Below are 57,332 nucleotides of genomic sequence, written 5' to 3'. Positions count from 1 at the left end.
ACGGGTACCGCTTGGGTGAATCGAGCCATGTCAGCTCTCCTGTCTGCCTGTGGTCCGCATTCCAGGCAGCTCGGGCGGGTCGATCCGCTTCCAGGCCCGTACGTCCGCGGCGGGGCTTGCGCGGCGGGCGTGCGCGGCAGCGGGCGACCACACCACCAGACATTCGAACGGAGGTGGAACTCTGCCCTGTCCGCGGACCCGGATGCGCCCTCCAGCGCCGACATCACACAGTAACCGAACACCGGGCGACGTTCACCTGTGGCGTGCCGGATCCAGCCAGGTGCGCGGGACTCGGCGGCCATCGGCCGGCTCGTCATAGGTAGCTCGGCCGCGATGACGAGATACCTCCGACGAGTCCGCCTGCAGGTCGTACCCCTCAGTGGGGTACGGCAGCTTCCGCACCGGAACCGGTCAGCGACCGGACCTCGAGCTCGGCGTACCGCGCCTCCGCGTCCGGATCCTTCGACAGCACCGTTCCGAGCCAGCCGAAGAAGAAGCCGAGCGGGATCGACAGCAGGCCCGGGTTCTCCAGCGGGAACCACGAGAAGTCGACGCCCAGTGGGAAGAGCGAGCCGTTGGAACCGTCCGGAAGCACCTTGCCCGACACGACCGGTGAGAAGAACACCAGCACGATGGCACTGGCGAGACCGCCGTACATGCTCCACACCGCGCCCTGGGTGTTGAACCGCTTCCAGAACAGGTTGTAGATGATCGCCGGGAGGTTCGCCGACGCCGCCACCGCGAACGCCAGCGCCACGAGGAACGCGACATTGAGCCGCTGCGCAGGAATCGCCAAGGCGATCGCCACCGCACCGATGACGAAGGCGGCGATCCGTGCAGTGCGTACCTCCTGTTTCTCGGTCGCCTGTCCACGCTTCATCACGTGTGCGTAGATGTCGTGCGCGAACGACGATGCCGAGGTCAACGTGAGCCCGGCGACCACGGCCAGGATGGTCGCGAAGGCCACCGCCGCGATCAGCGCCAGCAGCACCGCGCCGCCCGTCGACCCCGCGCCACCACCGGCCGCCTGGGCGAGCAGTGGTGCCGCGACGTTGCCGGCGGTCGCCGCGACCTGCGAGTCGGGTCCGGTGTCGAGGAGCGCCGCCGCGCCGAAGCCCAGCACGAGCGTCATCAGGTAGAACGACCCGATGATGCCGATGGCCCACTGCACCGAGGTACGCGCAACCCGCGACGTCGGCACCGTGTAGAAGCGGATCAGGATGTGGGGGAGTCCGGCGGTACCCAGGACGAGCGCCAGGCTGAGCGACAGGAAGTCGATCTTCGACGTCAGCGAGACGCCGTACTTCAGGCCGGGCTCGAGGAACGCCTGACCCTTCCCGCTGTTGCTGGCCGCGCTGCCGAGCAGCTCTGACAGGTTGAAGCCGAACTTCGCCAGCACGATCGCGGTCACGAGAATCGTGCCGCCCATGAGCAGGACCGCCTTGACGATCTGCACCCAGGTCGTGCCCTTCATGCCGCCGACCGTGACGTAGAAGATCATCAGCGCGCCGACGAGAACGATGGTGAGGTTCTTGGCGAGGTCTCCCGTCACGCCGAGCAGCAGCGCGACGAGCGAACCCGCACCGACCATCTGGGCAAGCAGATAGAAGATCGAGACGCCGAGTGTGGAGACCGCGGCCGCCGTGCGGACCGGGCGTTGCCGCATGCGGTAGGCCAGCTGGTCGGCGAGCGTGAACCGGCCGGAGTTCCGCAGCAGCTCCGCGACGAGCAACAGAGCGACCAGCCAGGCGACCAGGAACCCAATGGAGTAAAGGAACCCGTCGTATCCGCTCAGCGCGATCGCACCGGAGATACCGAGGAACGACGCCGCCGACATGTAGTCACCGGAGATCGCCATGCCGTTCTGGAATCCGGAGAACGAACGACCGGCGGCGTAGTAGTCGGCCGCGGTCTTGTTCTGCCGGCTCGCCATCAGCGTGACATACAACGTGATGGCGACAACCAGCAGGAAGAGCACGATCGTGAGGGTCCGGTGGTCCGAGGCGCCCGGCGCGGTGGCGAGGGGCGTCGTGGCAAGAGCCGCCGTGGCGAAGAGTGCGCTCATCCGTCAACCGCCTTCCGGAACTTCGCGACGAGCTCGTCGGCCTTGGGGTCGAGCTGCCGGCGTGCGTGCCGGCTGTAGAGCCAGGCGATGACGAACGTCGACGCGAACTGCAGCAGACCGAACACCAGCGCGACATTGATGTTGCCGACCACCTTGGTGTTCATGAAACCGGTCGCCCAGCTGGCACAGATGACATAGAGCAGGTACCAAGCCAGGAAGGCGATCGTCCATGGAAACGCGAAGCCTCGATAGCGTCGCCTGAGTTCGGCGAAGTCGTCGCTTCGTGCGATCTCGGCGTAAGCCTCGTGCTGCCTGACCGCCGTTGGTTCAGACACGTTACCCACCTCCTGCGGATGTGATGTGCCCGTCACACGATCGCGGCCGAGGGTAGGCGGCCCGCCGGGTCCACGGGAAGCAGCCGCTCCGCACGGCGCGGTGAATGGCGTCGGTGATGCGACGTGCGGACGCCGTACGACGATGAGCGGTCGACCAGCCCGGGCAGTCCTCGGCCGGTCGCGGTCCTGGCGGGCCGGCGAATGACCACGCTGAGCATGTCTGCGGTATCTGGAGTAGGTGGCGACGCCTTGCCAGGTTCCACAGGCATGGGCAGCGTGGTCATTCGCGGCAGCTGGGCGGCTGCGAACCTACGCCGGGGCGGCTGCGGGACTACGCTGGGCGACCTCGAACTCGACCTCGGCCGTGACCGCTGCCGCGGTCGAGGTCGAGCTGCTCTGGCGCGTGCAGGCGCACCATCGTCCGGGCGACGTCGGGCGGTGTGTGCCGCGAGAGCAGGGACGCGACGATCATGACGCCGAACGCGAGGGGGACCGTCCACGCGGCCGGTTGGGCGAGGAGGACGGCGGTCCAACCGTCATGGTCCGCGACGAGGGTGGCCACCACCGCTGCCCCCGCCAGCGTCCCGCCGGTGACCAGTCCCGCGATCGCGCCGATGTGCGTCAGCCGGCGCCACCAGATGCCCAACACCAGCAGGGGACAGAACGTCGACGCCGCCACCGCGAAGGCCAGCCCTACCGCGCTGGCGACGCTCAGCCGTTCCGCCGCCAGGGCCAGCGCCACGGGCGTCGCGACGGCGGCGACGGCGGATGCCCGAAACCCGGTGATCCCGCCGAGCCGGCGCCGGACCAGGTCCTGGGAGAGTACGCCGGTGACCGAGACCGCGAGCCCTGACGACGTGGACAGGAACGCCGCGAACGCGCCCGCCGTCACCAGCATCCCGAGAAGCTGACCGCCTGTCCCCGGAACCAGGCGTTGCGGGAGTTCCAGTACCACGGCGTCCGTCCGTCCGGTGAGGAGCAGGTCGGGTGCATAGATCCGACCGAGCGCGCCGTAGATCGCCGGGAAGAGATAGAACCCACCCAGCAGGCAGAGCACGACGAGCGCCGTCCGCCGGGCTGTGCGTCCGTCCGGGTTGGTGTAGAAGCGGACCAGCACGTGCGGAAGTCCCATCGTCCCCAGGAAGGTCGCGAGGATGAGGGAGTACGTCGCGTAGAGCGGATGCTCCTGGCCACCACGCAACGGCTGGATCCACGACGCGTTGTTGGTGGAGCGGAGCCGCTCTGCGGTGGGAATCGTCGTACCGGCAGGGAATCGGAGCGCCGTGCCGGCCGCCACGTCGTGGTCGCCCCGGGCGAGTCGGACCTGGGCACCGTCCCGTCGCGTGCCGTCGAGCACCCCGTCGACCCGGACGACGGCCGGTGCTTCGACGACGATCGTGACATCGGTCTCGACGCGGACGGTCGTGGATTCTGAGAACGTCGGCACCCGCTGGTCGGTGACCTCGGGCGCCCCGTCGGTGCGCCAGGCGAGGATGAGGAACGCCACCGGTACGGCAATCGCGGTCACCTTGAGCCAGTACTGAAACGCCTGGACGAAGGTGATGCTCCGCATCCCGCCGGACAGCACGTTGACGAGGACGACGCCGCCCACCACGAGTCCGCCTGCCCACGCTGGCGCCCCGGTGACGATCTGGAGGGTGAGCCCGGCGCCGCGGAACTGCGGCATGAGGTAGAGCCAGCCGATCAGGACCACCAGCACACTCGCCACCCGCCGCGCGGCGCCGGACTCCAGGCGCGCCTCGGCGAAGTCGGGCAGGGTGTACGCGCCCGAGCGGCGCAGCGGACCCGCCACCAGGACGAGCAGGACGAGATAGCCGGCGGTCCAGCCGACGGGGTACCACAGCATGTCGGCGCCGTAGGCCATGATCAGGCCGGCGGCGCCGAGGAATGACGCGGCGGAGAGGTACTCCCCGCTGATGGCCGAGGCGTTCCAGGTGGGCGAGACCGTGCGCGAGGCGACGTAGAAGTCCGACGTGGTCCGGGAAAGCCGCAGTCCGTACGCACCGATCGCGAGGGTGAGCACTGTCACGGTGACGACGGCGAACGCGCCGGCGGCCGGGCTCATCGATGGCTCCTGACGGTTCGCTCGCGGGGGACGGGCGACGCGCTACCTCGGACCCTACGCGCGGGCGCCATCGTCAGGACCGCTCCACCAGCTCGGCGAACTCGCGTTCGTTGCGTTCGGCGTGCCGGACGTAGAACCACGCGGCCGCGATGAGGGCGGGGTGCACCACGACGCCCAGCAGGAGCCACGGCAGCGGCAGCCCGAACGCGTCAACCGCGCCGAGACCGGGCGCGACAGCGAAGAGCAGCGGCAGGCCGAGCAGGAGCGCTCCCACCACGGCGAGAACGAGCAGCCCGAGCCGGAGCTGTACCCGGATCAGCGAGCTCATGTAGACCTGCCCGAGCGAGGTCTGGGCGTCGATCTCCTGGGCGGCGTACTGCCGTTGACGCAGGGACGCCCGCATCCGCGGGCTGGTCACGACGACGCGTCTCGCCTGGTCGCCGCGTCTCGTCCGGTCGGGCCGTGGCTGGGTCATCGCCCGTCACCCCGGCCCGGCCGCGCGCGCCGGACCAGCAGCTCGCGAAGCTGTGCGGTGTGCCGCCTGCTCACCTGGAGCTCGGCGTCGCCCACCTGCACCACACAGCGTCCCGCGTCGAACCGCACCTCCGAGACGTACGGAAGGGCGACGAGCAGGCGTCGGTGGATGCGGACGAAGCCGGCCTCCTGCCATTGGTCGGCCAGGGTGGCCAGCGAGGCCCGCACGAGGTGGCTGGCGTCGCCGGTGTGCAGGCGGGCGTAGTCGCCGTGGGCCTCGACGTACCGAACCTCACTGCGGGGGACGAAGCGCGTCACCCCGCCGAGCTCGACCGGAATGGTCTCCGCATCGGCGGGCTCTCGTCGTGCGGCCGTGCCGTTGGCCCGCTCGACCACCCGGCGAATGGCCTCGGTGAGGCGTTCCGGGCGTACCGGCTTGAGGAGATAGTCGACGACCTCCAGCTCGAACGCGTCGACCGCGTGTTCGTCGTACGCCGTCACGAAGACCACGGCGGGGGCGTGGGTGAAGCGCGCCAGGACGCGGGCGAGTTCGATCCCGGTCAGACCGGGCATCCGGATGTCGAGGAAGATCGCGTCGACGGGTTCGCGTTCGAGGGCGCGGAGCGCGTCGGCGCCGCTCTCGGCGGTCAGGATCTCGCCGATCCGCTCGTCGAGGCGGAGGAGGTAGGCGAGCTCCTCCCGAGCGGGGAGCTCGTCGTCGACGACCAGGACGCGCAGCATGACGGGACTCTACGGCGGTCCGCCCCGATCACGCCTCGATCACGGCCTCGATCACGGCCTCGATCACGGCCTCGGTCCCGCCTCCCCTCGGTCGCGCCCCGCCTCCCCCTCTCTGCCGCGGCTCTCCGTGGGCAGACCTCGGGCGGCAGCTGCTGGCTACGCCTTGCTACCAGGGAGGAACGCTTCGCCACAGGACCGCAACAGCCGGACCACAGCGTGGCCACAGCCAGCCCGGCTAGGAATGTCCACCAGAAACCGTCTCACCGGCCTTCGCGGGCCGGCCGGGGCCGGCCCGGACCCTGCCGGCCGCGGACTTGACTGGAGGCGGGCAGAGCGGAGGACGACATGGCTGGCGCGACGCAGGGGGGAAGGGCGGGTGAGCCGGAAGGTGGCAGAACGAGTGCGAGCATGGCGGGATGGGGCCGGGCGACCACCCGCGCCGGTACGCCGGCTCAGCCGCCCGATGGGCCATTCTCCAAGGTCGACAGACGGCCAGCGCGACGCCCGCTGACGGGCCGACCATCGAGCAGGCCCTCCGAGGAGTTGATCGACGTCCCGACCGATCCGGCCGTCGCCGACGTCCTCCGCGAGGTCATCCGGCAGGACGCCGTACGCACGGACCAGCCGGAGCGCGCCGAACTCGCCCGCGAGGCCCTCGCCGGCCGCGTCAAGGTGAGCGACGTCCCGTACTACGTGGCGTACGCCAAGATCCTGTCGACCGGTCTCGACGGCTACGTCGAGTGGCGGGACGACCTGTCCGAGGCCGAGCGGGCGAAGCACGCGCAGTCGGCGTTCGACTATGTCGCGTCCGTCCGTACCGAGGCCACCCTGATCCTCCCGCCGAAATTCCAGCATCGGCCTGACAAGCGAGCGGAGTCGGCCTGACGCCGGAAGCAGACAGGTCGGGGCGGGGAAGGCCAGCGCTCAGGTCGTGGCGCGGACGCCGGGATGGAACTTCGGCACCCGCATGCTGACCTTCGTCCCGGCACCTTCGGCCGTCTCGACGACAAGGCCGTACTCGTCGCCGAACACCGCGCGCAGCCGCTCGTCGACGTTGCCGAGGCCGATCGAGTCCGAGCCCGGGTCACCGGCGAGCGTCCGGCGTACACGGCCAGGGTCCATTCCCACGCCGTCGTCCTCCACCGCGATCAGGCACTCGTTGCCCATGTCGGAGGCGTCGATCGTGATCCGCCCGGTGTCGGGTTTGCCCTCCAGGCCATGGCGTACGGCGTTCTCGACCAACGGCTGCAGGCTCAGGAACGGAATCGCGACCGGCAACACCTCCGGCGCCACCCGGAGCGTCACCTGCAGCCGCTCGCCGAACCGGGCCTTCTCCAGCAACAGATACCGGTCGATCGAGCGCAGCTCCTCCGCCAGGGTCGTGAAGTCGCCGTGCCGCCTGAAGGAGTACCGGGTGAAGTCGGCGAACTCCAGCAGCAGGTCGCGGGCCCGCTCCGGGTCGGTGCGGACGAACGACGCGATCGCCGTCAGGGAGTTGTAGACGAAGTGCGGCGAGATCTGCGCCCGCAGGGCCCGCACCTCGGCCTCCATCGCCCGGGTCCTCGACCGGTCCAGCTCGGCGAGTTCGAGCTGTCCGGACACCCAGCGGGCCACCTCCGTGGCGGCCCGGACCAGCCCGGCGGAGGTCTCCCGGCTGTAGGCCTGCAGCGTTCCCACCACCCGATCGTCGACCGTGAGTGGCGTGACGACGACGTGGCGTACCGGACAGTCGGGCTCACCGCAGGCGACCTGCTCAGGGCCCAGGGCGTCGGTCCGACCCTGCCGCAGCGATCCCTTGGCGAGCGGGACCGCCTGCACATCGTGGCGGTGGTTACCGGCGCCGTCCCAGGCCAGGAGGCGTTCGGCATCGGTGAGGGCCACTGCCGCGGTGCCGAGCAGAGCCCGCAGGTGCCGGGCGGCGCGTTCGGCGCTGCCGTCGTTCAGTCCGGCCCGCAGGGGTGGGGACGCCAGCGAGGCGTTGTGCAGCGTACGGAATGTCGCCTGGTCGGCAGGCGTGCCGAAGTGCCGGCGACGGCGCACCAGCCGGGCGAGTACGACCGCCGCCGCGACCACGACCAGCCCGACGGCGAGCGGGGGTAGGAGCTCCCTCACGCCGGACACCGTACGACGTCCGGTGACCTCAGCGTCCGAGTCCGCTACCGAGTGACCAACCGATCGCCTGCCAACTGGAAGTCGTACGCCTCGGTGCACTTGGGGTCCTCGAGGGAGGTGAGCCGGACGCGGACCTGCGCCGCGATCGGCTTGACGCCCGGAGTTCCACCCGTGCGGGCGTTCACGACGGTGAGCTCGCACACGCCCGGTCGGCTACGTGCGTCGACGGGCCAGCCGCCGACCGCCCCGACGACCGCCCTGTCCGTGCCGAGCGGCGTCCAGGTGCCGTCACTCCAGCGGTACGGGCGGAGCCGCACCGTCGCGCCATCTTCGTACTGCCTGCCGTAGACCAGTTCGAGCCGGACCCGCAGGTCGTCGCCGGCCGTCGCCACGGCGAGCGTGGGTCGACGGGCGAGGGGGCCAGGTGCGCTCGCCGCGGGTGTCGGCGGCCTGGAGGGCGCGGTCGCCTCGCCAGGCCGTGCCGTGTCGGCCGGCCCTGTCGTGTCCGCGGGGTTCGGTCCAGCGACGGGCAGCGTTCGGACGAGGTGCGGCATGAACAGCACGCCGAACGTGGCCGCCGCCGCGGTGACGGTGGCAAGTCCGAGCATGAAGGTACGCCTGGTCCGACGGTTCGTCCGTCCCGCCGACCGGCCCGCGTCGAGCCGGCGGTGCACCTTGCTCCACGCGTCCGGACTGATGTGGGCACGGGCGGCGTCGGCGTGCAGAGCTGACCTGAGCCGGCGTTCGAGATCGTCGGCGGCTCGCGGGTCGGGGGAGGTCCTCGGGTCGTTCATCGGTCCTTCGCCCTTCTGGTCGGGTCGAAGTCGAGCGGTGCCGACGGTGCGCTCTCGAGCTCCTTGGCGAGTAGCCGGAGGGCGCGGTGCGTCTGGCTCTTCACGGTGCCGACCGAGATGCCGAGGATCCTCGCGGTCTCCTCCTCGGACAGGTCGGCGTAGAACCGCAGGACGATGCACTCCCGCTTTCGTAGCGGCAGCTTGCGTACGACCTCGGCGAGGTCCAGCGCGGTGCTCCGGTCGTCATCCGGGGGAGGCACGGGCTCGGGCCGTGTGGGCGGGTGACGCCACTCGAGTACCCGCCGCCGGTGGCGTTGCCGGACCAGATTGACGAGGGTCGTACGCAGATAGGCCGGGGCCGACTCCGGCGCCCTGAGCGTGGCAAGGCGGGGCCATGCACGGACGAACGCGTCCTGGGCGAGATCCTCGGCGACGTCCCTGTCACCGGTCATGACGTAGGCGAGCCGGGTCAGGTCGGCGTACCTCTCGGTGAACAGGCGTACGAGAGCGGCCCCGCCGCCCGCCGCGCCCGCGCGTTCCACCATGAAGGGCGGGTATCGCTGGGACTCGTCGGTCTCTTCGCCGCCGGCCTTCGGTGCCGCGCTCATCTGCCCGCCGCCCCCCGATCGTCACGAGGACGTGGCGGCGGACATGAGGAGGGGTCGGCTTCGAGGTCGGCGTTCATCTGTCCACCAGGCGCCCGCGCTCGATCCGGAACCGTGCGGTGGTGGCACAACCGGCGCTCGGCCCGTAGCTGAGGACGACCGCGGCACTTGGCTCCGGGGAGTCGGCGACCGACAGTTCACACACCCCGCCCGGGTCGGTCACGGTGTTCCAGAACCACGCGGCATCCTTGTCCGGAACCACTTGCCGGCGACCGACGGAGACCCACGTACCTTCCCGGCGGACGAAACCGGCGACCTCGACCGTGGCCGTCGGCATCGCGCTCTCGTCCGCCTTGCGAGCGATGAACGCGACCCTGAACTCCCCTGCTGTCGCGGCCGCGATCTCCTTCTCCGCGACGTCCGGAGCGGCGGCGCGGGCGCTGGTGGGCGTCGTCGCCATCGACAGTGCCGGGACGAGGAGGGCGGCCGCCGCGAACCATCCGATCGCCCGGTGGGTTCCTTCGTGCGTAGGCCATGGGATCCGTACACCTGACGCTCCCACGTAGGTCACCTCCCTCGACTCTCCTGGGCGCGGGACTTTCTGGCGCGGCTTGACGGGTGTCAGCCTGAACGATGCCTGCCTCGGGCGAAAGGTTGCCGCGGCCAGGTCACCGTTCTCCGTCGACCACGCGGAACCGTCGAGGGCCTGGTGCCGCCGGCTGAGTCGGTCGGAGCCGGCCGGCGTCGGTTGGAGCCGGCCGGGTCGGTTGGAGCCGGCCGGGTCGGTTGGAGCCGGCCGGGTCGGTTGACGCCAGCCGGGGTCAGTCGAAGTCGGTCGGGCGAGCGGGGTCGCGGTGGTGGGCCAACAGCGTCGCGAGCTGCTCAACTGTCGAACGGGCGGTGGAGAGTTCGGGCAGGTCGTCGAGCCGGAAGAACCCCACGTCCGTGGTCTCGCCGTCGAGGCCGGCCCTCGGTGCCGCGTCGTCGACGCGTTCGACCATGAAGAACAGCTTGTAGATGTGCCACGGGCTCCTCGCGTGGCCGTTACGACGCGAGCCGTCGTGGACAGCGGCCAGCTTCGCCGCGCGGACCGCCAGCCCGGCCTCCTCGCCGAACTCCCGCTCCACCGCCTCGGCCGGGGTGTCCATCGCGTCGGCCCAGCCGCCCGGCAGCGTCCACCGGCCGTCACGCGCCTCCTGGACCAGCAGGATCCTGCCGTCCTCGACGAGGGCGCCGCGCACGTCGACTTTCGGCGTGGCGTGCCCGGCCTCGGCGGCGAGCGCGGCCCGGAAGCCGCCCGGGTCGGAGCCGGACAGCATTCCCATGATCTCGGCCGTGATGGCGTGGATACGTTCGTAGCGGGCCGTCTCGTAGCGATCGGGCTGGTAGTTCAAGCCGTTGCGCGCGAGGGCGGCAAGTTCGATGGCGAGTGCGTGGAGGCGTGGTCCGTTGGCATCGCTCTCGGCCGGTTTGTCGTCGCCTCCGTTGGCGGCGGCGGTCGCGCTACCCGCGCCGCACGTGCTGCCGGTGCCGCGCGTGCTGCCGGTGCCGTCGCCCGCGCCGCCGGCTTCGGGCCCAGTGCTGAGCTCAGGGTCCGGCGTCATGGCGCAAGTCTCTCAGGGCGGACTGGCGCCGTACCGATCCGGCTACCGCCTCGTCCGGGTTCGGTAGCAGGTGGTGATGTACGGCATCACGAGCCCGTCCGGCTGCCGTGCCGTCACGTCGTACAGCTCGCCGACCTGGTGCAGGACCTCCTGCCGCTCACCGGGCGGAAGGGTCGCGACGTAGGAACGGGAGGCGACGAGGTGGAGCAGCCCGTCGCGGTCGAGCTTCTGCCAGAGCCGGAACCCGGCATACTCCGGCGGGGAGAACAGCCGGCTCCACTCGAGCTTCTCGATCAGTTCCTCCGCCTGGCGGGCCTCGATCCGCTCGGCGGCAGCGAGCAGGCTGGACAGCTGGCGTACCCAGGGGACCGACTCGTCGCGGTAGTTCCAGAGCAGGCCGAGCGTGCCGCCCGGTTTGAGGACGCGGGCGATCTCCGCGAGAGCCACATCGGTGTCGAACCAGTGGAAGGCCTGCGCGACCACCACCGCGTCGGCGCACGACTCGGCGAGCGGGATCTTCTCGGCGACCGCCTGCACAGGGGTCGCGGTCGGCACCTGGCGTACCAGTCGGGCGAGCATGGGGCCCGCCGGCTCGACCGCGATGACCCGGTGGCCGTGGTCGACGAGGGCGGTGGTGAGCTTGCCGGTCCCGGCCGCGAGTTCGACGACCGTTGCGGGCTCGCTACCGGGCACGGTGGCATCGGTGCGGCTCAGGCCTACCTGGCCGTCGCCATGGTCGGTGTCGGCGTAGCCAGCGGGATAGTTGGTACGGTCCTGGTCGGCCATCACGTCTGCCGTGGCATAGGAGTCGAACGCGCTCGGCGGGTCGTCGGCCTGGTCCGGCTGGAGATAGTCGGCCAGGAGCCAGTACGCCGCCTCGGGCGGATAACCCGGCCGGCTCCGCTCGTAGACGTCGGCGACGGATCCGAAAGACCGGCTCCGCGACCACCGTACCGACTCTTCCATGGTGCCGCGATGCTACGCGAAGCAGACCGGTCCGCGCGGTTTCGGGTGATCAGGACGGTCCGTCCGGCCGGCGGTCCGGCAGGGATAGGCCAGCTTCCGTCGACCGCGCCGAGGGGCGGGCGGGTACCGGCGGTACGGGTGCCATGCGACGGCGGGGCGAAGCGGTGGCGGTCGCAGGGGAAGCGGCAACGGTTGTCGTCGTACGGCCGACAAGGGCGCGGCGACGGATGATCGCCGGCCGGCCACCGCGATGAGGTGAGGGAGATGTGGTCAGGCGGGAGATGTGGTCAGGCGGGAGATGTGGTCAGGCGGGAGATGTGGTCGGGCGGGAGATGTGGTCGGGCGGGAGATGTGGGGAGGAACCGAAAGCCGGTGGTCCTCATGCCGACGGCGCTCCCTCTCGGAGAGCGCCGCCGCGAGCGCGTCACGTCGGGTTACCAGGCGTGCAGCTCCTCTAATGTCGTTCCAGGCAAGCCTGGAATCGACCGCCCTTAAGGATGGGCTTGATCGCCGCGTGGGTGCCCGTGTGCCGCGCACGTCTCGTGTCGATCAGAAGGTGTGTGCCAATTACTTCTGATCCCACGGGACATACTTCATTTCTACGACCTTCGCCATCGAGAGTGAAGACCTTCGGACAAGATCTTTTAGTTTTTCTCCGCTACTCGATTGATGACGCGGACCTTTCGTACGCGGTGGCCTGCGGCACATCGTTCGAGAGCCTCAACGTTGGTCCCGCGACGCACCACGTCGGATGACCCACAACAGTGCCATCGCGATGCCGGCACCCAGCGCGGCGGCGGTCAGGACAGGGCGATTGATCCCAAGCCTGGAACGCTTCTTCACCACGACCGGTCGACTGAACCGCAACACCGGCCAGCCTCGTTGAGCCGCCGTCCGTCGCAGTGCCCGGTCGGGATTGACGACGTAGGGATGGCCGACAGCCTCGAGGAGCGGCAAGTCGGTGATCGAGTCGGAGTACGCATAGCAGCGGGACAGGTCGTAGTTCCGCGAAAGCGACAATTCCCTTACCGCCGAGACCTTGTTGTCGCCGTAGGAATAGAAGGTGATCTCTCCGGTGTATCGGCCTTCCGCGACGGCCATGCGCGTCGCGATCACCAGATCCGCGCCCAGCATTCTGCCGATGGGCTCGACGACTTCCTGGCCGGAGGTGGAGACGATGACGATATCGCGCCCTGCCGACCGATGTTCGTTGATGAGGGTCACAGCTTCGGCATAGACCAGGGGCACGACGACATTGTGCAAAGCCTCTGCGACGATGTCCTTGACGATGCTGACGTCCCAGTTCGTGACCAGACGCGAGAGATGTGAACGTAGCTTCTCCATCTGGTCGTGGTTGGCCCCGCCCAACAGGTAGACGAACTGCGCGTAGGCCGAACGCACGACGGCGCGCCGGTTGATCAGGCCGCCCTTGTAGAAGGAACGGCTGAAGGCGAGCGTGCTCGACCTGGCCAGGATCGTCTTGTCCAGATCGAAGAACACGGCGGTCAGGTGGTCGGGGGAGCCCTCGATGGCGCGGGGGTCGGCGTTGGTCATCGCTCCAGAGCCTAAGCGTCAAGAGAAATCTGTGCGCGGGATTGGTGGACATTCCGGGCCAACCCGTGCGTATTCGGTGGCTGTCGCCAGCAAAGTTCGGGTCTCAATACCCTACGGGGATTGGCGAGCTGCTTCTTTCTGGGTCACACTGGGAGCGAGCCGTGCGAGTTTTGCCGGCTCTTCAGAAGGGAACCTGATTCTCAGCGGCACACCCGCCGCTGGTGCCGGCCCCTCGCTCTGGCGAGTCGCGGCCAGGGACAGCCCCCGCTCTCCCCCCCGGCGGGGGCTGTCGCCTCTTCACCTCCACCTTCGACTGCCCGGCTCGGCTTGGAACGTTGCCTACGACGCCAGGACCTTCTCTGCCACGTGGGGACCGTTCATGGGTACGGCGTACCGGACCGGTGATGCGCAGAACTTGTCCACAACGAACGAATCGGCGTGGTCATCCACAGCTCCAGCCAACGTGGTCGCCACCTCCACCGCTGCCGGCCATCGTGGATTCGCCGTCTCTGCGGCAGCCGTCCCGCGCCAGCGTCCTCGTAGGTCCCCGGCGTCCGGCTTCCCCACGATCGTTGAAGGGTCTGCCCGATGCTCGAGAGTTCTCCCGGTTCCCGCCCGCTCGCCGTCACTGCCGACGACACCCTCCTCGACGACCTGGTCCGGCTGGCCGCCGCCTCGGGCGCTGTCCTCGATGTGGCCGCCGATGCGGGCACGGCCCGGCGGATGTGGGTGGGCGCGCCACTCGTCCTCGTCGGTGCCGATCTCGCGGGCGAACTCGCCCGAGCTTCGTTCGTACGCCGACCGGACGTGATCGTCGCCGCGCACAGCCTCGATGACCGGGCCCTGTGGGAGTGGGCGGTCGAGATCGGCGCCGAGCACGTCGTCCATGTTCAGGAAGCCGAGGCGTGGCTCGTCACGCGGATCGCCGACGCCGCTGAGGGCTCCCACCGAGAGGCGACCACCATCGGCGTCGTGGGCGGCCGCGGGGGCGCGGGCGCATCGACGTTGGCTGCCGCCCTGGCTGTCACGGCGGCCCGTCAGGGAGTGTCGAGCTTCCTCCTCGACGGCGATCCGCTCGGCGGTGGCATCGAGTTGGTCGTCGGTGGCGAGGACACCGCGGGTATGCGATGGCCCGAACTCGTCGCCAGCGAAGGGCGGATGAACGCCGGAGCGCTGCGCATGGCACTTCCGCGGCTGGGTGATCTCGTGGTCCTGTCATGGGATCGCGGCGATGTCTCGGTCGTGCCGGCCGTAGCGATGCGGTCCGTGCTGGGTGCCGCCCGGCGAGGCGGCGACCTGGTGGTGCTGGACCTGCCCCGCTACCTCGACGAGGCGACCCAGGAGGCACTGTCGGCCTGCAAGGCCGTGCTGCTCGTCGTTCCCGCACAGGTGCGCGCGGTGGCAGCCGGTGCGAGGGTCGCGACGTCACTGGCAACGCACGTGTCCGACATTCGGGTGGTCGTCCGCGGCCCGTCTCCTGCCGGCCTCGACGGACGGATCATCGCTGACGCGCTCGACCTTCGCCTCGCCGGTGAGATGGCACCAGAGCCACGACTCGATCTCATGCTGGAGCGCGGTGAGGTTCCGGCCGCGCGCGGAAACGGCCCGCTGGCCGGGATGTGTCGTCGACTTCTCGCCGACATCGGCGTGGTGGCTGCCGATCGCAAAGGTGCCGCCGCATGAGCGCGTCCGCTGTCAACCCGACCTTGCTCGACCGGGTGCGCGGCGCACTTGCCTCCGACGCCGCCCCACCGACACCCGCACGGGTGGTGTCGGCTCTGCGTGCGGAGGGGCACCTGCTGGGAGACGCCGCGGTGTTGCGCATCGGCGCCGAGCTCAGCCGCGACATCGCCGGTGCCGGCCCTCTCGATGATCTCCTCGCCGAACCCGGTGTCACCGACGTCCTCGTGCACGGGCCGCATCAGGTCTGGGTCGATCGCGGTGCCGGTCTCGAGCTCTGCCGGATCGGCTTCGCCGACGACGCAGCCGTCCGCCGGCTCGCCCAGCGCCTGGCCTCCGCCGCCGGTCGGCGACTCGACGACGCCACTCCGTTCGTCGACGCCCGCCTGGGCGACGGGACCCGCTTCCACGCCGTCCTCGCACCGGTGTCAGCAGGGGGCACCTGCATCTCGTTGCGCGTACCGAGGCGAAGGGTCTTCACGCTCGACGAACTCGTCACCGAAGGATCCTTGCCGTCAGAGGGCGCCGACCTGCTGGACCTGATCGTCAAGGAGCGGTTGGCCTACCTGATCTCCGGCGGCACAGGCGTGGGCAAGACGACTCTGCTTGCGACGCTGTTGTCACACGTGTCCTCCCACGAACGCCTCGTCCTGGTCGAGGAGGCGAGCGAACTCGCGCCCGACCATCCGCACGTCGTACGCCTCGAAGCGCGGCCACCCAATCTCGAGGGCGCGGGCGAGATCACCGTCCGCACACTCGTACGGCAGGCCCTGCGGATGCGCCCTGACCGCCTTGTGGTGGGCGAGGTGCGCGGGTCGGAGATCATCGATCTGCTGGCCGCGCTCAACACCGGCCACGAGGGTGGTTGTGGCACGCTGCACGCCAACTCGGCAGGGGAGGTACCTGCGCGGGTGGAGGCCCTGGGTGTCGCGGCGGGGCTGGATCGGGCAGCCGTGCACAGCCAACTTGCCGCTGCCGTCGATGCTGTCGTCCATCTCGTCCGTGGTCGCGATGGGCGCCGCCGGGTCGCGGGGATCTCCGTCTTCGCCCGCGCCGCCGACGGCGTGGTGCACGCGTTGCCCGCGGTGGAGTTCGGCGCTTCCGGATCCGTCGTGCCCGGCGCTGGCCTCCCGAGTCTGCGCGCGGCTCTGCGTCGGCACGGGGAACGCGAGGCGCAGGGCCCATCAGCCCGGGCAGAGACGCAGGAGGACCTGACACCCGTGCGTGCGACGCGAGAGCGTTCGGCATGAGCGTCGCCGGGTGGTGGTGTCTCGCGCTCGCCGCCGCGGCCGGTGCGCTGCTGGTGCCCGACCGATCGGCCGAGGTTCTGCTGCGACGGATCCTTCCGCCAGCTGACCAGGGGCAGTCGGTGATGGTGCGCATCTGGGAGAGGGCGCGCTCCCGGTTCGGTCGGGTGGGCGGCGATCGCCGGGACATCGAAGAGCGGCGCGCGCTCGTACGCGAGGCATGTGAGGTCATCGCAACGGAGTTGCGTGTCGGCCGGGCACCCGTCGCCGCTCTGGAGGCGGCGGCTGACACATGTCCCGCACTCGCGCCAGTCGTCGCCGTCAGCCGAATGGGTGGCGACGTCCCCACGTCGCTGCGGTCGATCCGGCTTCCAGGCGCCGAGGGATTGACGCGGCTCGCGGCGGCATGGACGGTCGCAGCGGCAACCGGGGCCGGCCTTGCCGACGTGCTCGACCGGGTGTCGGCCGGGCTGCGGGACGACGATGCGCTGCGCGACGAGGTGGCGGCACAGTTGGCGGCACCACGGGCCAGCGCGCGCCTGCTGGCTGCACTTCCCCTGCTGGGACTGGCGCTCGGTGTAGGTGCCGGCGCTGACCCGATCGGATTCCTGGCCCGAAGTCCCTACGGCCTGGTCTGCCTCGTCATGGGAAGCGCACTTGCCGTGACCGGAGTGAGCTGGGTCAACCGCCTCGCCCGACACGCGGAGCCCTTGCCATGAAGGCTTTCGCGGCGGTCCTCATCGGCCTGGCCGTCCTGTCTTGGTGCTGGCCGCCCGCGGGTGTGTCCCGGCTGGTGCAGGTGTCGGGTGGTGCTCACCGGTGGAGGAGTCCGCGGGCAGAACGGCAACGGCGGCCTGAGCGGCAGGCGGTGCCCGCGGGGACTGGGATGCCTCACGATCCCGAACGTCCACCTTCGCCACGTTTCGGGCCGCCGTCCGAACGCGAACCACCGCGCGAGTGGGCCGAGCGCGCGCGCCCTCGGACTGCGGCGGCGGTCTCGATGCTCGCGGGGTTGGCGACCGGATTCGTCGTCGGTGGGGGAGCCGGCATCGTCCTGGGGTTCGTGGTCGGCCTCGTTCTGCGTTCGATGCTGTTACGGATGCCGTCGCGAGCCGAGCGGCTCAGGCGCGAACGCCTCCTGCTCGACCTGCCGCTGGCGGCCGACCTGCTGGCGGCGTGTCTTCGTACCGGTCGCTCTCCGGGACCCTCGATCGAGGCGATTGCCGTAGCCGTCGGCGGTCCGCTCGGCGACGAGTTCGGCAAGGTCGCCGCGGCGCTCCGCCTTGGCAGCGATCCGCAGGCCGCGTGGGCGACCTTCCTCGCCGAACCCGTCCTCGCCTCGTTCGGCCGGGCGATGGTACGCGTATGGGACTCCGGGGCGCCGCTCGCAGTGACGCTGGAACGGCTCGCCGCTGATGCGCGGCGGACCCGGCGCGCCAGGGCCGAACAGAAGGCGCGTGCCGTCGGGGTCCGGTCGGCGGTGCCGTTGGCCCTGTGTTTCCTTCCCGCGTTCGTGCTCGTGGGAGTCGTGCCCCTGGTCGCGGGCGCCGTCAGCGGGCTCTTGCGCTAATCCGAAATCGACGGTCAGTGGACAGGCTGCCGCCTGCCGACCGACCCTCGATTTTCGGATGAGAAGAGAGCAGAGCTTCTGCGACATGTGCCTCTGCCAGAAGTTGTCCACAGGTCTCGGATCGGCCGGGTTGTCCACAGGGCCGCGTTGGCCGTCGCTGGCTCAGCACCCGGTGCCGCATCGTCGTTGTACGCCCCACCGGGCAGCCGTTCCGGCCGGTCGCCGGACTCCACCAGGAGGTACGCCATGCACACAGCAGGCACTGCTCGTCGCGCCGACGAGCGTGGGATGACCACCGCGGAATACGCCATCGGCACCGTCGCGGCGGCGAGCTTCGCGGCGCTTCTCATCAAGCTGCTGACCAGCGAGCAGGTGCAGCGACTCCTGATGAGGGTCGTCACATCGGCACTCGACCTTGCGGCATGACAACGAACCGGCAGACACAAGAGGGCGAGCGCGGCATGGTGACCGCGGAGGCGGCGCTCGCCCTCATGGCCCTGGTCGTCGTGACGCTCGGCATGGTCTGGGCGGTCACCGTGGTCTCGCTGCAGGCTCGGTGCATGGACGCGGCTCGGGACACGGCGCGCGCTGTTGCCCGGGGCGAGACCGTGGTGGCGAGTCGATCCGAAGGACGCCGCAGCGCGCCTCGTGGAGCCTGGATCGACGTACGCATCCGGGGTGGACTCGCCACCGTCGACGTCGTGGTTGACGCCCGGCCCCGGTGGCGGGTGTTGTCGCGCCTTCCTCCGGTACCTGTCTCCGCCCGGGCTGTGGTCGCTCTCGAGCCGGGGATGTCATGACCACTCTGGAGGGAGCCGCTCGCCGCACCCCGCGACGACGACGCAGCGTCGCTCAGTTCGTCGAGGAGGTCCCCCGAGGATGGGATCGGCTGGAGGAGGCTCGGTCCGAGCGAGGTAGTGGCACGGTCTGGGTGCTCGCCGTCGCGGCGCTGGTGGTCATGGCGGGTGCATTGGCGGCGAGCCTCGTCTCCGTCGTGTCAGCCGGCCGCCGCGCCGACAGCGCCGCCGATCTCGCCGCCTTGTCGGCGGCAGCCGTCAGTGGGGATCTGGGAAATCGATGTGCTCTTGCCGCCCGGATCGCGCGCGGTCACCGTGTCCGGATGACCGCGTGTTCGGCCGCGCAGGACGTGGTTGAGGTCACCGTCGAGAGTCGCGTGCCGGGCTTCGCCGGCGAGTGGTTCGTCATCCGAGCCAGGGCGCGGGCAACACGTGCGTGGGACGGTGCCGCCGGGTCGCTACAGTCGCGCACCTTCGTCGATGTCCGAGACACCGGGACCGCCCTGATCCTCGTCGTACTCCCGTCGTTCGCGCCGGCGGGCAACGGAGCGTCTGATGCCGGTCACCACGCACCACAGCCCGAGCATCGTGGCCAGGGCGGTGCCTGCGCCGATGAGGAAGAAGGTCGCGGTTGTGCCGTGGATCAGGAGCCGGTCGATACCGACGGTCGTCTCCTGCGCTCCGCCCACCACGACACCGGCGCACACCGCGGCGACAGCCACGAGAACGACGAGTCCGATGACGATCATGACCCTGCGTCAGCTCCTTCGTCCGGCGGACCCCGTGTGCGTGACCTGGCCTGGGCCGCCCGCACCGGCAGCACGTCCAGCAGCCGAACCGATCTGTGCTTGTTGAGTGGTTTGTTCCTATTCCCCCACTTCGGAGAGAGTACGCATCAGGGGCACCCCTCCGGGCCCGACAGCTAACGATCGCGTTCCGTGTCGCCCCAGCCGGGCGGCAGCCGCATCAAGCCCGCGCTCGGCGAAGCCCGCGCTGCCAGGATTTCCGTCGTACCAATTGTCGACAAACATGGTGTCCCGGCCGGGGTCGGCGCGGCGGCATGCTCGGGCGCCGCCGACTTCCCCTCTGGCACGAAGAGCACTTCCGGCTTCCGGGCCGTCGGATGGAAGCCGCCGTGGCCCGCGGGAGGTCACGCCAGACACCGTCACACCCGGCTACCGCCAACCACCCGCTTGGGGAGTGCCGGGCGATAACCCTGCGCGGCTGCCCCCTTGCCCCATAACATCGCGCTGTCGCCTCGAATGGTTGAATTCCATAGGCCCAAGTCGGTGAAGTGCTGGAGGAGTTCGTGGACCTTTCCCTCTCGAACCGCCCCACAGGGAACCATATGGTGGTGGAGGTCGCCGGAGAGATCGACGTCTACACGGCGCCCAGGCTGCGGGAAAAGATGGTCGAGCTGGTCAACGCCGGCCACTATCACCTCGTCGTCGACATGGAGAGTGTGGACTTCCTCGACTCGACCGGGCTCGGTGTGCTGGTCGGTGGCCTCAAGCGGGTGCGGTCCCATGACGGCTCGCTGCGCATCGTCTGCACCCAGGAGCGGCTCCTCAAGATCTTCCGCATCACCGGCCTCACGAAGGTGTTCCCGATCCACGACTCGGTAGACGAGGCGGTTACGGCCTCGCCCGCGCCCGGCGAATGACGGATCAGCCGTACGGATCGTTCACGCCGCGCGAGTACCAGGCGTTCATCCGTACCGCGGCCGCTGAGCTGCAGGCGGCGGTACGGGTCGGGCCGGAGGACACGCCCGTTCCCGCATGCCCGGGCTGGACGCTCCGCGATCTGGTGGCTCATCTGGGCGCTGTCCACGAGTGGGCGGCGTCCATCGTCGCCAGCGGGGCGGCCGAACGGCCGGAGCGTGTGGCCCCAGCCACGCCGCCAACCGGCGCGGAGCTGACCGAGTGGTACGACCAGCAGGTACGCCTGCTTCTCGAAACGCTCGCACGAACCGATCCGGCCCAGGCGTGCTGGACCCACCAGCGCGGCTACCGGGTCGCTGCGTACTGGTCCCGCCGGCAGGCGCACGAGCTTGCGATGCATCTGGTCGATGCGGAGTCCGCGCTCGGCCGTACGCCGCACTATGACGCCGGGCTCGCCGTGGACGGGATCGGTGAGGTGCTCGACGTGTGGCTGCCGCGGGTCGCGGCGTATACGAAGCGTCACCCCGACCTGGCGGGGCCGCTGGCGCTGAGGTGCACGGATCGGCCCGAGCTCTGGCTGCTCGCCCCCTGTCCGGACACCGCTCCGAAGATCACCGGACCGCATCTCGGCGGCGCGCCCCAGCCCGGCGCTGGCGGCCCGGTGGTGGCCGAGATCCGCGGCGGCGCGGTCGACCTGCTGCTGGCACTGTGGAAGCGCCTCGACCTTGATCAGCTCACGGTCGAGGGCGACGCCGACGTGGCCCGGCGGTTCCTGGCGTCCGCGCTCACCCCTTGATCAGAGCACTCGACCGGTCTGCGGTAACACGTCGTCCCTGGTAGCGGACCGTCACCCCCCGCAACACTCCCGACGGGGGTCAGGTCCATCCGGGGTGGTGCCGGCACGCTAGACTCCGGCCCGCCCCGGATTGAACTCCGGTGGCGCCAGCTGTCCATGTGCCTCCGACGCTGCTGGCCGGTGTTGAGCCTTACGGTACGGACGGAGCCTGAACCCCGAGGGCATGTCTGCGCCCGGCTGGGGCGGTGACGTGCAGGCGCGGCATCCGCGCGAAGTCCCGCCCCACCGGTCCGGAGCCGGTTCGCCCTCGGATCCGGTTGATCTGTCCGTACGGCCCGTACGTCGGGGCGCCACGAAGGGGACCGAGGAAGCCCCCGTCAAGGAGGACGAATGTCCGCGTTCCTACTCGCTGCCGAGGGGGACGCCGTCTCGCTCAGTGGCGGCAATCTCGGCTTGGTCGTGGCCGTCGCCTGCATAGGCGCGGTTGCACTCGTCATGGGTGCGGTCTTCCGGCGCGAGGTTCTCGCCGCCAGCGAAGGCACCGCGACGATGCAGACGATCGCCCGAGGTGTCCAGGAAGGTGCCTCCGCCTACCTGAACCGGCAGTTCAAGACGCTTGCCGGCTTTGCCGTTCTGGTGTTCCTCGTCCTGTTCCTGCTGCCTGGCGACTGGGACATCCGGATCGGACGGTCCCTCTTCTTCCTGGTGGGTGCGGGCTTCTCCGCCCTCATCGGTTATCTCGGGATGTGGCTGGCGGTCCGCGCCAACGTCCGGGTGGCCGCCGCCGCCCAGACGGAGGGGCGAGACCCGGCCATGCGGATCGCGTTCCGTACCGGCGGCACGGTCGGCATGGCGACGGTCGGCCTCGGTCTGGTCGGCGCCGCGATCGTCGTGCTGCTCTACCGCGGTGACGCACCGAGTGTGCTGGAGGGCTTCGGGTTCGGTGCCGCGCTGCTCGCGATGTTCATGCGGGTCGGCGGCGGCATCTTCACGAAGGCCGCTGACGTCGGCGCCGACCTGGTGGGCAAGGTCGAGCAGGGGATCCCCGAGGATGACCCGCGCAACGCCGCGACCATCGCCGACAATGTCGGGGACAACGTGGGCGACTGCGCGGGCATGGCCGCCGACCTGTTCGAGTCCTACGCCGTCATGCTCGTCGCGGCGCTCATCCTCGGCAAGGCAGCGTTCGGCGAGCACGGCCTGGTGTTCCCGCTGATCGTTCCCGCGCTCGGCGCGCTGACAGCGGTGCTGGGTGTCTACATCACCAAGCCGCGCCAGGGCGAGAACGGCCTGCGGACCATCAACCGGAGCTTCTACATCTCCGCGGTGGTCTCCGGTGTGTTGTGTGTGATCGCCGCGTTCCTGTATCTCCCGTCGTCGTTCGCGGCCCTGTCCGGCGTGTCGGAGGGCATCGCGGCACTCGACGGCAACCCGCGGCTCATCGCGGCGGGCGCGGTCGTCCTCGGCATCGTGCTGGCCGGCGTGATCCTCTCGCTCACGGGCTACTTCACCGGCACCGAGCACCGGCCGGTCAAGGATGTCGGCAAGACGTCGTTGACAGGTGCCGCCACGGTGATCCTTTCCGGCTTCGCGCTGGGACTGGAGTCCGCTGTCTACACCGCCCTGGTGATCGGTGGCGCGGTCTACGTCGCGTTCCTGCTCGGCGGCGGCTCGGTGATCGTCTCGCTGTTCGCGATCGCGCTCGCCGGCTGTGGCCTGCTGACGACGGTCGGCGTCATCGTCGCGATGGACACGTTCGGCCCGGTGAGTGACAATGCGCAGGGAATCGCCGAGATGTCGGGCGAAGTCGACGGCGAGGGCGCACGGACGCTGACCGAGCTCGACGCGGTGGGCAACACCACGAAGGCGATCACCAAAGGCATCGCGATCGCTACGGCCGTGCTGGCGGCGACGGCGCTGTTCGGGTCGTACAACGACGCGGTATCGACCACGCTGACCGCCGTCGGTGAGCAGGTCGGTGCGGGTGGCTCGGCGTTCCTACGTTCGGTCGACTCACCGAACGTCCTGGTCGGGCTCATCCTCGGTGCCGCCGTGGTGTTCCTGTTCTCCGGTCTGGCCATCAATGCGGTCGGCCGCGCGGCAGGTGCCGTCGTCTTCGAGGTGCGCCGGCAGTTCCGCGAGATCCCGGGGATCATGGACGGCACCGGCAAGCCCGAGTACGGCCGGGTGGTCGACATCTGCACCAAGGACTCGCTCAGCGAGCTGGCCACCCCGGGTCTGCTGGCGGCGATGGCGCCGATCGCGGTGGGCTTCGGCCTCGGTGTCGGCCCACTCGCCGGCTACCTCGCCGGTGCGATCGCGGCTGGCACCTTGATGGCGATCCTGCTCGCCAACTCCGGCGGGTCGTGGGACAACGCCAAGAAACTGGTCGAGGACGGTACGCACGGCGGCAAGGGTTCGGCCGCACACGAGGCGACGGTGATCGGCGACACCGTGGGTGACCCGTTCAAGGACACCGCGGGACCTGCGATCAACCCGCTGATCAAGGTGATGAACCTGGTCGCGGTCCTCATCGCGCCGGCCATCGTGCAGCTCTCGGTCGGCTCGGGCGCCAACACACCTCTGCGGGTGGGTATCGCGGTCGCGGCGGTGCTCGTCGTCGTCGCCGCGGTCACGGTCTCCAAGCGTCGGCCGATCGCGATCGGCGCGTCGGAGGAGAACGACAAGCACCCCGAACCGGTCGCCGGCCCTTGAGTGAGCTGCGCGGCTGACGCTCACCCAGTCGCGAGCGCGTTCAATGACCACGCTGAGCATGCCTGAGGACCAGGGCCATGAGCCCATGCCTGTGCCTGGTACCAGGGACCTGCTCAGCGTGGTCATTTGCGTCCGGGCGCCCGCCGCCGTGGCGCCCGGGCCGCCGCAGCAGTGGGTGGGGCCCAGGAGGACGCGGGCGTGAACCTCGGTGCAGGGCAGTTCTGATCAGCTCCGACGGCGGTCCGGACACACGCGAGGCTGACCTGGCCGGGTACGTTGCCCTCGATGCGACCAATGGATGACCTGTCCTCGGATGTCGTGGCCCGGCTCCGGGAGCACCTGGCAGCCGTCGGCTACACCGTCGACGGCGTACACGACCTGCTCGGGCCGCTCGCCCTCGCCGCGCTGCACCGCAACGAGACCACACCGGGGCTCCGGGCGACCGCCGGCGGTGGACCACTCGCGACGCTGACAAGGCTGTGGCTGCTGCAGGTACCCGTGGCACGGACCCAGGCGGAGAGGGCGCTGCCGGAACTCCTCGCGCCGCTGGTCGCCGCCGGGATCCTGCATGCGTACGGCAGTGAGGTGTGCGCGCTCGTCGACATCCGGCCGTACGGAGCGACCGGCATCCCCGCCGGCACCTCCTCCGAGGCTCGCAGCTCCGAGGCTCGCAGCCCAGGGGCGCGGGCCGTCCCGGGCGCGGCAGGCGCGGCCGGCGCCACCGATACGGACTGGTGGGTGGTCGCGGACCTCACACCGGGCATGGACGGCGCCCGGCCGGGCGTCCCACCGGACCACGTGCTCGGCGTCAACAGTGCCGGGACCACACTGGCGCAGCTGACCGTACGCCGCCCGGTCGGCAGGGCGCTCGACCTCGGCACCGGCTGCGGCATCCAGGCGCTCCACCTCGCGAGCCACGTCGGCCGGATCGTCGCGACCGACGTCAACCCGCGTGCGCTCGCAATGGCCCGCCTGAGCGCGGGTCTGGCCGGGATCTCGGTGGCCGACCCACACGGCGGGGGAGAGCGCGACGAAGAACCCGCCCAGCTGGAGTTCCGCCACGGCAACCTCTTCGAGCCGGTCGACGGTGAGCGGTTCGATCTCATCGTGTCGAACCCGCCGTTCGTCATCTCCCCGCGGGGCGGACTCGTCTACCGCGACAGCGGGCTCGCCGGCGACGAGGTGTGCCGGCGGATCGTCGCGGAGGCGCCGCGCTACCTCGCGGAGGGCGGTGTCTGCCAGATCCTCGCCAGCTGGATGCACGTCCGCGAGGAGGACTGGCGGGAGCGGCTGCTCAGCTGGCTGCGTACCGGCTGCGACGCGTGGGTCGTGCAGCGCGAGGTCACCGACCCGGCTGAGTACGTCGAGCTGTGGCTGAAGGACGCCGGCGGGCACGGAGCCCCCGGCTACCGCGAACGCTATGACGAGTGGCTCGCGTGGTTCGAGGCGCAGAACGTCGAGGCCATCGGGTACGGCTGGATCACCCTGCAGCGCGAGGGTTCCGGTGCCGCCTCCCTGGCGCCGTCCGCGGTCGACGAGGCGTTGGGCACGCACCTGCGCGCGAGTACGCCCGGCGCCCGCGAGACCTGGGTGGAGGAGTGGACGGGACCCGTCGCGCAACCGCTGGGCCAGGAGGTCACCCGATGGCTCGAGACGGTCGACCTGATGCGGGCGTACGACGACGATCTGCTGATGTCGGCCCGGTTGCGCGTCGCGGCCGACGTCGACCAGGAACAGTGGGGACGACCGGGTGCGGCGCATCCGGAGTATGTCGTACTCCGGCAGCGGTCGGGGCTGCGCCGGGCGGTACAGGTCGACACGGCCGAGGCGGGGTTCGTCGGCGCCTGTGACGGGTCGATGACCACCGGGCAGATCATCGGCGCACTGGCCACACTGCTGGAGGACGACGAGGGCGCGCTCCGTTCCCGGCTGGTGCCCCGGATCCGCCAGCTGATCCTCGAGGGTTATCTTTCGGTTTCGGTGGCAGTGGGCTAGACATCAGGCGTGCGACGGCGCGATTTCTGTACGACGTGGACGGCCTGGACCGCAGGGCTGCTCACGGTCGCCGTCGCCGGCTGCCGCGACGAGGGCACCGACGGACCGGGTGGAGACGCTGGCGGTCTGACAACGCCGAGGGGTTCCGGGACGCCGACGGCTACACGGAGTCCGTCGAGCGGCCGGCCGTCCCCGACCTCGCCGGACACCGCCGCCCCCACGACGCCGACCGCAGCGGTGTCGCCTACCGCGGCGACACCATCGGCTCCGGCGGTGTTCGATGCCGGTTCCGCGCGGGAGAACGTCCAGCTGCTGGCTGGTCGGATCGGCCCGCGCGAGGCCACGTCGGCCGCGTTCCGCCGGGCTGCCGAGGTGGTCGCCGATGCCCTGGGCGTCGCTGGCTATGACGTCGTACGCCAACCGCTCCGCGTACCTGCCGGAATTTCGTGGGGTATTCGTGTCCCGTCCGGGCGTACCCACAACGTCATCGCGGCGCTGCCCGGGTTCGACCCGCTCCGGCCGCACCGCGTGGTGGGGGCGCACCTGGACACCGTGCCCCAGGCGCCCGGGGCGGAGGACAACGCGTCCGGTGTCGCGGTCATGCTCGAGCTGGCCCGCCTGGCCGCGGTCGCGAGCGGCGGCACGGCAGCACCACCAGGTAGAGGGGGAGCGGCCGGGGATGAACCGCGCGTGCCGGCGCTGCCGGTCCTCTTCGTCGCGTTCGGTGCGGAGGAGCCGCGTGGTCCCGGCGACGCGTGGCACCACTTCGGATCCCGCCACTACGTACGCACACTGCCCCTCGCGCGACGCCGTGCCATCCGCGAGATGGTGTCGCTGGACCGGGTGGGAGTCGGGGAGTCGGTGCGGATCCGTACCGGCGGCCGGGCCCCGTACACCGTCGCGCGGGCGCTCGTCGCGGCGTCGCGGCGGATCGGCGTACCGGTCACCCGAGGCACCAACCAGTCCAGCGACCACTGGTCGTTCGAGAAGGCGGGAATCGCGGCGGCCCGGGTCGGGGGTAACCCGTTCTCCGGCTACCACAGCGCGGCCGACCGACCGAGTGCCGTCAGCCGGTCATCGCTTGACCGCAGCGGGCGGTTGGTGTGGGAGTGGCTCCGCTCCCGGTGACAGCCAACCTCCCACAGGCGGGCTCCAGGGGCAGTTCAGCTGAGGTCTCCGACCTGCTCGGCGTACCACGGCGAAGCCACGTGCTCGGCGATCTGCCGGAGCGTCCAGTTCGGGTCACGCGGCTTGTCCCACTCGGCCGGTCCCGCAGCGGCCAGCCGGTGGACGTAGAGGTCGGCGAGGCGGCGCAGGCACTGCTCGGCCTCGTCCCGGTCGGCCTCGGTGAACGCTGCCCAGTCACTTGCGACGGTGACGGTGCTGGCCCGCCATTCGTCGGTCCGCGTCGGGTGTCCGCCGAGCAGCGCCTCGATCTCGGCCAGGTGGTCGACCAGATGATGGGTGTGGCGGCGGATCGCCTTGTGCGGGGTGTAGAGGCGTTCGCCGCCTTCGGCGACGCGGGGCCGACCGTCCCACGCGAGCCAGGTGCGCGCGAAAGCGAGAGTGCGGTCGACTCCGGCGGCGACCGCCACGCCGGGATTGTCGGCGCCGGTCCCGGTGGATGTGCCGGTGGATGTGCCGTGCTCGTTCGGCGAAGGTGGGGTGATCGGGTCCATGCCGGCAACCGTAAGGACACGACACTTCGGGACGGCCCGAACTGTGCTCGCACTACGCTGGACCGGATGGCGACAGACTTTGCGGCGGTTGCGCGTCTGCTGGCCAACCCGGCACGGTCCGCCGTGGTCGATGCGTTGATGGAGGGCAGGCCACTGGCTGCGGGGGAGTTGGCCCGGCTGGCCGGCGTACGCCCATCCACGGTCAGCGAACATCTCGCCGCCCTCGTCGACGGTGGCCTGCTCGCCGTGGTCAACGCGGGCCGCCACCGGTACTTCCAACTGGCCGGGGCCCACGTGGCGGAGGCCCTCGAGGCGCTGGCGCTGATCTGTCCCACGACACCGGTGAAGTCGCTGCGCCAGGCCAACGGATCCCGGGCGTTCCGTACGGCCCGGTCCTGCTACGACCACCTGGCCGGGGCGCTTGGTGTCGCTGTCCTGGAGCGGATGGTCGGGCGCGAGTGGCTGGTGCCGGGCCTGCAGGGCAGCGGCGCCGGCTACGAGGTCGGTCCGGACGGGGATGCGGCGTTCGCCCGGTTGGGAGTCGACGTGCAAGCCTGCCGGAACGCCCGACGGCAGTTCGCCCGACCGTGTCTGGACTGGACGCAGCGCCGGAGCCACCTCGCCGGCGCGCTCGGGGCGGCTGTGCTGGCGGCCCTGTTGGACTGCGGTTGGGTCCGGCGTACGACCGCCGGCCGCGGACTCCTCATCACACCTGGTGGGGTGGCCGGCGTGCGCGAGATGTTCGCCATCGACGTCGCCGACCTCGACTCGTCCACCCTCGACGGTGCGGCGCCCCTCGACCCGGATGGAGTCGCCCCAGGACCTGGGTGAGGGTGCCCCTGTGGCGAGCGTGCTTTGAGTGAGGGTGCCCCTGCCACGAACCTAGGGGGCGAGGGGTCCCCTCATCCGCGCGGCGCCAGGGCCCAGGTCGGCCAGGATCGCCCGCGCTCTGCCGCCTGACACCCACCGGGGAGCGAAGTCGGAGCCGATGACGTACGGAACGAATCGGGCCGACACGAGCCGCGCCCCCGCGAACGTCGCCTCGAGGACGACACCCTCCCGGACCTCGCTGTTCCAGTCCATGTCGAACACGAAGTTGCCCAGCGAATGGACGAGTGGCCGGCCGCGGTGGAGTTCAGCGGTCTGAACCCAGTGCGGGTGCCCGCCCACCACCAGGTCGGCTCCGGCGTCGATGAGGGCGCGTCCGACCCGGCGTTGGTCGGGCACCGGTCGATGGGTGTACTGGTCGCCCCAGTGCGGGAGCACGACCACCACGTCGACCTCACGCCTCAACGTACGTACGGCCGACTTCGCCCGCGCCAGGTCGGCGGCGCTCAGCGGCCCGGTTCGTGGCGCCATCGCGACGCTTGCCGCGCCGGGGGAGTCCGGCCCGGCACGAGGTGTCTCACCGATCGCGTTGAACGCAAGGAACCCGAAGGTCACCCCTTCGCGCTCGACGATCGCGGGCCGCCACGCCTCGGCCACATTCGCACCCGCACCCACCGGCACGAACCCGCCCTCGCGGACCAGCCGGACCGTCTCCACCAACGACCGGGATCCGTAGTCACCCAGGTGGTTGTTGGCGAGCGACAGGACGTCGAAGCCGGCGAGTCGGAGCCCGGCCCGTACCCGTGGAGACGCCCCGAACGAGTCGCCGCCCTGGGTGGGCGACCCCAGCCGGGACAGCGTGTTCTCCAGGTTGCCGACGGTGATGTCGGCGCGGGCGAGCCGGCGGGCGGTGGGACGCAACACGGCCGCGGGGTCGCCGGCCTGCGTGAGCCGCTGTCCGACCCGACGCCCGAGCATGAGGTCGCCTGCGACCGCCACGGTGACGGTCGGTGGAGTCGGGTGCGCACTCGACGTAGGAGTCGACGTGGCGGGAGGTCGTGACCCGTCGCCCGACGCACGGCCCGAGGCACCAGCCGACGGGCGTCGCGATCCGTCGGCGGGCGTCGAGTCCGCCGCCGATGCCGACCCACCCGGCGTCCCTGCGCGGTCACCGGTCGGCTCTGACAACCCCGCCGAACAACTCGCCAGCATCGTCGCAAAAAGCCACAGACTTCCCACGAAGAGGACAGCGAGTGTGCGTGGGGTTGCGGCCCGACGTACCCTCACTCTTCGCATGGTAGGTCGTGGGATCCTGGTTGGCCGCATTCGCGTGGTACGTCGTACTCGGTCGTACTCCGGGGTGTGAAAAAGGGGCTCTGACGTGGGTAGGCGTGGGGTCTTGATATTCAGGTCGCCACGAAACGGGCAACTACGAAAGAGGCACCCGCGCAACGTTGCCGGCCGCCGTACGGTTACCGTCTAGCGGGCCGCGCCACGGCACGACCCGTACGAAGCACCATTGCCCGGACGCACAGATAGGGACATAAGAGAGGTATAACGTGCCCGCCAAGAAGACTTCCGCGTCGACCGAGGACGGTCCCCGGCTCGTGATTGTCGAGTCGCCTGCCAAGGCGAAGACGATCGCCGGTTACCTCGGCCGGGGCTATGTCGTGGAGTCGAGCGTGGGCCACATCCGCGATCTGCCGGGCGGCGCGTCCGAGGTACCCGCGAAGTACAAAGGGGAGTCGTGGGCCCGGCTCGGCGTCAACGTCGACCAGGGGTTCGCACCCCTCTATGTCGTACCGCGGGACAAGAAGCCCACGCTCAAGCGCCTGAAGGACCTCGTCTCCGACGCCGGTGCCGTCTACCTGGCGACAGACGAGGACCGTGAGGGCGAGGCGATCGCGTGGCACCTGCTCGACGAGCTCAAGCCGAAGGTGCCCGTCCACCGCATGGTCTTCCACGAGATCACGCGGGAGGCGATCAACCAGGCCGTCGAGAACCCGCGTTCGATCAACGACCATCTGGTGGACGCGCAGGAGACCCGCCGGATCCTCGACCGCCTCTACGGCTACGAAGTGTCTCCCGTGCTGTGGAAGAAGGTCATGCCGCGCCTGTCGGCCGGCCGGGTGCAGAGTGTCGCGACCCGGCTGGTGGTCGATCGCGAGCGTGACCGGATGGCGTTCCGGGCGGCGGCGTACTGGGACATCGTGGCCGACCTCGACGCGGGCGAGACGAAGGACCCGCGCGCGCTGGCGGTCCGGTTGGTCAGCGTCGACGGGCGCCGGGTGGCGGTCGGCCGCGACTTCGGTTCCGACGGCGGCCTCAAGGACTCCTCGCGCGACACGGTGGTCCACCTCGACGAGGCCCGGGCGACCGCGCTTGCAAGCGGGCTGGGGTCCTCGACGTTCACGGTCCGCGGGGTGGAGTCCAAGCCCTACACCCGCAAGCCGTACGCACCTTTCCGTACGACCACGCTGCAGCAGGAGGCCGCCCGCAAGCTCGGCTTCGGCGCCGCCCGCACCATGCAGGTGGCGCAGCGGTTGTACGAGAACGGCCACATCACCTACATGCGTACCGACTCCATCACGCTGTCCGAGACCGCGATCTCGGCGGCACGGGCACAGGTGCGGCAGCTCTTCGGCGCCGACTACCTCCCGGAGCAGCCGCGCACCTACCAGAGCAAGGTGAAGAACGCGCAGGAGGCGCACGAGGCGATCCGGCCCTCCGGTGACCGCTTCCGCACACCGGCCGAGACGGGGCTTCGAGGCGATGAGTTCCGGCTGTACGAACTGATCTGGATGCGCACCGTCGCATCCCAGATGCGCGACGCCCAGGGCCGCAGCGTGACGATCCGGGTGGGTGCACAGGCCGAGGCTCCAGCCGGTCCGACCACCTCAGCCGGCACTGTGGCGGGGGCGGGCCCCATCTTTGATGGGGGCCGGTCCGTTGATACCGAGTTCAGCGCGTCCGGCAAGGTCATCACGTTCCACGGCTTCTTGAAGGCCTACGTCGAAGGCGTCGACGAACCCACCGCCGAGACCGACTCCGCCGAGCGGCGGCTGCCGAACGTCGTCGAGGGTGACACGCTCGTGCCGACCCGGGTCGCTCCCGAGGGACACGAGACGCGGCCGCCGGCCCGCTACACCGAGGCGACTCTCGTGCGCGAGCTGGAGGAACGCGAGATCGGCCGGCCGTCCACCTACGCCTCGATCATCGGCACGATCCTCGACCGCGGCTACATCTACAAGAAGGGCACCGCGCTGGTGCCGACGTGGTTGGCGTTCGCGGTCGTACGGCTGCTGGAGCAGCACTTCGCCCACCTCGTCGACTACAACTTCACCGCCAGCATGGAGGACGCGCTCGACGAGATCGCCCGTGGCGGGTCGGACATGCAGACCTGGCTGGCCCGTTTCTACTTCGGCAACGGCGAGGACGGGCTGAAGCACCTCGTCACCGAGCTCGGCGAGATCGACGCGCGGGAGATCTCGACGTTCCGGCTCTTCGTCGCCGACGGAGACGGTGACGGCGGCAGCACCAACGGGATCGCGGTGCGTGTCGGCCGGTACGGTCCGTACGTCGAGGACGGCGAAGGCAAGCGGGCAAACGTCCCCGACGACCTGCCGCCGGACGAGCTGACCCTCGAACGTGCCCGCGAACTGCTGAGCCAGCCGGCCGGCGCCGAGCACGAACTGGGTGTCGAACCCGACAGCGGACGCACCATCGTCGCCAAGGCGGGCCGCTTCGGGCCGTACGTCACCGAGGTCCTGCCGGAGGACGTCCCCAAGGGGACGAAGCCGCGCACGGCGTCGCTGTTCCAGTCGATGAGCCTCGACACGGTGACGATCGACGACGCACTGCGGCTGTTGTCGTTGCCGCGGTCGCTCGGCAAGGACCCGGACAGCGGCGAGGAGATCACCGCGCAGAACGGCCGCTACGGCCCGTACGTCAAGAAGGGCAGCGACTCCCGCTCGCTCGGTGCGGAGGAGGAGCTGTTCACGGTCACGCTGGACGGTGCCCTCGAGCTGTTCAAGCAGCCGAAGACGCGCGGGCGGCGTGGAGCGGCGAGCGCGCCCTTGCGGGAGCTGGGCGACGACCCCGAGACCGGCAAGCCGGTGGTGATCAAGGACGGCCGATTCGGTCCGTACGTCACCGACGGGGAGACCAACGCGACCCTGCGCCGGGACGACGAGGTGGAGTCCGTCACCCTCGAACGCGCGGCCGACCTGCTGGCGGAGAAGCGGGCCAAGGGTCCGAGCCCGCGTCGGCGTACGGCCAAGAAGGCCACGAAGCGGAGCGCGTCGAAGAAGGTGGCGACGAAGAAGTCCTCGACCAAGAAGTCCTCCACGACCAAGAAGGCCGCGGCGCCGAAGAAGTCGGCAGCGAAGAAGACCACTGCCAAGAAGTCGGCGACGAAGAAGGCCGCGGCGAAGAAGCGCTGACGGCTTCGGCGAAGCCAGGTCAAGCCTCCTGAGCCGGACGTCGCCGAAGTGGGCTGGACGTGGGTTGTCAGACATTGCCCGACTCGTCGACCGAAAACACGCAGGGTGGTCGGTGGGCGGGGCTACGTTGGTGTCGAGTAGCAGGTCGTCACACCCTGGTTAGGCTGGCCGAGTGTCTGAGCGAGAGCGATCCACCGGCCGAGGCGCGCACGGCACCTCGGGGTCCATGCAGGACCTGCGCGCGGTTCTTCGGATCGCCCCGTTCCGCACGTTGTGGATCGCTTTGGGCCTGTCCAGCCTGGGTGACTGGTTGGGTCTGCTCGCGCTCACGGCGATGGCCGGCCAGCTCGCCGAGGGCGACTACCGCGCGGAAAACTTCGCGATCGCCGGTGTCCTGCTGCTGCGCCTGCTGCCGGCCGTCATTGTCGGACCGCTCGGCGGCTACATCGCCGACCGGCTCGACCGGCGCTGGACGCTGGTCGTCGGTGACGTCATCCGGTTCGCGCTGTTCGCGTCGATCCCCGTCGTCGGCACCCTGTGGTGGCTGTTCGTCGCGACCGTCCTGATCGAAGCGGTCAGCCTCGTGTGGCTTCCGGCAAAGGACGCCGCCGTCCCCAACCTCGTACCCCGCGAACGACTCGCCGCCGCCAACCAGATCTCCCTTGCCACCACGTACGGTTCCGCCCTGCCGGCCGCACTGCTGTTCACGGTCCTGGCGCTGGTGAGCAGCTCACTGTCCGCGACGCTGGGAATCTTCACCGACTCGGTCGACCTCGCGTTGTACTTCAACGCAGCGACCTTCCTCGTCGGTGCCATCGTCGTCGCCCGGCTCCGGGAAGTGTCCGGCCGGCCGACGACGCACGAGGCCGAGGAGCAGCCGTCCGTCATCCGTGCCGTGGTCGAGGGCTGGCAGTTCGTCGCCAACAACCGGCTCATCCGCGGACTCGTCATCGGCGTCGTCGGCGCGTTCGCCGCCGCTGGCGTGGTCATCGGGCTCGGTCGTACCTATGTCTCCGACCTCGGCGGTGCCGAAGCCGGCTACGGCGTCCTGTTCGGTGCGCTCTTCCTCGGCCTCTCCGCCGGGATGGCGATCGGGCCGCGGCTGTTGCCGAGCCTGTCGCGGCGGCGGATGTTCGGCCTCTCCCTCACGGCGGCAGGCATCGCGCTCACGGCCGTCGCGGTGCTGCCCAACCTCGTGCTCGTGGCGTTCCTGACCGTGCTCCTCGGTCTGTTCGCCGGAATCAGTTGGATCAACGGCTACACCCTGCTCGGGCTGGAGGTCGAGGACTCGATTCGCGGGCGGACCTTCGCGTTCGTCCAGAGCCTCACCAAGATCGCGCTCGCCGCCGTACTCGCCGCCGCCCCGGCGATCGCCGGTTCGATCGGTGCCCATCGGGTGGAGTTGCCGGGCGGGGCCAGCCTGACCTACAACGGCGCGGCCATCACGTTCCTCCTCGCGGGCATCGCCGCCACCGTCATCGGCGTCGTGTCGTACCGACAGATGGACGACCGCGCCGGCGTCCCCCTCACACGCGAGGTCCGGGCGGTGTTCTCCGGCTACGACCGGGGCGTGTCCTCCGACGTCGGGCTCTTCATCGCGCTTGAGGGCGGCGAAGGCGGAGGCAAGTCGACCCAGGCGCGGCTGCTCGCCGACTGGCTGCAACCCCAGGGGTTCGGCGTCGTCGTGACGTACGAACCAGGCGCCACGGACGTCGGGCGTGACCTGCGCCAGCTGCTCCTGCACAGCGGCCACATCTCCGCGCGGGCCGAAGCGCTGCTCTATGCCGCCGACAAGGCCGAGCATGTCGACACGATGATCCGCCCGGCGCTGCAGGAGGGATCGGTCGTCATCACCGACCGGTACGTCGACACGATGCTCGCCTACCAGGGAGCCGGGCGGGACCTCAGCCAACAGCAGGTGCTGCGGCTCTGCCGCTGGGCCACCGAGGGCCTACGCCCACATCTGACCGTCCTGCTCGACGTGCCGCCCGAGGTGGGGCTGACCCGCGGCGACGGGCCGCCGGACCGGCTCGAACGCGAACCGCTGGAGTTCCATCAGCGCGCCCGCCAGCACTTCCTCGACCTCGCCGCACTCGACCCCGACCGGTACCTCGTCCTCGACGCGACCGCGCCACCCGACCAGATAGCGGCCCGGATCAGAGAACGGGTCGAGCCGCTGCTGGTCGATCTCCGCGTACGAGAGACCACCGGTTCGGCCACGGCCGAGGGCGCGGGCGTGCCCGAGGTGAGTGCGACAGCGGCCGGCGACGCGCGTACGACCGGTTCGAACGGCGGGTCCGCTGCAGATGGTGCACAACCCGAGGATGGCGCGCCGGCTGAGGGCGGTGCCCCCGCCCAGGATGGTGCGCCGGCCGAGGCCGGCGGAGAGGGTGGTACGGAGGGCGAGGGTTCGCCCGGCAAGCGCAACGACCTGCTTCGTACCCGCAGCCGGATCGCACAGGAACGCGCGTCGAGCGGCCGAGAGGCACAGACATGACCGAACCACGTGCGGTCACCCAACAGTCAGCCGGTCTAGCCTGCTCCGTGTCCGGGTCCGAGGATCCGCACTGCACCTTGGGCATGAAGCCGACGAAGGAGGTCCCATGAGCGGGCCGGTGCCCGAAGCAGACCCGCTGACCGACGCTGCCGACGTGGTGGCTGCCGGTGAGGGAGTGTGGGCCGACCTCGTGGGCCAGGAGCCGACGATCGCCGCGCTACGCGCCGCCACGCAGGCGGCCGCTGCCCGGATCGCCGGCCGTTCGGCGGATTCCGACACGGGCCGGGCTGGCTCGGCGGCGGGGATGTCACACGCGTGGCTCATCACCGGCCCGCCAGGATCCGGCCGGTCCAACGCCGCGCGGGCGTTCGCGGCAGCCCTTGAGTGTGAACGCCAGGGGTGCGGCGAGTGTTCTGCCTGTCGTACGGCCCTGGCTGGTACGCATCCCGACGTCACCCTGATCCGCACCGACCAGCTGTCGCTGCGGGTCGACGAGATCCGCGAGCTGGTCCGCAAGTCGGCGATGTCTCCGGTCGGGCGGCGTTGGCAGATCCTCGTCGTCGAGGATGCCGACCGGCTCACCGAACAGGCGGCCGACGCCCTGCTCAAGAGCCTCGAGGAGCCGGCCGCGCGTACCGTCTGGCTGCTGTGCGCCCCCACCGTCGAGGACGCCGTACCCACCATCCGCTCGCGGTGCCGGCTGCTCGTCCTGCGTACTCCTCCGACCGAGGCGGTCGCCGAGGTCCTGCGGCGTCGGTATGACGTCGACGCCGAGCTCGCCAGCTTTGCCGCCCGCGCCTCCCAGGGCCACATCGGCCGCGCCAGGGCGCTCGCCACCAAGCCGGAGGTTCGCGAACTCCGGGCCCAGGTCCTCGCCGTTCCCCGCCAACTCGGCGACCTCGCCGGCTGCATGAACGCGGCCGCGAGCCTGGTGCGGCTGGCCGCCGACGAGGCCCGTGCAGCGACCACCGAGCTCGACGCCGCCGAGAAGGCCGAGCTGGAACATGCGTACGGCATGTCCACAGGAAACCGCGGCGGGCGGGGCAGGTCGCGCCAGTTGCAGTCGGTGCAGAAGGAGCTGGACGACCAGCAGAAGGTACGCGCCAAACGGTTCCAGCGCGACTCGCTCGACCGGGCGCTGCTCGACCTCGTGGCGTACTACCGCGACGTCCTGGTCGTGGCGATGCAGGCCGGTGCCCCGCTCGTCAACGAGGAGTTGCGCGCCGAGATCGGGGCGCGCGCTGCCACGACGCCGCCGGAGGAGGTCCTCCGGCACATCGACGCGATCCTCGCGTGTCGAGAGGCGATCACGGCCAACGTCGCACCTCTCCTCGCCATGGAGTCGATGCTCATCTCCCTCCGGCAGAGTTCAAGCCGGCAGGGCCCGTAGGGTTGCCGGCAGACAGACCAGCCGACCAGGGCGACACATGCCATCGACCAAGGGCGACAATGCAGCCGACCAGGCAGCCGCCAGCCGCGGCAGAAGGGTGACGTGAGTGCGACGTACGCGGAGTGCAGGTGCCGTCGCGGCTCTGGTGGGCTTGATCGTCTACGCGCTGCTGGCAGGATGCGCCCTGGCACCGAAGGCGGCAGACGCCGGACGTGAAGGGTCAGCGGGCTCGGGCGCGGGACCCGTGGAGCCCACGGTTGCTCCCCGCGACGACCAGCCCGCGCCGGTGCCGTCGGGCGTACCCGCTGATCTGATGCGCTTCTACGAACAGCGGCTCGACTGGCAGTCGTGTGCTTCCGGCGAGTCGTTCGAGTGCGCGACGCTCGAAGTCCCACTCGACTACGCCGAGCCGGAGGGCGACTCGATCGAGTTGGCGGTCCTGCGGGTCCGAGCCCGGGACAACGACAACCGGCTCGGCTCCCTGGTCGTGAACCCCGGCGGCCCGGGCGGGTCGGGGATCGAGTACGCAGCGGCGGCGCCGTTCGTGATCAGCCGCCCCGTGCTCGACCGCTACGACATCGTGGGCTTCGATCCGCGCGGCGTCGGACAGAGCACGCCGGTCGACTGCGTGAGCGACAAGGAGATGGACACCTACCTCGCCGCTGACGGTTCGCCCGACACCGCCGCGGAGCAGCAGAACCTGCTCTCCATCGCCCGCCGCTTCGCCGCCGGGTGCGAGACCCGCAGTGGAGAACTCCTGCCGCACGTGTCGACCGTCGACGCCGCCCGCGACATGGACATCCTGCGCAGCGCCCTCGGCGACGAGGAGCTCACCTATCTCGGCAAGTCCTACGGCACGTTCCTCGGCGCGACCTACGCCGGGCTGTTCCCGTCGCGGGCCGGGCGGTTGGTGCTGGACGGCGCCATCGACCCCACGCTGACCGCACGCGACCTCGGGCTGGAGCAGGCCAAGGGGTTCGAGGTGGCGCTGCGTGCGTTCATCACCGACTGCGTACGCCGGTCCGGCTGTCCGCTCGGCACCACGACCGAAGAGGCCTACCGCACACTCGACGACTTGCTCGCCCGGACCGATCGGTCACCGTTGCCGACGGGGGAGTCCCGCCAGCTCACCCAGGCGCTCGCGACCACCGGGATCGTGATGCCGTTGTACGTGAAGGAGTACTGGCCCCGGCTGCGTACCGCCCTCGGCTCCGCCCTCGACGGCGACGGCAGCCGGCTCCTCGCGCTGGCAGACGAGTACGCCGAACGTGGGCCAGACGGTCGATACCGGTCCAACTCCGGCGAGGCGATCCTCGCGGTCAACTGCCTCGACCGGCCCGACCTGACATCCGTCGCGGAGGCCCGGGCCGAGGAGCCGGCGTTCGAGAAAGCGTCGCCCCGGTTTGGTTCGTTCATCCTGTGGGGCTCCCTGACCTGCGCCGAATGGCCCGTCAAGCCGACGGGCAAACCCGCGGCGATCAAGGCGACCGGGACCCGCCCCATCCTGGTGGTGGGCACGACCCGAGACCCGGCCACGCCGTACGAATGGTCCGAACGCCTGGCTGAGCAGCTCGACGTCGGCGTCCTGCTGAGCCGCGACGGCGACGGGCACACCGCGTACATGCAGGGCAACACCTGCATCGACCGGGCCGTGGAGACGTTCCTCCTCGACGGTAAGCCGCCCAGGAACGGCACCCACTGCCCGGCCTGACCAGGCGGCACGGCGGGGTGAATCCGTGATCACTTCGCCCGCCAGGTATGCTCAACGGCCGTGCCTTCGGGTGCAAGCCGCCTTAGCTCAGTCGGCCAGAGCGACGCACTCGTAATGCGTAGGTCGTGGGTTCGATTCCCACAGGCGGCTCCCACCATCAGCCCAGGTCAGACGGCCTAGACCTTCCCTAGTCACACGCGGTCGGCGTATCGCGTGGCATGGTTCGTGGCATAAGTGTGCTTCGACTGCGCGCCATGGCACGGACGAACGGTCGTCAGCGACGCCAGCGAGGGAACGTCGAGGAGCCCCCCAGCGGCGGCTACCGCGTGCGCGTCTACGCCGGTGTCGACCCAGTGACGAAGCGGCCGTACTACCTGCGCCGGACCATCGCCGCGGGTCACGGCGCAGCGAAGCGAGCCGAGAGGGAGCGCACCAAGCTGCTGGCACAGTTCGACGAACGAGTAACCCTCGGACCCGTGCGACAGTCAACCAGCTGCTGGACCGCTGGCTGGAGATGGTGGAGCTCGAGCCGACGACGCGTGCGGGCTACGTTGAGAAGATCGAGAAGCGCATCCGCCCAACGATTGGGAAAGTCGAGGTCGGCAAGCTCGACGCCGAGACGATCGACTCGCTCTACGCCCAGCTGCGCCGCTGCCGCGAGCACTGCCACGGCCGGAAGTACGTCGAGCACCGAACCAGCGGCCGGCACCAGTGCGCCGAGCGGTGCCGACCCCACACATGCACGCCGCTGTCGGCAGGCAGCATCCGAGTCGTGCACTCGACCCTCAGTGGCTCTCTGAAGCGCGCGGTCCGGTGGGGCACGCCGGATCTACACCAGCACCACGGACTTGACGGCCGGTGGGACCCCGTCGATCCAAGTTACAGGAGCCAAGGACGCTAACGGGGCGGTAGTAGTTCTGCCTACTGGAGTGAACGCGGTTGCCGTCTCGGTGACTGCGGTCCAACCCGCCGCAAGGGGCATCTTCGTTGGCTGGCCCACCGGTGAAGCACGACCGAATGCGACACTGCTCAGCTACAACGCCGAAGACAACAATGTAACCGGCACTGCGATCTTGCCGTTGGTGACCAGCGGAAAGATCAACATAAATTCCAGTGCCGTGTCTGGCCTGATTATCGATGTACAGGGCTATTACCAGACGTTGATCGATTTGGATACACCTGACCTCATCTACGCGACGGGCCCGAAGCTGACACGGGACCCGTATATCGATCCGTCGCCAGCCGATTTCAATGACATTGTCGAATATCAGATTCACCGGTCCACCAGTGCGACGTTCACTGCGTCAGCAGCGACACTGGTCGCGCCAGTCGTTAAGACCACTACCACCAATACGGACACCACCGCTGAACTCACACCTGCGGACTCGACGGATCCGTACGGACGGCTCTACTACTACCGGTTCGGTGAAGACGAAGGATGGTGGCCTCAGTGTGTCCAGGCCCGAGCCGTTACGGCTTCCGAAGGCGGGCCGGATCACCCGTGTTCTGCAGGGTGGCGATGACGTCGACGATGCCGAGGTCAACCAGAACAGGCCCGACACCGCCTACGGCGGCGGGCTCTCCATGCCCGTTGGCACTAACCTCGATAACGGTGTGAGCCGCGCCCTGCTCAAGTTCGATACATCACAGATTCCCGACGGCGCCACAGTCACAGATGCCGACATGACCCTCTGGGGTGAGAGTTACCTCGACTGGGGCGGCCCATCCGGTACATACGAGCTCCACAAGCTAACCCGGGATTTCGATGAGCCGACCGTCACCTGGAACAACGCCAACTCGACCACACCGGCAACATGGAGGTTCGCCTGAAGCGGGAGTACGCCGACAAGCGGATATTCCCCGCGATCGACATCGACGCGTCCAGCACACGTCGCGAAGAGATGCAGATGGGAGAGGAGGAACTCGGCATCGTCTGGAAGCTTCGCCGGGTGCTGGCTGGCCTCGAAGGCGTGCAGGCCCTGGATCTGCTGCTCAACCGGCTCAAGGACACCCGGAGCAACGCCGAGTTCCTCGTACAGATCAACAAGACGATGCCAGGCACCGCCGGGAGTTCCTGACCGCGCAACGGCGATTAGCAGATCCAGCGGGCCATGGCTTCATGACGGGTCGATAGGCACATTGTTCGCGATGTCGGTGGCCAAGCTGGTCGTCTTCGGTACTGCGCGGACCCCGGACTGGAAGATGATTGGGAGACGAGGACGAGGACGAACCCGCCGGAACGGTCGACAACGAGAGACAACGAGGGCCGCTGACCTGCGGCGACACCAACGCGCCGGGTCTGTGGGAGACCACACCAACCGTGCCATGGAGGGGCTCATCGGAACACCGCACCCCGCGGTCGGCTTTCGTGATCATGGACAGTGGGTCCGATCATTGATCCTATTTGAGATAGGCGAGTCCGTCGGTGGTGATGGTGGGCCGGCCGCTGGTGCCGACGACGACGATCTTGACGGTGTGCTTGGCGTTGCTGGTCCAGTACTTCGTCCAGATCGCGTTGCGGTACTTCGTGGTGGTCGACTTCAGGTCGATGGTCGCGACCTTGGTGCCATCGAGATAGACGTACGCCTGACCGGAGCCCGATGCCCGGGAGACGATCCAGGCCACGGATCGTCCCGTGAAGGTCCAGGTGAGGCTGGAGCCCTTCGTTGCGCTGGTGTACGACTTGCCGCCGAGGTAGTTCGAGGAGTACTTCGCCTTCCAGGTTCCGGACCGCACTGCCGAGCTCTCCTGCAGGATCACCGGGGTGGCGGAAACCGAGCCGGTGGTGGTGTTGCCGGCGTAGTCACTGGGCTTGAGTGTCCAGGTCGTGGCGGTGCCGGACTTCATCGTGCGATCGGTTCTCGTCACCGTCGGTCCATAGGTCGCCGTCACGGGTGCGGTAAGGGCGACCTGCTTGAGCACGGTGTTGTCGGTGGCCCGCCAGGCGAGCGCCATGGGGACGGCGCTGGTGTTGACGGTCCCCTTGCGGAGCAGCAGCTTCGGCGCCGTGCTGAACGTCGGCGGCGTGGTCTCCGCGACGACCGTCACAGCGGGCGTGGTGGCGGGCTTCCCGGACTGGTGCACCGCCCGCACGGCGAGTTTGCGGGTGCCGGGCGGAAGTGTGACCTGCGCGGATCGTGCGGACCGGGACGCCGTGGCCGCGACCGCGCCGTCGACCAGCACCTCGAACTTCGAGATCAACGACGACGGCGTGGTCGTGGTCCACCCGACCGTGACGTTGCCCTTGGTGTAGTAGGTCGTACCGGACTTTCCCGCACCGGACACGGACGTGACGGCAAGGCCCTGGACCGGCCCCGACGCCCACGTACGGATCGTGCTCACCTTGGGATACAGGTAGGCGGAGGGGCACTCGGTGGTGTTGAGGTTACGGTGGCCGACGACCCGGGTGAACGAGTAACTCGTGCCCTTGGTGAACGTCCGGTGGTAGTAGTTCACCTCGTTGTCACCAGCGGTGAGCATGACCGTGCTGCCGGGGTCGGCGCTGTACTGGCCGAGTTTCCACGCGGCGAGTCTGGCCGCCGAGGTGAGAGCCTTCGTGGTGGGAGAGGCGGTTCTGAAGTCTCCAAGGAAGGCGATACCGGTGGTCTCGGTGTTCCAGGCGTACGCCTGGGCACCCAGCACAGGCCGGTCCACGCCACCGGCGCGGCCCTCGAAGAGGGTCCCGCACTTGTCGACAAGGAACTGGTAACCGATGTCGTTCCAACCGCGACCGTTGACGTGGTACCGCTGGATGGCCTGGATGATCTCCGGGGAGTCCGCGCAGCTGTAGCTGTTGGAGTCGACCGTGTGGTGGATGACGACAGCTTTGACGCCGTTCGGCTGATAGGTCGGCGGGTCGTCGACGATCGACTCGTCGGCACCCCACTGCGCCCGCAGCGTGATCGGCGGCTTAGGCACCGTCGACGGTGGCGCCGTGGGGATCGTCGAGGTTGGTGTCGGAGTCGGCGTGGTCGTCGGTGTCTGTGTCGCCGTCGGTGTCTGTGTCGGCTCGCTGGTCGGTGTCGGCGTTGTCGTCGGCGTAGTCGTGGGCTCTGGTACGGCCGTCGGTTCCGTGGGTGCGGTTGGCGTGTCGGAAGGAGTGGGAGTGGCGGTGGCTGTCGGGTCTTCCACAACGAACGCGGCGGGCTTGATCCGGGCTCGCGTCGTAGGGGTGCCGTCGGTGTCCGTGGCGGCGGCGACACCGGTCGCGACCATGTCCAACCGGAGTCCCTTGGGCGGTTCCGACGTCGAACCCTCGGCCGAACGCACTCTGGCCTGCACGCCGTCGGACGGACCGACCCAGATCGGCTCTGTACCGCCACGAGTACCCGGGCGGCCGTCTCCGTGCCCGTCGTCGATATCCAAGTCGCGCCACGCGGACCATTCGCCGGAGCGTGCGTCGCGGGTGCGGACCTCCATGGTGCCGGTCACGTCCGTGCGAGGAGCGGCCCACGTTACGCCGAGCATGGTGAAATGCTCGACGTTCCGGCGCGGCAGCGACGCGTCGCCATCCGCATCTACGTTCAACGGGACGGACCGGAACCGACTGCTTCCCGACGAAACCGCCTGGCGGGCAGCACCATCACCGGCGACCGAGGCGATCCGATCACTCGATGCGTTGCTCTGCCCAACGTTCAGCGGTGTGCAACCCGCCACCGCCAATGCCCCCACTACCCCCGTCAGGCCAACTGCCGCCTTGAAGGCGGACCCCCACACCCGACGCACTCTCACGTGACGCCCTCTTATCCTGTTGTAAGAATTCTACGTTTTGAGCCCAAAGCCTGAGATGCCCGAATCGCCACCCTCCCGACGCCGATCCGGCCGGACCAGACGGTACTGCAGGGGCATTTCCGTCCGATGCCCACCCTCCGAAAGTGGCCAAACCGCGCGCTCCCCCCGATATCGCGGACGGACCTTTGCGCCGTAAATGCCCGTTTTCATCGGCTGGCCGCAGCCGCCCGGGCGGCGAGCTCGTGGTGTTTCGTCGCCTTCTGGTTGTCGGCTGGGGATGCGCTGGTGTGGACGGCCTCGGGCAGGTTGTAGAACTCCTCGAGCAGGGCGCGGGCGGTGTCGTTGTCGGTCGCCGCGCAGTCCCAGCGCACTTCGTCGTCGGTGGTGATCTCGTCGGCGAAGGAAGGCGCAGCAGGCGAGCGAGTGCACCCGTCCGCTGGTAGGCGGCCCGTCTCTCTCCGCGGACCGGTCAGCTCCGCCAGCCTGATCCGATCAGGCGACCCGATCGGCTCCCGTCGCCCGCTCAAATTCTCCTGGCACGACACCGGTCGCCCCGGCGGCTACCAGTACCCCCGTCTGGCCCGCTAACGCCAGCAGGTCGGTTCCCTACACCGGACGTGATCTCGCGCTGAGTCTTTGGTGATTGGCCACCACCTCCCGACGCGTGGCCAGTGGCCGGCAGCCGCGAAGTGCAACGTGGCGGAAGTCTGCGATCTCATGACAATGTCATCTGACCGTAAAGTAACATCCGCTCCGTCTACTTGGGCTTTGACCGTTTCCGGTCCGGCCCGGTCACGGTTTCGGGGTAGCGGTCCGTGATCGTCTCGCTGGCGGGGATAGGCGGGATCTGCCGGTTTTGTGGATGATTGCGCCCGGCGAAAACGTGCCGAGACGCTCGAATGCATGTTCATTCTTGGCAATCAGGTGTCATTGAGTCGATAGCGCTCCGCAGGGTGACGTTTCGCTACCTGTTGGGCGACCTGAGCTCTTAGCGCTGGATCTGGCGGTTCTGGTCGGGGGTGCGGTAGACCTTCGTCCGCCTTTCTCTTCTTTGACCGGGAGTTCACCGATGTCTGTCTCGCGTCGCCCTGTCCGAAACTCCCTTGTCACCGGCGGTATCGGCTGCTTTGTGTGGTTCCGCAGGCGGGCCTCGCGCCCAGGCGCTGGTCGGGTGGTGGCGCGGTGGGCTGGTCGGGCTGTGGTGCGGGTGGTTGTGCCGGTGACTGTGTTGGCTGTGGTGGCGGCGCTGGCGCAGCCGCCGCGGCAGCCGATCTCGTCGACGTCGGAGTCCACGCAGGCGTCGTCGTCGGCGTCGCAGGAGTCGTCGGGGCCGGCCGGTGAGGGTTTGTGGGGCAGGTTGGCGGCGTGGCTGGGCATCGACAGCCCCACCAGGGCGGCACCGGCGCGGCTGGTGGCGGAGGAGGGGCCGTCGCGTATTCCGGGTGCGGAGTCCGGGGTGCCGCGGCGTGAGGCGGCGCCGCCTGGTCGGCGGCGCCTGCGGCGGAGCGGGTGCGGGAGTTGACCGGCAGCCGGTCGGCGAATGCGAAGTTCTTCGAGCTATCGGATGGCCGGGTGCAGGCGGAGCTGTCAGCCTCGCCAATCCATTACCGAGACGGGGACGGCGACTGGCGGCCCATCGATACCGGTGTGCGGGGCTCGACAGCCCGGCCAGGGTTCGAGTTGGCAAACACGTCCAAGACAAGGGCGTTCTATGGAGGAGGCTGTTGATATTATGTCTCATCGCGCTGACCTATTGCGATGGAAAAGAAGGGCGGAGAGCGCTCGGTCCTCTCTGGAGAACGCCTTCGCAGAGCACGGCCACAGCCTCGTAGGCGACTGGTGCGATCTTGACAACTCGACTCAGCTCACTGCGAGCTGCGAAAGATTGGGCCCGTCCTCCAGCCGTCTCATCCAGCGGTGGCCGACGAAGGAGCAGTTCGTCCAGGTCACACGGTCGTGTGGGTCAGCAGGCCTCCCGACTCCACGTCTCCATGTCCTTGTCATGGATGCGCCGGACGCGGCGTGGATTCGTGTGCCGACCGACGCACTCTTGACTGACCTTGCGCCGGCCGCAGGCGAGTGGATGCGAGACGGATTCATCGTATTCGACTCTGGATCAGATTCCCTCCTTAGTGTTGACGTGGAGGAATGGAATGGCATTTCGGTAATTGAGACGACCCTAATCGGAGAAGGCTTTAGGAAGCTCCGTGATTGCTTCATGCAATATGGGCCATCGCCGCAAGAAGTTGTGGACCAATCTCGGAATCAGAGCTTCAGCGCTAGGAAAGCTGGGGGCGGGGCGTCAGATCGTGGTGGCTAGTCGGGTCGTGGTTACCAGGAGCCAAACAATGAATGATGTACTCGAATCTCAGATGCTGGGATCGGGCTGGTTCAGTGGGCGGCGAGTCAGTACGGAGTCGATCCTTCTGGCCCTCAGCTCCGCTGGCTATTTTCCGTGGGAGAAGTTGGATCTGTTCCTGCAGGAGTTCTCAGGGCTTCGTTTCAAGAGCCGCGATACACGGAGGTCGTTGTGGATTGATGCGGCTCGGGCTGCGACGGAATCGGACCCCGAATGGTGTCGGGAGTACGAGCGGCTAGTCGGTTCGCGATTGGTGCCCGTAGGTGGCTATTCCCACATGACAATTTACCTGTCGCAAGATGGTTTTCTTTATGGGGGATTCGATCATGAATTCGGGCGTCTTGGGGCGAATCTTAAAGAAGTAGTGGATAGGTTGCTAAACAAAACTCCGCCGTTTAGGTTGGATATGAGAGTTCCTGAGTAAGTCAATCGAGATATTCTAATGCGGCGGGACGAGACGGGGTCGTCGACAGCCTTGGCCTCCAACCAGCGCACCGTGGCCAAGAGCGTTGCCAACCTCTGCGCTTATGGCTGGCGGCGCAGCAACGGCGCCTTGGCAGCCATGCCGTAGCGGGCCAACTCCGCCACCCGCCGGTGCGGCACCACACCCACGTCCAGCTCGCCCAGCCCCAGGCCGGCAACCTCGGCGACCTGGATGGGCGCGGATGGGCGCTGCTTGTGGTGATCATGGTCCCAAACTCGGCTCGATTCGCCAGGGAGGCGACTCGTAAGCCACTACGGCGATGTGCTCGACTCGTGGATACAGGTGCTCGACGTCGGGGCACCCGAGCGCTCCCCGAGTACGCGAGGCGTTCGGCGACACCGGCCATGTCGCGCCATTCCCTCCAGCGCTTCCGCCGCGGTGGCGCCACGTGGCATGGTTCGTGGCATGAACTGCCGACGATCATCGTCGTCTGGTGTGGCTGGTGATGGAGCAGGTGGGGGCACAGTCGCAGGCAGATGGTGTGGTGGACGTTGGCGGCGGTTCTCGTAATGCGTAGGTCGTGGGGTTCGATTCCCACAGGCGGCTCACTCAAAAGCCATGGTCAGAGGCGGTTGTGGCGCCTCCCGGCCGCTACGTCTGCTTTGCACGCTCGCCCAAAGCAGCCATACGAGCAGCCAAGCTGTTGGACGCCAGCGTCCGGCGGGTGACGGGTTAGCTATCGAGTGTGGTCCACAAGGGGCGCGATGTTGGGCGGCCGGAATCCGGGAGGCTTCGCCACCTTGCCATCCCGAACCACGGGGCGGCCGTCGTCACCTAGCTTCGTCATATTCGCCCCATGCACCTCCGCTACTGCCGCGTCGAGGTCGAGACCGTACGTCAGCGCTGTGCCATAGGCGACGTACACCACGTCAGCAAGCTCGTGCAGGATTGCCGCCAGGTCTCCTGAGGCGACCGCCTCGTCTAGTTCGCGAACCTCTTCGGCGAGAAGCCGCTTCCTAAGTTCCGCAAGGTCTGGGTCGACCGTCGTGGGCTGAGCTGCGATGGACAGCTCGAACGCTTCGTGAAACTCGCGTACAAGCGCAACCGGCGAGTTACTCATGCCGCTGACCATAGTCCAATTGCGGCGCGTCCCGGTTCTCCCCGGCCGGACCGGTCTGCGGCTCGACTGAGCCGTCTGGCATGACGGGGACGAGATTGTCGGCGAGGGTGCGTAGCGTGGCGTGGCATGTCGTGTCAATCGAGGTATCCGTCAGAGAAGCTTGTGCCGTACGACCCGTGCTGGCCAGAGCGCTACGCGGAGATCGCAGCGCGTCTGGTGGGTGGGCTGGGACCTCAGTGGGCGGTCGAGCATGTCGGGTCGACCTCAGTCCCGGGGCTGCTCGCTAAGCCGGTGATCGACCTGGCTCTGCGACTTCCCGCGGGTCAGCGGCTCGCGGACTGGGATGAGCCGTTCCAGGCACTTGGATGGACAGGCCGCATCGAGATCGGTGACCACGAGGCGCTCTTCCTGCTGGATGGCTCGGTTCGGATGGCGATCGCGCATGTTTTCACCGCCAACCAGTGGCCGTACGCGCATCCTCGCCTGTTCGCTGACTGGCTCCGGACGCACGCATCGGACCGTGATGTATATGCCCGAATCAAGATGGAGCTCGTCGACCACGGCATCTGGGGAAGCGAGTACACATCGCCAAGGCGGCCTTCGTACAGGATGTCGCCACTCGCGCCAGAACCGCGCTCGGTCTTGCTCCGCTAACGCTCTAAAGGGGACGGGCTCGGCACCACAGAGGGCGCTGGTCGGAGCGGATCTCCACAACCTCCCCTCGGCTACGACGTGCCATGTCGTAGCCGAAGGGAACTGCTGCCTCTCACGTGAGTTTCACTGCCTTCGTTGCGCTGTCCTGGCCGTCTGCGTCGTTCAGCCTTGACCACAGGGCCGACTCCATGCGGTCTGCTGCCTCGCGAGAGACCTCCGGTGCTACGTGGCTGAAGAGGTTCATCGTGATGCTGATCTGGGAATGTCCCAGGATTTCCATGACGAGCCGAGGGGGACCGCCTGAGCTACTAGGATGCTCGCGGCTGTGTGTCTGATGTCATGGAGGCGGATGCGCCGAAGACCAGCGCGCCTCACGATCGCGGCGAACGCTCGATGATCGTTGCGAGGATGAATCGGTGTGCCCAGCGACGTCGTGAACACAAGATCTGGATCTGACCAGGCCTTGGCTACAAGTCGTTCCTCAGCCTGACGCTGCCGGTGTACCCGCATCGCTTCGAGGGCGACGGCAAGGATCTATCGCGCATGTAGCCGGTAGCCAACCGACGTCGCGAGGAACGTCCGGGCCTCGTCGACGGAGTACGGCGAAACCTCCTGGTGTTTGAGTGACGGCGGTTCTACGAGCGTTGCCGGGTTGACACTGATCAGTTGCCATCGCACAGCCACGTTCAGAGCGCGCCGAAGGACGGCATGCAGCCGCCGCACGCTCCCGACCGAGAGGACCTGTGTGCGGTCCTGATAGAACGGCGCGAGGTGCTGAGGGCGAAGCGCATCGAGCCGATGGCGTCCGAGTGACGGAACGATGTGGAGGGGGATCTCTTCCTCGTACCGGTGTCGGTTGACGGACGCACATTGCTGGCCGCTACCTCGCGCATGTGGGTGTCCAGCCATTCCGCCAGGGTCGGTGTACGTCCGGGCGCCAGGCGACCGGCCTCAGCAGCGGCAACCAAGGTGCGCAGCTCGCGGACTACCTCCTGCCGGGTCCGTCGGGTGATGTACTTCCTGCGTCGCTTGCCTCCCTGCCAGCCCAGGTCTACGACGCCACGCCACTGGCCGGGCAATCCTCCTGGGAAGGCAGGTTGGCTCAAGCCGGACACCCGGGTCGGGCTGTCGATATGAGGTCGCCCGCAGTGGAGCCGATCCCCAGCTGATACGTCTCACCGAGCAGCTCCATCTCGGCACCGTGTTCTCAGGGGCGCGGACCAGGGACAAGGTGAATGCCGAACGTAAGTCGTTAACGACAGTTGCTCCCTTTCCGCGCCCGCAAGCGGGCACCCGCTCTCTCGCTGGGAGAGGGGAATAAAACCCGCCACAGTGTGGGATTGGCAACCCTGCCTACCAATCCGCTACCGAGCCGTCGTTCTCGTGATACGTCTCTCCGCCTAGCTCGGCGTGGTACCCGTACGACTCGCCCGTGAACTCCTTCGTGGCCTCCGCCTCGTCCACCTCCACCCCAAGGCCGGGCGTCTCCCACAAGGGGATATGCCCGTCGATCACCTCCCAGTCCTTCTTCAGCAGGCCGTTGCCGAGCCCGGCGTCGACCTGCTCCTGGATCAGGAAGTTCGGGACGACGGCATCGACGAGCATGCACGCGCCCAGTGCAAGCGGGCCGATCGCGCAGTGCGGCATGATGTGCTGGTAGTACACCTCCGCGTAGTTGGCGATCTTCTTCAATTCGCTCGGTCCGCCGCAGTGCGCCACATCCGGTTGCAGCAGCGCCACGCACTGCTTCTCGATCACCTCGCGGAACTCCCACCGGTTCAGGAGCCTCTCGCCCGTGGCGATCGGGAACGGGACGTGATCCGAGACCAGCTTCAACGCGTCGGTGTTTTCCTGCGGCACAGGCTCCTCGACGAACATCGGCCGCATGCCCTTGATCTCGTTGCACACTTCGATCGCCAGCGCCGGCGTCATCTTGGCGTGGAAGTCGAAGCACAGCTCCACGTCCGGGCCGACCCACTCACGCATCTTGTAGGCCGCCTCGACAAACTGGTCGATCCTCGACGGCGGCTCGTGGGCGCGCCAGAGGCCGGCTGGACCTGCCTTGTACGCCGTGTAGCCCTTCTTTTGAAGCATGTCGAGCCGCTTGCGAGAGGCCTCAAGTCCCTCGTCGGACAGGTCGCGGATGCCCCAGTGCGCATACACCCTGATCCTGTCCCGCACGGCGCCGCCCATCAGCTTGAAGCTGGGCACCCCGTAGTGCTTGCCGGCGATGTCCCACAACGCTGCATCGACTGCTGCCAAAGCGCTCATGTTGTGTGCGCCGCCCCTGAAGAAGGCCGATCTGTAGATCTGCTGCCAATGATGCTCGATACGAAGAGGGTCCTTGCCGATCAGGTACTGCGCATATTCGTCGATGACCGCCGGGACCGACTTCGGCTTGCCCTCCAGCGTGCTCTCGGCCCATCCGTCGATGCCCGCGTCGGTGCCGATGCGGATCAGCCGGGTGCGGTGTTTCGGAGCGAACTGTTCGACGTGCGTAATCTTCATCCTGCGGCGGCCTTCTTCTCTCGTGAAATGGGCGCCTCGAAAGCGACAACCTCCGAAGCGCCGCACATCTTACTCCCGCTCCCCGCAGGTGGCCGGTTCCCTTCCAGCCGGAGGACCTCAGCGGTTCCCGGTTGCCCGCCGGGCCGTCCTCGGGCTCGCCGGGCGGAAGCCGGTGGTGACTCATTCAACGAGGACCCCAGGGCTATGCCCTGCACCCGGTCCTCTCTCAGGGAGGGCAGCGCCGGCTTGCCCTCCCATTGGACGGCCACCGCGAGCGGCTTAACCAGAACCTGTGCAGGGCGCCAGGCCAAGCCTGACGGTCGACGCGTCGAGCCTGAGCGCCGTCACCTGCACAGAACCGGGTACGAACAAGCTGTCCGACCGATGGGAGAGCAGCCCGCAACGACGATCTGCGCGGCGCAAGCCTACGAACGCAATCCCATTTGCAGGCGCAGGCTAACCTGCCTAAATTCACACCGACTCAGTGCCAGCCCATGGGCTCATCCGCTGCCACCGGCGTGACCGCTCGGAGAGGAACATGCCCGTCACTGTCGCCACGGTTTCGCTTCCGACGTACACCGTCAGGGAGCGACCCGACATCGAAGCCATCGGCCCACTCATCGATGAAGCCGTCTGCAAGAACTTCGGCCAGGCCGAAGAGCGCGCACTCGCCATGCGCGGCATCAGCCTGATCGACCACCCAGGCCACACCCACGACTCGCTGGCAGAGGTGATCATCGCGAACGGCACGGACCGATACGACCCGGAGCGCAAGAGTCAACTCCACGGTGCGTACGACCCACACGGCGTCGAATTGCACGTCGGATACTGCGCGGTGTCGGCAACATCCTTGCGCTCACTTAGACCCGACCCGTCGCCGACGTTCCTCGGCACCATCTCACAATCACCGTTCGCGAAAAACGTGAGTGACTTCTATGCGGGTCCTCCACTCGACCGCGGCGGAGTCCCACTAAGGATCGACCTGATCACCGTCTACGATCCCGATCACCTTGAGGGCATCCAAATCCCCTTCCACGGAGACGAGCAACCACCGTATTCGGCGTGCCGATTCAAGTACCCGGACCGCCGCCAGGACGCACTACTCGGCCTGATCAAGGTCCTCTGATGGGCCAGGGTATCGGCTCGCGTGTGTGGGCCCTTACCTGGCAAAACAGCGACACGGCGGCCTTGAAACGGGGTTGCACAGCGTCCGCCGCTGCGGAGTCCTGGAGGACTTTGTTCGTCACAGCCAATGACGGGTGAGAGGGGACATGCCATCACTGTCACAGCTGTCACTCAATTAGCTTTGACCTGCGGAAACGCGAGTAGCGGGGAGTGACGGTCGTCAAATCCCTGCTTTCCCCACTCTCTCTGTCACAGCGTCACTCCGGACCGACCTAGGAGTGCTGAAACACTGGGGGTGTTGGTGCGCACCGGCGAGCGTCTCTGCGCGCTAGTCGAGTGCCGGCCCCCGGTGGGCTCGGCGCCGGCCCAACACCCAATGTTTCAGCCGGTTTCTGGCGAGCGAGGCCACTACAACCCCTGGTCGCCACGTTGTCGACGCAGCTGTCCGCAAGCAGATCAGCCGTTCGCTTCGCGGACGTCCTTTCCCTGCTCGGCGAAGGCCTTGAAGTCCTGCATGTGCTGTTGCGACTGCTTGCGGAAGGAGCCGGGCATCAGGAGCCCCACCAGCCTCATCAGCATGCCGCTGAACCGGTATTCGTTCTCGCTCTCCCAGAGCGTGGTTTCGGGGCCGGCTTCGGTCAGCCGTTCGCGCGCGGCGCTCCACATACCCTCGCCGACGATCTCACGGCCAAAAGTAACGACGCTCTCCTTCGGGATCTCGCGCAGGTCTGCCGGTTCCCGGCGCGTGATGGTTTCGGTGCACTCGATCTTCTGCTGCCCCATCTGCATCACGACCCGCGACTTGGTACCGACGTGCCCGTGCACCCCACTCAGTGGCTCGTGCAGCACCAGGCCCCGCAGCCACTTCGGCATGTGTGCCGGGTCGGCGAGCAACTGCACCACCCTCTCCCGCGGCAGGGCAATCTCGATCGAGACGGTGTACTTCATGGCGGAGCGCTCCAGGTTCCCGAGTGAACGGGCGCACACTAGCAGCCTCGCCTCATGATTGGCCCAGGTACGCCGACTACCTCGCAATTGGGCGTACAGGGCGTCTGACAGGTCCCGGCCCGGGGGCGTTGCCCGAGCAGCCAAACGAGCAGCCAAGGACGTACGTGAGCATGGACTCTGGTGGACGACGACAGAGGCCAGCCGAGCGTTGTGAGCACCTGCCTCGCAGCGTCGCCGCCGACTCGTGATGCGTAGGTCGTGGGTTCGATCCGACAGGCGGCTCCCACGTCTTCCCAGGTCAGGCAGTACACGGCGGCGGGGAAAGGAATCGAGCGGTCCCGTGTGTCCGAGTGCGTGGTGCGAGATTATGGGTCGTGGCAGCGTGCCCGGCCAGCGTCGATGACCCCAGCGCGACATCCGTTCGGCGTCGTCGTGGGGCCCGGTCCTCACGCCTCGGTTTCCGCCTCTGCGAGTGCGAGGGAGCCAATCTCCTCCCGCAGCCGGCTCAACCGCGCGTAGGCGGTGTCCCGGAAGGATGCGACGCGGTCCGCCTGCTCCTCGTCGAACCGGAGGAAGCCCTGCCGCGACTTCAGGCCGTAGCGACCCTCGGCGACCATTTTGTCGAGGAGATCCGGGGTCCCGATCCGCTCGCCGTAGGCACGCTCCATCGTGGCGAAGCCGTCGCGGTAGATGTCCAGGCCCGCGATGTCGGCGATCGCGAACGGCCCGAAGAACGGGAGCCGGAAGCCGAAGGAGTTCCTCACGACCTCGTCGATCTCCGACACACCGGCCACGCCCTCCTCGAGGATCCGGATGGCCTCGCGCAGCAGCGCGTACTGCAGCCGGTTGGCGACGAAGCCCGGCGAATCGGCCACCACGGTCGGCACCTTGCCGAGGCACCGCATCAGGTCTTCCGCAGCGGCGACGGTCTCCGGGTCGGTTCCCTCCGTCGCGATGAGCTCCACGCATGGGACGAAGGTCGCCGGATTCATCCAGTGGACTCCGAGGAACCGCTCGACGCCGGTCACGCTGGCAGCCAGCGTTCCGATCGGGATGGCCGAGGTGTTGGTGCCGATCAGCGCCTTGGCCGGCGCATGCGCGCAGATCTGGCGCAGCACGGGGTCCTTGACGGCAATTCGCTCCGGCACCGCCTCCGCGACGTACGCTGCTCCGGCAACCGCGTCGGCCAACGACGTCGCCGCTCGCAGGTTGGCCCGGACCGCCTCGTCGGCCCCGGCGGGGAACAGGCCCTCGGCGACGTACCTGTCGGCGTCGGCGTGCAGTGCCGCGACGAGCTCGGCAGTCCGCTTCGGCGAGGCGTCTGCGACGGCGGTCGGGAAGCCGTGGGCGGCGAACGTCTGGGCGATGCCTCCGCCCATGTAGCCGCCGCCGACCACGGCGACGGGCGCACCTGCTGGGATCATTGCGTCCTCTCTCGCGTACCGCCGTCAGAAGCCAACCGCGTCGCGGCCCTTGAGCTGCAGGATCTGGCGCGCCTCGTCGGGCGCCGCGATCTCGAGGTTGAGCGCCTCGAGGATGGTCCGGATCCGCTCGACCTGTGCCGCGTTGCTCTCGGCGAGTTGGCCGGGGCCGATCCACAGCGAGTCCTCCAGGCCGACCCGGACGTGCGACCCCATCGCGGCGCCCATGGTGGCCAGCCTCATCTGGTTGCGGCCCGCGCCCAGGATCGACCACTGGTATTCGTCGCCGAAGAGCCGGTCGGCCGTACGGTGCATGTGCATCAGGTCCTCCGGGTCCGGGCCGATGCCCCCGAGTAGTCCGAACACCGACTGCACGAAGAGCGGGCCTTTGGCGAGTCCGCGGTCGCGGAAGTGCGTCAGGTTGTAGAGGTGCGAGATGTCGTAGCACTCGAACTCGAAGCGGGTGCCGTTGTCGCTGCCGCGGGTGAGGATGGCCTCGATGTCGGCGAAGGTGTTCTTGAAGACCAGGTCGCGGCTCCTCTCGAGCCCTTCGCGCTCCCACTCGAACTCGAACTCCTTGAAGCGGTCGAGCATCGGGTGAAGACCGAAGTTCATCGAGCCCATGTTGAGCGAGGCCAGCTCGGGCTTGAATTCCATCGCCGGGCGCATCCGCTGAGCGACGGTCATGTGCGGCGAGCCGCCCGTCGTCAGGTTGACCACCGCGTCGGTGTTGCGCTTGAGCGACTCCAGGATCGGTACGAAGTGCTCCGGATCCTGGGAGGGACGGCCGTCTCGGGGGTCGCGGGCGTGCAGGTGGACCACTGCAGCGCCGGCCTCGGCGGCACCGATGGCGGCCTCGGCGATCTCCTGCGGCGAGACCGGGAGGTACTTCGACATCGAGGGTGTATGGATCGCTCCGGTGACGGCGCTGGTGATGATGACCTTGTGCTTCCGCGGGTTCTTCTCGGACACGTCCTGTTCTCCAATGCGTTCTTGGGCGCCGGAGCGTACACCCACGCTCGAGGGGTCAGCGAGAGATAGAACGCGTTCGCCATACCCTGAACCCGAGTCGTTCGTACGCCTGCCTGCTCCATACCCACTCAGCGATCACACGGCGATAACCAGCAGCGCTGAGCATCCGAGACGCAGCCCCGATCGCGGCAGATGCAATACCACGTCCACGGTGGCGTCCAGCAACGACGAGCGCTGCCAGTGCTGCATCAGCCGTCGACTCTCGTGCCTCCGGTTCGTACTCCAACAGCACTGCACCCACCAGCTGATCCTTCTCGTAGATGCCGCACACAACAGTCCCTACCGACGGCGACTCGTAGTACTGGAGAAAGTGCCCATGCTCCGAAGAGACCAGAGCCAGTACCGCTGCGCGGCTGCCTGGTCCGACCTCCAGCAGCTCGACCTCGGGACCACCAGGAACAACATGGTCGTCAACCGTCAGGATCATGTCGGTTACCTCAGGCACGCTCCCAACCTAGGCCTCCGCGCGGTGACAAGCCATCCAACAGTGGGAAGTCACCGCGTCCTCTCCCGACCAGTCTCCGGTCTCCACTCCACGCGTCGACGGCGGTTTTGGCGTCGTCGCTGCCGCAATCTTCGACCCTTGACCCCGCTCCGCTTCGGCGTGCAGTCTGGCTGGTTGCAAGGAGGACGGTGGAGTGGTTGCCGAGTGACTTACCGGCCGCCCAGGCCGACCAGGATGGTATAGGACACAAGGTGGCCGGTACGCGGTGCGATCCTGGCCTCCCGTGAACATGTCAGCGCAGGTGACGTCCTCGGTTGACGGAGGTGGTGGCGACGGCTGCCGATGCGCGGAACCCGGCTCGGTTCGCAACGAAAGAGTTGTCGAGGCGGACGTTCGTCGACTTCGAAGCGTTCCACAACAGCGTCCATAGCTGCGGTTGCATGCTTTATCCGCGCGGCCGCCATCTCTCGCCGGCGGCGGTCACAGCGGAGAAACGGGCGGAGCTTCTCGGCACACCAGACCGTTCCAAGAAGAAGTTTCCGCACCACGAATGGCAGATGGCGCGGAACCTTGCCGAGATGAAGGAGTTGGTCTGGGCCGGGAAGGCACACGGAATCCTCGTGTACGCGGACAAGGAGCCGGTCGGCTGGTGCCAGTATGGACGCGCCGAAGAGCTGCCGATCGAACAGAACGAGAAGACGCCGCCGAACAGGATCGCACGGGATCCCACGTCCGCGTGGCGCATCACCTGCCTCACCACCCGCCGGGATTTCCGGGGGCAAGGGGTGGCGACCAGGGCGTTGACTGCGGCTGTGGAGGCGATCCGGAAGAAGGGCGGCGGCTGGATCGAGGCGACGCCGGTCGCGTACCCCCATCCCAATCGTGAATGGCGCAAGATCAAACGGACCTACGGCGTCCGCTCCGAGGAGATGAAGGAGTATCTGAAGACCTGGCCGGAGATGCGCATCCCGGGCGTCGGCACCGTCAAGGCCTCGCTCACCACCAGCCAGACAGCCGACCACCGTGGTGTGATGGCCATGTTCGAGAGGCTCGGGTTCACGCCGACGCAGCGCGATCGGCACGGCAGCTCGCCGAACTGGTGGGCACCCTACGACCTGGTGGTCATGCGCCTGAAGGTCTGACCGGGCGCGCACGAAGTACCCACTCGTACTGCGTCGCGCGCCTGACCCAGCAGCATCTCCGCTGCGGGGAGCAGTGGAATCCGCCTGTATGACGGTTGTCGCCGTCACCGCACACGCGCATCCACGTGTACTGGGGGAATCGGCTATTCGAACTCTCGGAATAGGCCTGGCAGCCTCGATGCCATCCGCGACTGTCGAGTGGCCAGAGCGCCGGGACCTAGCTTCACAGGCAGAAGGGGTGGGCGGCGGGATCGGCGTACGCGTTGCCGTGGCCAGTGTGGATCGCGCCGAGGCGTTCGGCCCTGGGTATCGCGGACTCGGCGCCATCGGGGAAGCGGTAGTCGACGTGCAGTTGTGCCGGGTACGCGGGGTCGGGCCAGCGAGCGGCGGGAAACTGTGCGTGCTGGAACGCGATGTTCGGCAGCTCTTCATCGTCCAGGTTGATCACGACGCGTTCGGGTGAGTCCTCGAGTCGCTCTTCGACGCCGAGGAAATCCTCGTAGAAGCCGGCCAGCGCGCGCGGGCTGAAGCAGTCGAAGACCAGCCGACACAGCTTCGGACTGTCGACGGACGGGTCCGGGCAGAGGCAGAACGGGTGCCCCGCTGGGTCGGCGTAGACGCGGAAGTCGCCCTGATCCCGCAGCAACTTCGCGCCCAGGTTGAGCACGAGCCGACCCGCCGCCTCGACGTCGGGCACGAGGATGTCGAGGTGCATCTGCTGCGGATACTCCGGATCCGGCCAGCGTGGCGGGCGTTCGTCCGACCATCCGTCATCGTCGAGCGCGAACTGCAGCTTGCTGTCGGGAGGTCGCTTAGCGAGTTTCAGCCAACCCCACGGCTCGAACTCCCGCATACCGAGGAGCTTGCCGTAGAACGCGGCCAGCACTCGGCGCCCTTCCTTGCCGTCGATCAGGTCAGGAGCGGGAATCGTGATCGTCATCGCGTCGCTGTCCCGCAGAAGGTGCACCATCAGACCATCCTTCACACCGTGTCGCACCCGTGTCCGGGTGTCGTTGTCGGGAACAGTTGTTGGCGTTGAACCGGACCTGGGCCAAGTCCACGGCCACACAGGTAGGAGC

50 protein-coding genes, 1 tRNA gene and 2 pseudogenes (1 of these 53 cut by a window edge) are annotated in these 57,332 nt (G+C 68.6%); 27 read left to right on the top strand and 26 right to left on the bottom strand.

What is annotated here, in order from left to right; genetic code table 11:
* From ABNF93_RS01775 to ABNF93_RS01750, 6 genes are all read right to left on the bottom strand, one after another.
* Nucleotides 1-29, bottom strand: partial view of a bleomycin resistance protein gene (locus tag ABNF93_RS01775; RefSeq protein WP_349325705.1) — the start only. The gene continues 340 nt to the left of window position 1, outside the view; only the first 29 of its 369 coding nucleotides appear in the window; its start codon is at nt 27-29; its stop codon lies off the left edge, out of view.
* A gap of 347 nt (nt 30-376) precedes the next feature.
* The gene (locus tag ABNF93_RS01770) at nt 377-2,065 is read right to left on the bottom strand and encodes a monocarboxylic acid transporter (RefSeq protein ID WP_349325704.1); all 1,689 of its coding nucleotides are present in this window, start codon (nt 2,063-2,065) and stop codon (nt 377-379) included.
* Nucleotides 2,062-2,400, bottom strand: a complete 339-nt coding sequence (locus tag ABNF93_RS01765; RefSeq protein WP_349325703.1) for a DUF485 domain-containing protein — start codon at nt 2,398-2,400, stop codon at nt 2,062-2,064. The genes ABNF93_RS01770 and ABNF93_RS01765 overlap by 4 nt, the downstream gene beginning before the upstream one ends.
* Nucleotides 2,401-2,731: 331 nt before the next feature.
* The gene (locus ABNF93_RS01760) at nt 2,732-4,486 is read right to left on the bottom strand and encodes a sodium/solute symporter (RefSeq protein ID WP_349325702.1); all 1,755 of its coding nucleotides are present in this window, start codon (nt 4,484-4,486) and stop codon (nt 2,732-2,734) included.
* Nucleotides 4,487-4,559: 73 nt separating this feature from the next.
* Nucleotides 4,560-4,961, bottom strand: a complete 402-nt coding sequence (locus ABNF93_RS01755; RefSeq protein ID WP_349325701.1) for a hypothetical protein — start codon at nt 4,959-4,961, stop codon at nt 4,560-4,562.
* Nucleotides 4,958-5,701, bottom strand: coding sequence for a LytR/AlgR family response regulator transcription factor (locus tag ABNF93_RS01750; RefSeq protein ID WP_349325700.1), 744 nt, complete (start codon nt 5,699-5,701; stop codon nt 4,958-4,960). Before ABNF93_RS01750 ends, ABNF93_RS01755 begins: the two co-directional genes overlap by 4 nt.
* Before the next feature lie 543 nt (nt 5,702-6,244).
* Here ABNF93_RS01750 and ABNF93_RS01745 point away from each other — a divergent pair.
* Entirely contained in the window at nt 6,245-6,586 is a 342-nt protein-coding gene (locus ABNF93_RS01745) for a hypothetical protein (RefSeq protein ID WP_349325699.1), read from the top strand.
* Between the two features lie 39 nt (nt 6,587-6,625).
* On the opposite strand, the gene ABNF93_RS01740 is transcribed toward ABNF93_RS01745, so the two are convergent.
* The 7 genes from ABNF93_RS01740 to ABNF93_RS01710 all read right to left on the bottom strand — a co-directional run bounded on the left by ABNF93_RS01740 (nt 6,626) and on the right by ABNF93_RS01710 (nt 13,336).
* Nucleotides 6,626-7,813 carry a histidine kinase gene (locus ABNF93_RS01740; protein WP_349325698.1) on the bottom strand — a complete coding sequence of 396 codons (1,188 nt, stop codon included), beginning with the start codon at nt 7,811-7,813 and terminating at the stop codon, nt 6,626-6,628.
* 44 nt (nt 7,814-7,857) lie between these two features.
* Nucleotides 7,858-8,607, bottom strand: coding sequence for a hypothetical protein (locus tag ABNF93_RS01735; RefSeq protein WP_349325697.1), 750 nt, complete (start codon nt 8,605-8,607; stop codon nt 7,858-7,860).
* On the bottom strand, nt 8,604-9,215 hold the full coding sequence (locus ABNF93_RS01730) for a SigE family RNA polymerase sigma factor (RefSeq protein ID WP_349325696.1): 612 nt from the start codon (nt 9,213-9,215) through the stop codon (nt 8,604-8,606). The genes ABNF93_RS01735 and ABNF93_RS01730 overlap by 4 nt, the downstream gene beginning before the upstream one ends.
* Nucleotides 9,216-9,288: 73 nt before the next feature.
* On the bottom strand, nt 9,289-9,774 hold the full coding sequence (locus ABNF93_RS01725; RefSeq protein WP_349325695.1) for a hypothetical protein: 486 nt from the start codon (nt 9,772-9,774) through the stop codon (nt 9,289-9,291).
* Between the two features lie 259 nt (nt 9,775-10,033).
* Nucleotides 10,034-10,816 (bottom strand): NUDIX hydrolase N-terminal domain-containing protein, encoded by a 783-nt coding sequence (locus ABNF93_RS01720; protein WP_349325694.1) that lies wholly within the window; start codon nt 10,814-10,816, stop codon nt 10,034-10,036.
* Nucleotides 10,817-10,858: 42 nt separating this feature from the next.
* Nucleotides 10,859-11,782, bottom strand: coding sequence for a class I SAM-dependent methyltransferase (locus tag ABNF93_RS01715; protein ID WP_349325693.1), 924 nt, complete (start codon nt 11,780-11,782; stop codon nt 10,859-10,861).
* Between the two features lie 720 nt (nt 11,783-12,502).
* Nucleotides 12,503-13,336, bottom strand: a complete 834-nt coding sequence (locus tag ABNF93_RS01710; RefSeq protein ID WP_349325692.1) for an HAD family hydrolase — start codon at nt 13,334-13,336, stop codon at nt 12,503-12,505.
* Nucleotides 13,337-13,924: 588 nt separating this feature from the next.
* On the opposite strand from ABNF93_RS01710, the gene ssd reads away from it, so the two are divergent.
* The 7 genes and pseudogenes from ssd to ABNF93_RS34795 form a co-directional block, all read left to right on the top strand.
* Nucleotides 13,925-15,019 carry a septum site-determining protein Ssd gene (ssd, locus tag ABNF93_RS01705; RefSeq protein WP_349325691.1) on the top strand — a complete coding sequence of 365 codons (1,095 nt, stop codon included), beginning with the start codon at nt 13,925-13,927 and terminating at the stop codon, nt 15,017-15,019.
* Nucleotides 15,016-16,266, top strand: a complete 1,251-nt coding sequence (locus ABNF93_RS01700) for a TadA family conjugal transfer-associated ATPase (RefSeq protein ID WP_349325690.1) — start codon at nt 15,016-15,018, stop codon at nt 16,264-16,266. Before ssd ends, ABNF93_RS01700 begins: the two co-directional genes overlap by 4 nt.
* A complete protein-coding gene (locus ABNF93_RS01695) occupies nt 16,263-16,982 on the top strand; it encodes a type II secretion system F family protein (protein WP_349325689.1) in 720 nt (239 codons plus the stop codon). Before ABNF93_RS01700 ends, ABNF93_RS01695 begins: the two co-directional genes overlap by 4 nt.
* A 167-nt stretch (nt 16,983-17,149) precedes the next feature.
* Nucleotides 17,150-17,833 (top strand): type II secretion system F family protein, encoded by a 684-nt coding sequence (locus tag ABNF93_RS01690; protein WP_349325688.1) that lies wholly within the window; start codon nt 17,150-17,152, stop codon nt 17,831-17,833.
* A gap of 246 nt (nt 17,834-18,079) precedes the next feature.
* Nucleotides 18,080-18,259 carry a DUF4244 domain-containing protein gene (locus ABNF93_RS01685; RefSeq protein ID WP_349325687.1) on the top strand — a complete coding sequence of 60 codons (180 nt, stop codon included), beginning with the start codon at nt 18,080-18,082 and terminating at the stop codon, nt 18,257-18,259.
* Nucleotides 18,256-18,633 (top strand): TadE family type IV pilus minor pilin, encoded by a 378-nt coding sequence (locus ABNF93_RS01680; RefSeq protein ID WP_349325686.1) that lies wholly within the window; start codon nt 18,256-18,258, stop codon nt 18,631-18,633. Before ABNF93_RS01685 ends, ABNF93_RS01680 begins: the two co-directional genes overlap by 4 nt.
* Nucleotides 18,630-19,046, top strand: a pseudogene (locus tag ABNF93_RS34795) (Rv3654c family TadE-like protein); the annotation flags it as partial. The gene ABNF93_RS01680 and the pseudogene ABNF93_RS34795, both read left to right, overlap by 4 nt.
* Before the next feature lie 42 nt (nt 19,047-19,088).
* On the opposite strand, the gene ABNF93_RS01675 reads toward ABNF93_RS34795, so the two are convergent.
* The gene (locus ABNF93_RS01675) at nt 19,089-19,379 is read right to left on the bottom strand and encodes a hypothetical protein (protein ID WP_349325685.1); all 291 of its coding nucleotides are present in this window, start codon (nt 19,377-19,379) and stop codon (nt 19,089-19,091) included.
* A gap of 545 nt (nt 19,380-19,924) precedes the next feature.
* On the opposite strand from ABNF93_RS01675, the gene ABNF93_RS01670 reads away from it, so the two are divergent.
* From ABNF93_RS01670 to ABNF93_RS01650, 5 genes are all read left to right on the top strand, one after another.
* Complete coding sequence (locus ABNF93_RS01670) at nt 19,925-20,293, top strand: STAS domain-containing protein (RefSeq protein ID WP_502877516.1); 369 nt, start codon at nt 19,925-19,927, stop codon at nt 20,291-20,293.
* The gene (locus ABNF93_RS01665; protein ID WP_349325683.1) at nt 20,290-21,087 is read left to right on the top strand and encodes a maleylpyruvate isomerase family mycothiol-dependent enzyme; all 798 of its coding nucleotides are present in this window, start codon (nt 20,290-20,292) and stop codon (nt 21,085-21,087) included. Before ABNF93_RS01670 ends, ABNF93_RS01665 begins: the two co-directional genes overlap by 4 nt.
* Nucleotides 21,088-21,477: 390 nt before the next feature.
* The gene (locus ABNF93_RS01660; protein WP_349325682.1) at nt 21,478-23,802 is read left to right on the top strand and encodes a sodium-translocating pyrophosphatase; all 2,325 of its coding nucleotides are present in this window, start codon (nt 21,478-21,480) and stop codon (nt 23,800-23,802) included.
* A gap of 285 nt (nt 23,803-24,087) precedes the next feature.
* The gene (locus ABNF93_RS01655; protein WP_349325681.1) at nt 24,088-25,797 is read left to right on the top strand and encodes a DUF7059 domain-containing protein; all 1,710 of its coding nucleotides are present in this window, start codon (nt 24,088-24,090) and stop codon (nt 25,795-25,797) included.
* A gap of 9 nt (nt 25,798-25,806) precedes the next feature.
* Nucleotides 25,807-26,925 carry a M28 family metallopeptidase gene (locus ABNF93_RS01650; protein WP_349325680.1) on the top strand — a complete coding sequence of 373 codons (1,119 nt, stop codon included), beginning with the start codon at nt 25,807-25,809 and terminating at the stop codon, nt 26,923-26,925.
* Between the two features lie 35 nt (nt 26,926-26,960).
* On the opposite strand, the gene ABNF93_RS01645 is transcribed toward ABNF93_RS01650, so the two are convergent.
* The gene (locus ABNF93_RS01645) at nt 26,961-27,476 is read right to left on the bottom strand and encodes a hypothetical protein (RefSeq protein ID WP_349325679.1); all 516 of its coding nucleotides are present in this window, start codon (nt 27,474-27,476) and stop codon (nt 26,961-26,963) included.
* A gap of 66 nt (nt 27,477-27,542) precedes the next feature.
* Between ABNF93_RS01645 and ABNF93_RS01640 the strand changes: the two genes are divergently transcribed.
* On the top strand, nt 27,543-28,307 hold the full coding sequence (locus ABNF93_RS01640; RefSeq protein ID WP_349325678.1) for an ArsR/SmtB family transcription factor: 765 nt from the start codon (nt 27,543-27,545) through the stop codon (nt 28,305-28,307).
* Nucleotides 28,308-28,358: 51 nt separating this feature from the next.
* On the opposite strand, the gene ABNF93_RS01635 is transcribed toward ABNF93_RS01640, so the two are convergent.
* A complete protein-coding gene (locus ABNF93_RS01635; protein WP_349325677.1) occupies nt 28,359-29,303 on the bottom strand; it encodes a CapA family protein in 945 nt (314 codons plus the stop codon).
* Between the two features lie 560 nt (nt 29,304-29,863).
* Between ABNF93_RS01635 and topA the strand changes: the two genes are divergently transcribed.
* From topA to ABNF93_RS01595, 8 genes and pseudogenes are all read left to right on the top strand, one after another.
* On the top strand, nt 29,864-32,746 hold the full coding sequence (topA, locus tag ABNF93_RS01630) for a type I DNA topoisomerase (RefSeq protein WP_349325676.1): 2,883 nt from the start codon (nt 29,864-29,866) through the stop codon (nt 32,744-32,746).
* Nucleotides 32,747-32,918: 172 nt separating this feature from the next.
* Entirely contained in the window at nt 32,919-35,243 is a 2,325-nt protein-coding gene (tmk, locus tag ABNF93_RS01625; RefSeq protein WP_349325675.1) for a dTMP kinase, read from the top strand.
* A 106-nt stretch (nt 35,244-35,349) separates the two neighbouring features.
* On the top strand, nt 35,350-36,633 hold the full coding sequence (locus tag ABNF93_RS01620; protein ID WP_349325674.1) for a DNA polymerase III subunit delta': 1,284 nt from the start codon (nt 35,350-35,352) through the stop codon (nt 36,631-36,633).
* Nucleotides 36,634-36,739: 106 nt separating this feature from the next.
* Nucleotides 36,740-38,344, top strand: a complete 1,605-nt coding sequence (locus tag ABNF93_RS01615; protein WP_349325673.1) for an alpha/beta hydrolase — start codon at nt 36,740-36,742, stop codon at nt 38,342-38,344.
* Between the two features lie 76 nt (nt 38,345-38,420).
* Nucleotides 38,421-38,494: transfer RNA gene (locus tag ABNF93_RS01610), tRNA-Thr, on the top strand.
* A gap of 58 nt (nt 38,495-38,552) precedes the next feature.
* Nucleotides 38,553-39,245, top strand: a complete 693-nt coding sequence (locus tag ABNF93_RS01605) for a tyrosine-type recombinase/integrase (RefSeq protein ID WP_349325969.1) — start codon at nt 38,553-38,555, stop codon at nt 39,243-39,245.
* Between the two features lie 350 nt (nt 39,246-39,595).
* The gene (locus tag ABNF93_RS01600; protein WP_349325672.1) at nt 39,596-40,174 is read left to right on the top strand and encodes a DNRLRE domain-containing protein; all 579 of its coding nucleotides are present in this window, start codon (nt 39,596-39,598) and stop codon (nt 40,172-40,174) included.
* A pseudogene (locus tag ABNF93_RS01595) lies at nt 40,150-40,422 on the top strand (transcription termination factor Rho); the annotation flags it as partial. The gene ABNF93_RS01600 and the pseudogene ABNF93_RS01595, both read left to right, overlap by 25 nt.
* 322 nt (nt 40,423-40,744) lie before the next feature.
* Here ABNF93_RS01595 and ABNF93_RS01590 read toward each other — a convergent pair.
* Both ABNF93_RS01590 and ABNF93_RS01585 read right to left on the bottom strand, forming a co-directional pair.
* The gene (locus ABNF93_RS01590) at nt 40,745-43,000 is read right to left on the bottom strand and encodes a peptidoglycan recognition protein family protein (RefSeq protein ID WP_502877523.1); all 2,256 of its coding nucleotides are present in this window, start codon (nt 42,998-43,000) and stop codon (nt 40,745-40,747) included.
* A 281-nt stretch (nt 43,001-43,281) separates the two neighbouring features.
* On the bottom strand, nt 43,282-43,602 hold the full coding sequence (locus tag ABNF93_RS01585) for a hypothetical protein (RefSeq protein WP_349325670.1): 321 nt from the start codon (nt 43,600-43,602) through the stop codon (nt 43,282-43,284).
* A 692-nt stretch (nt 43,603-44,294) separates the two neighbouring features.
* Between ABNF93_RS01585 and ABNF93_RS01580 the strand changes: the two genes are divergently transcribed.
* Entirely contained in the window at nt 44,295-44,597 is a 303-nt protein-coding gene (locus tag ABNF93_RS01580) for a hypothetical protein (RefSeq protein WP_349325669.1), read from the top strand.
* Nucleotides 44,598-45,300: 703 nt separating this feature from the next.
* Nucleotides 45,301-45,858, top strand: coding sequence for an SUKH-3 domain-containing protein (locus tag ABNF93_RS34790; RefSeq protein ID WP_502877522.1), 558 nt, complete (start codon nt 45,301-45,303; stop codon nt 45,856-45,858).
* A 736-nt stretch (nt 45,859-46,594) separates the two neighbouring features.
* On the opposite strand, the gene ABNF93_RS01575 is transcribed toward ABNF93_RS34790, so the two are convergent.
* Nucleotides 46,595-46,978 carry a pyrophosphohydrolase domain-containing protein gene (locus ABNF93_RS01575; RefSeq protein WP_349325668.1) on the bottom strand — a complete coding sequence of 128 codons (384 nt, stop codon included), beginning with the start codon at nt 46,976-46,978 and terminating at the stop codon, nt 46,595-46,597.
* Between the two features lie 126 nt (nt 46,979-47,104).
* Here ABNF93_RS01575 and ABNF93_RS34785 point away from each other — a divergent pair, with 126 nt between their 5' ends.
* The gene (locus ABNF93_RS34785; RefSeq protein ID WP_502877514.1) at nt 47,105-47,632 is read left to right on the top strand and encodes a GrpB family protein; all 528 of its coding nucleotides are present in this window, start codon (nt 47,105-47,107) and stop codon (nt 47,630-47,632) included.
* Nucleotides 47,633-47,872: 240 nt separating this feature from the next.
* Here the strand turns inward: ABNF93_RS34785 and ABNF93_RS34780 are convergent, their stop codons facing one another.
* Nucleotides 47,873-48,142: a tyrosine-type recombinase/integrase gene (locus ABNF93_RS34780; RefSeq protein ID WP_502877513.1), complete on the bottom strand. Its 270-nt coding sequence runs from the start codon at nt 48,140-48,142 to the stop codon at nt 47,873-47,875.
* A gap of 843 nt (nt 48,143-48,985) precedes the next feature.
* On the bottom strand, nt 48,986-50,140 hold the full coding sequence (gene dgoD, locus ABNF93_RS01565) for a galactonate dehydratase (RefSeq protein ID WP_349325666.1): 1,155 nt from the start codon (nt 50,138-50,140) through the stop codon (nt 48,986-48,988).
* 538 nt (nt 50,141-50,678) lie between these two features.
* On the opposite strand from dgoD, the gene ABNF93_RS01560 reads away from it, so the two are divergent.
* Entirely contained in the window at nt 50,679-51,266 is a 588-nt protein-coding gene (locus tag ABNF93_RS01560) for a hypothetical protein (protein WP_349325665.1), read from the top strand.
* 455 nt (nt 51,267-51,721) lie between these two features.
* Here the strand turns inward: ABNF93_RS01560 and ABNF93_RS01555 are convergent, their stop codons facing one another.
* From ABNF93_RS01555 to ABNF93_RS01540, 4 genes are all read right to left on the bottom strand, one after another.
* Nucleotides 51,722-52,213, bottom strand: a complete 492-nt coding sequence (locus ABNF93_RS01555) for an SRPBCC family protein (protein WP_349325664.1) — start codon at nt 52,211-52,213, stop codon at nt 51,722-51,724.
* A gap of 446 nt (nt 52,214-52,659) precedes the next feature.
* The gene (locus ABNF93_RS01550; protein WP_349325663.1) at nt 52,660-53,637 is read right to left on the bottom strand and encodes a 3-hydroxyacyl-CoA dehydrogenase family protein; all 978 of its coding nucleotides are present in this window, start codon (nt 53,635-53,637) and stop codon (nt 52,660-52,662) included.
* 24 nt (nt 53,638-53,661) lie between these two features.
* Nucleotides 53,662-54,606, bottom strand: a complete 945-nt coding sequence (kce, locus tag ABNF93_RS01545; RefSeq protein WP_349325662.1) for a 3,5-dioxohexanoate:acetyl-CoA acetone transferase — start codon at nt 54,604-54,606, stop codon at nt 53,662-53,664.
* A 55-nt stretch (nt 54,607-54,661) separates the two neighbouring features.
* Complete coding sequence (locus tag ABNF93_RS01540; RefSeq protein WP_349325661.1) at nt 54,662-55,111, bottom strand: GNAT family N-acetyltransferase; 450 nt, start codon at nt 55,109-55,111, stop codon at nt 54,662-54,664.
* A 440-nt stretch (nt 55,112-55,551) separates the two neighbouring features.
* Between ABNF93_RS01540 and ABNF93_RS01535 the strand changes: the two genes are divergently transcribed.
* Nucleotides 55,552-56,253, top strand: coding sequence for a GNAT family N-acetyltransferase (locus ABNF93_RS01535; RefSeq protein ID WP_349325660.1), 702 nt, complete (start codon nt 55,552-55,554; stop codon nt 56,251-56,253).
* A 223-nt stretch (nt 56,254-56,476) separates the two neighbouring features.
* Here ABNF93_RS01535 and ABNF93_RS01530 read toward each other — a convergent pair whose 3' ends face one another.
* On the bottom strand, nt 56,477-57,223 hold the full coding sequence (locus tag ABNF93_RS01530; RefSeq protein ID WP_349325659.1) for a VOC family protein: 747 nt from the start codon (nt 57,221-57,223) through the stop codon (nt 56,477-56,479).
* Nucleotides 57,224-57,332 lie beyond the last annotated feature (109 nt).

The organism is Actinopolymorpha sp. B9G3 (assembly GCF_040120725.1).
Lineage (GTDB): Bacteria > Actinomycetota > Actinomycetes > Propionibacteriales > Actinopolymorphaceae > Thermasporomyces.
This window is presented reverse-complemented; position numbering and strand designations above follow the sequence as displayed.

Excerpts from the sequence above, each read along its gene's own strand:
- ABNF93_RS01750 (WP_349325700.1), bottom strand. The coding sequence starts at position 5,701 with ATGCTGCGCGTCCTGGTCGTCGACGACGAGCTCCCCGCTCGGGAGGAG.
- ABNF93_RS01735 (WP_349325697.1), bottom strand. The coding sequence starts at position 8,607 with ATGAACGACCCGAGGACCTCCCCCGACCCGCGAGCCGCCGACGATCTC.
- ABNF93_RS01770 (WP_349325704.1), bottom strand. The coding sequence starts at position 2,065 with ATGAGCGCACTCTTCGCCACGGCGGCTCTTGCCACGACGCCCCTCGCC.
- ABNF93_RS01680 (WP_349325686.1), top strand. The coding sequence starts at position 18,256 with ATGACAACGAACCGGCAGACACAAGAGGGCGAGCGCGGCATGGTGACC.
- ABNF93_RS01685 (WP_349325687.1), top strand. The coding sequence starts at position 18,080 with ATGCACACAGCAGGCACTGCTCGTCGCGCCGACGAGCGTGGGATGACC.
- ABNF93_RS01660 (WP_349325682.1), top strand. The coding sequence starts at position 21,478 with ATGTCCGCGTTCCTACTCGCTGCCGAGGGGGACGCCGTCTCGCTCAGT.
- ABNF93_RS01530 (WP_349325659.1), bottom strand. The coding sequence starts at position 57,223 with ATGGTGCACCTTCTGCGGGACAGCGACGCGATGACGATCACGATTCCC.
- ABNF93_RS01710 (WP_349325692.1), bottom strand. The coding sequence starts at position 13,336 with ATGACCAACGCCGACCCCCGCGCCATCGAGGGCTCCCCCGACCACCTG.
- ABNF93_RS01535 (WP_349325660.1), top strand. The coding sequence starts at position 55,552 with ATGCTTTATCCGCGCGGCCGCCATCTCTCGCCGGCGGCGGTCACAGCG.
- ABNF93_RS01720 (WP_349325694.1), bottom strand. The coding sequence starts at position 10,816 with ATGACGCCGGACCCTGAGCTCAGCACTGGGCCCGAAGCCGGCGGCGCG.
- ABNF93_RS01690 (WP_349325688.1), top strand. The coding sequence starts at position 17,150 with ATGCCTCACGATCCCGAACGTCCACCTTCGCCACGTTTCGGGCCGCCG.
- ABNF93_RS01575 (WP_349325668.1), bottom strand. The coding sequence starts at position 46,978 with ATGAGTAACTCGCCGGTTGCGCTTGTACGCGAGTTTCACGAAGCGTTC.
- ABNF93_RS34780 (WP_502877513.1), bottom strand. The coding sequence starts at position 48,142 with ATGCGGGTACACCGGCAGCGTCAGGCTGAGGAACGACTTGTAGCCAAG.
- ABNF93_RS01550 (WP_349325663.1), bottom strand. The coding sequence starts at position 53,637 with ATGATCCCAGCAGGTGCGCCCGTCGCCGTGGTCGGCGGCGGCTACATG.
- ABNF93_RS01695 (WP_349325689.1), top strand. The coding sequence starts at position 16,263 with ATGAGCGTCGCCGGGTGGTGGTGTCTCGCGCTCGCCGCCGCGGCCGGT.
- ABNF93_RS34785 (WP_502877514.1), top strand. The coding sequence starts at position 47,105 with ATGTCGTGTCAATCGAGGTATCCGTCAGAGAAGCTTGTGCCGTACGAC.
- ABNF93_RS01755 (WP_349325701.1), bottom strand. The coding sequence starts at position 4,961 with ATGACCCAGCCACGGCCCGACCGGACGAGACGCGGCGACCAGGCGAGA.
- ABNF93_RS01715 (WP_349325693.1), bottom strand. The coding sequence starts at position 11,782 with ATGGAAGAGTCGGTACGGTGGTCGCGGAGCCGGTCTTTCGGATCCGTC.
- ABNF93_RS01675 (WP_349325685.1), bottom strand. The coding sequence starts at position 19,379 with ATGATCGTCATCGGACTCGTCGTTCTCGTGGCTGTCGCCGCGGTGTGC.
- ABNF93_RS01600 (WP_349325672.1), top strand. The coding sequence starts at position 39,596 with ATGACATTGTCGAATATCAGATTCACCGGTCCACCAGTGCGACGTTCA.
- ABNF93_RS01730 (WP_349325696.1), bottom strand. The coding sequence starts at position 9,215 with ATGAGCGCGGCACCGAAGGCCGGCGGCGAAGAGACCGACGAGTCCCAG.
- ABNF93_RS01760 (WP_349325702.1), bottom strand. The coding sequence starts at position 4,486 with ATGAGCCCGGCCGCCGGCGCGTTCGCCGTCGTCACCGTGACAGTGCTC.
- ABNF93_RS01655 (WP_349325681.1), top strand. The coding sequence starts at position 24,088 with ATGCGACCAATGGATGACCTGTCCTCGGATGTCGTGGCCCGGCTCCGG.
- ABNF93_RS01560 (WP_349325665.1), top strand. The coding sequence starts at position 50,679 with ATGCCCGTCACTGTCGCCACGGTTTCGCTTCCGACGTACACCGTCAGG.
- ABNF93_RS01645 (WP_349325679.1), bottom strand. The coding sequence starts at position 27,476 with ATGGACCCGATCACCCCACCTTCGCCGAACGAGCACGGCACATCCACC.
- ABNF93_RS01640 (WP_349325678.1), top strand. The coding sequence starts at position 27,543 with ATGGCGACAGACTTTGCGGCGGTTGCGCGTCTGCTGGCCAACCCGGCA.
- ABNF93_RS01620 (WP_349325674.1), top strand. The coding sequence starts at position 35,350 with ATGAGCGGGCCGGTGCCCGAAGCAGACCCGCTGACCGACGCTGCCGAC.
- ABNF93_RS01700 (WP_349325690.1), top strand. The coding sequence starts at position 15,016 with ATGAGCGCGTCCGCTGTCAACCCGACCTTGCTCGACCGGGTGCGCGGC.
- dgoD (WP_349325666.1), bottom strand. The coding sequence starts at position 50,140 with ATGAAGATTACGCACGTCGAACAGTTCGCTCCGAAACACCGCACCCGG.
- ssd (WP_349325691.1), top strand. The coding sequence starts at position 13,925 with ATGCTCGAGAGTTCTCCCGGTTCCCGCCCGCTCGCCGTCACTGCCGAC.
- ABNF93_RS01665 (WP_349325683.1), top strand. The coding sequence starts at position 20,290 with ATGACGGATCAGCCGTACGGATCGTTCACGCCGCGCGAGTACCAGGCG.
- ABNF93_RS34790 (WP_502877522.1), top strand. The coding sequence starts at position 45,301 with ATGGGCCATCGCCGCAAGAAGTTGTGGACCAATCTCGGAATCAGAGCT.
- ABNF93_RS01555 (WP_349325664.1), bottom strand. The coding sequence starts at position 52,213 with ATGAAGTACACCGTCTCGATCGAGATTGCCCTGCCGCGGGAGAGGGTG.